This window comes from Sphingomonas sp., assembly GCF_039594485.1.
Taxonomy (GTDB): Bacteria; Pseudomonadota; Alphaproteobacteria; order Sphingomonadales; family Sphingomonadaceae; genus Sphingomonas.
In genome coordinates this window covers 1-55,596 of sequence record NZ_JBCNNI010000005.1, presented here as the reverse complement: position 1 = coordinate 55,596, position 55,596 = coordinate 1, and the positions used below count along the sequence as shown (strand labels likewise).

At 67.6% G+C, this 55,596-nt stretch carries 54 protein-coding genes and 2 tRNA genes (1 of these 56 only partly in view); 14 read left to right on the top strand and 42 right to left on the bottom strand.

Going from position 1 to position 55,596, the window contains the following annotated elements; all coding sequences use genetic code 11:
• On the bottom strand, positions 1-433 hold the 5' portion of the coding sequence (locus tag ABDV78_RS03365) for a TadE/TadG family type IV pilus assembly protein (RefSeq protein ID WP_343525785.1). The gene continues 98 nt to the left of window position 1, outside the view; 433 of the gene's 531 nt are visible here — the first part of the coding sequence; the start codon lies at positions 431-433; the stop codon falls past the left edge of the window.
• 149 nt (positions 434-582) lie between these two features.
• Complete coding sequence (locus ABDV78_RS03360; protein WP_343525784.1) at positions 583-1,326, bottom strand: dienelactone hydrolase family protein; 744 nt, start codon at positions 1,324-1,326, stop codon at positions 583-585.
• On the opposite strand from ABDV78_RS03360, the gene ABDV78_RS03355 reads away from it, so the two are divergent.
• The 3 genes from ABDV78_RS03355 to ABDV78_RS03345 all read left to right on the top strand — a co-directional run bounded on the left by ABDV78_RS03355 (position 1,325) and on the right by ABDV78_RS03345 (position 3,972).
• Positions 1,325-1,798, top strand: coding sequence for a DUF2238 domain-containing protein (locus ABDV78_RS03355; protein ID WP_343525782.1), 474 nt, complete (start codon positions 1,325-1,327; stop codon positions 1,796-1,798). The genes ABDV78_RS03360 and ABDV78_RS03355 overlap by 2 nt on opposite strands.
• Before the next feature lie 113 nt (positions 1,799-1,911).
• The gene (locus ABDV78_RS03350; RefSeq protein WP_343525781.1) at positions 1,912-2,691 is read left to right on the top strand and encodes an SDR family oxidoreductase; all 780 of its coding nucleotides are present in this window, start codon (positions 1,912-1,914) and stop codon (positions 2,689-2,691) included.
• Between the two features lie 57 nt (positions 2,692-2,748).
• A complete protein-coding gene (locus ABDV78_RS03345; protein ID WP_343525780.1) occupies positions 2,749-3,972 on the top strand; it encodes a threonine synthase in 1,224 nt (407 codons plus the stop codon).
• Here the strand turns inward: ABDV78_RS03345 and ABDV78_RS03340 are convergent, their stop codons facing one another.
• Genes ABDV78_RS03340 through ABDV78_RS03330 form a run of 3 tightly spaced genes read right to left on the bottom strand, consistent with a single transcriptional unit; the run spans position 3,973 to position 7,633 of the window.
• Positions 3,973-5,226: an arsenic transporter gene (locus ABDV78_RS03340; RefSeq protein WP_343525779.1), complete on the bottom strand. Its 1,254-nt coding sequence runs from the start codon at positions 5,224-5,226 to the stop codon at positions 3,973-3,975.
• On the bottom strand, positions 5,220-6,341 hold the full coding sequence (locus ABDV78_RS03335) for a metallophosphoesterase (RefSeq protein ID WP_343525778.1): 1,122 nt from the start codon (positions 6,339-6,341) through the stop codon (positions 5,220-5,222). Before ABDV78_RS03335 ends, ABDV78_RS03340 begins: the two co-directional genes overlap by 7 nt.
• Entirely contained in the window at positions 6,338-7,633 is a 1,296-nt protein-coding gene (locus ABDV78_RS03330) for an MFS transporter (RefSeq protein WP_343525777.1), read from the bottom strand. The genes ABDV78_RS03335 and ABDV78_RS03330 overlap by 4 nt, the downstream gene beginning before the upstream one ends.
• A gap of 365 nt (positions 7,634-7,998) precedes the next feature.
• On the opposite strand from ABDV78_RS03330, the gene ABDV78_RS03325 reads away from it, so the two are divergent.
• Positions 7,999-9,732 (top strand): retroviral-like aspartic protease family protein, encoded by a 1,734-nt coding sequence (locus tag ABDV78_RS03325; RefSeq protein ID WP_343525776.1) that lies wholly within the window; start codon positions 7,999-8,001, stop codon positions 9,730-9,732.
• Positions 9,733-9,842: 110 nt separating this feature from the next.
• On the opposite strand, the gene ABDV78_RS03320 is transcribed toward ABDV78_RS03325, so the two are convergent.
• Positions 9,843-11,978 carry a TonB-dependent receptor gene (locus ABDV78_RS03320; RefSeq protein WP_343525775.1) on the bottom strand — a complete coding sequence of 712 codons (2,136 nt, stop codon included), beginning with the start codon at positions 11,976-11,978 and terminating at the stop codon, positions 9,843-9,845.
• A gap of 169 nt (positions 11,979-12,147) precedes the next feature.
• On the opposite strand from ABDV78_RS03320, the gene ABDV78_RS03315 reads away from it, so the two are divergent.
• A complete protein-coding gene (locus ABDV78_RS03315; RefSeq protein ID WP_343525774.1) occupies positions 12,148-12,327 on the top strand; it encodes a hypothetical protein in 180 nt (59 codons plus the stop codon).
• 132 nt (positions 12,328-12,459) lie between these two features.
• Here the strand turns inward: ABDV78_RS03315 and ABDV78_RS03310 are convergent.
• Positions 12,460-12,549, bottom strand: a tRNA-Ser gene (locus ABDV78_RS03310).
• A gap of 163 nt (positions 12,550-12,712) precedes the next feature.
• Between ABDV78_RS03310 and ABDV78_RS03305 the strand changes: the two genes are divergently transcribed.
• A complete protein-coding gene (locus ABDV78_RS03305) occupies positions 12,713-13,471 on the top strand; it encodes a DUF1134 domain-containing protein (RefSeq protein ID WP_343525773.1) in 759 nt (252 codons plus the stop codon).
• A 179-nt stretch (positions 13,472-13,650) separates the two neighbouring features.
• Here ABDV78_RS03305 and ABDV78_RS03300 read toward each other — a convergent pair whose 3' ends face one another.
• Positions 13,651-14,970, bottom strand: coding sequence for a dihydroorotase (locus tag ABDV78_RS03300; RefSeq protein WP_343525772.1), 1,320 nt, complete (start codon positions 14,968-14,970; stop codon positions 13,651-13,653).
• Positions 14,971-15,017: 47 nt separating this feature from the next.
• Here ABDV78_RS03300 and ABDV78_RS03295 point away from each other — a divergent pair, with 47 nt between their 5' ends.
• A complete protein-coding gene (locus ABDV78_RS03295) occupies positions 15,018-15,788 on the top strand; it encodes a folate-binding protein (protein ID WP_343525771.1) in 771 nt (256 codons plus the stop codon).
• A 23-nt stretch (positions 15,789-15,811) separates the two neighbouring features.
• Here ABDV78_RS03295 and ABDV78_RS03290 read toward each other — a convergent pair whose 3' ends face one another.
• From ABDV78_RS03290 to ABDV78_RS03200, 19 genes are all read right to left on the bottom strand, one after another.
• Positions 15,812-16,228, bottom strand: coding sequence for a PilZ domain-containing protein (locus tag ABDV78_RS03290; RefSeq protein WP_343525770.1), 417 nt, complete (start codon positions 16,226-16,228; stop codon positions 15,812-15,814).
• 442 nt (positions 16,229-16,670) lie between these two features.
• Positions 16,671-17,798, bottom strand: coding sequence for an OmpA family protein (locus ABDV78_RS03285; protein ID WP_343525868.1), 1,128 nt, complete (start codon positions 17,796-17,798; stop codon positions 16,671-16,673).
• Between the two features lie 116 nt (positions 17,799-17,914).
• Positions 17,915-18,418 carry a DUF2793 domain-containing protein gene (locus tag ABDV78_RS03280; RefSeq protein WP_343525769.1) on the bottom strand — a complete coding sequence of 168 codons (504 nt, stop codon included), beginning with the start codon at positions 18,416-18,418 and terminating at the stop codon, positions 17,915-17,917.
• A 1-nt stretch (position 18,419) separates the two neighbouring features.
• Positions 18,420-20,549, bottom strand: coding sequence for a phage tail protein (locus ABDV78_RS03275; RefSeq protein WP_343525768.1), 2,130 nt, complete (start codon positions 20,547-20,549; stop codon positions 18,420-18,422).
• Positions 20,549-20,932 (bottom strand): peptidoglycan endopeptidase, encoded by a 384-nt coding sequence (locus ABDV78_RS03270; protein ID WP_343525767.1) that lies wholly within the window; start codon positions 20,930-20,932, stop codon positions 20,549-20,551. Before ABDV78_RS03270 ends, ABDV78_RS03275 begins: the two co-directional genes overlap by 1 nt.
• A complete protein-coding gene (locus ABDV78_RS03265) occupies positions 20,929-21,735 on the bottom strand; it encodes a DUF2163 domain-containing protein (protein WP_343525766.1) in 807 nt (268 codons plus the stop codon). Before ABDV78_RS03265 ends, ABDV78_RS03270 begins: the two co-directional genes overlap by 4 nt.
• Positions 21,732-24,002 carry a DUF2460 domain-containing protein gene (locus ABDV78_RS03260; RefSeq protein ID WP_343525765.1) on the bottom strand — a complete coding sequence of 757 codons (2,271 nt, stop codon included), beginning with the start codon at positions 24,000-24,002 and terminating at the stop codon, positions 21,732-21,734. The genes ABDV78_RS03265 and ABDV78_RS03260 overlap by 4 nt, the downstream gene beginning before the upstream one ends.
• A gap of 12 nt (positions 24,003-24,014) precedes the next feature.
• A complete protein-coding gene (locus tag ABDV78_RS03255; RefSeq protein WP_343525764.1) occupies positions 24,015-24,554 on the bottom strand; it encodes a tail tape measure protein in 540 nt (179 codons plus the stop codon).
• Positions 24,547-24,741, bottom strand: a complete 195-nt coding sequence (locus ABDV78_RS03250) for a phage tail assembly chaperone (protein WP_343525762.1) — start codon at positions 24,739-24,741, stop codon at positions 24,547-24,549. The genes ABDV78_RS03255 and ABDV78_RS03250 overlap by 8 nt, the downstream gene beginning before the upstream one ends.
• Positions 24,738-25,052 (bottom strand): gene transfer agent family protein, encoded by a 315-nt coding sequence (locus tag ABDV78_RS03245; RefSeq protein WP_343525761.1) that lies wholly within the window; start codon positions 25,050-25,052, stop codon positions 24,738-24,740. Before ABDV78_RS03245 ends, ABDV78_RS03250 begins: the two co-directional genes overlap by 4 nt.
• Positions 25,049-25,456: a phage major tail protein, TP901-1 family gene (locus ABDV78_RS03240; protein WP_267435402.1), complete on the bottom strand. Its 408-nt coding sequence runs from the start codon at positions 25,454-25,456 to the stop codon at positions 25,049-25,051. Before ABDV78_RS03240 ends, ABDV78_RS03245 begins: the two co-directional genes overlap by 4 nt.
• Before the next feature lie 40 nt (positions 25,457-25,496).
• On the bottom strand, positions 25,497-25,898 hold the full coding sequence (locus tag ABDV78_RS03235) for a DUF3168 domain-containing protein (RefSeq protein ID WP_343525759.1): 402 nt from the start codon (positions 25,896-25,898) through the stop codon (positions 25,497-25,499).
• Positions 25,895-26,401: a hypothetical protein gene (locus ABDV78_RS03230; RefSeq protein ID WP_343525758.1), complete on the bottom strand. Its 507-nt coding sequence runs from the start codon at positions 26,399-26,401 to the stop codon at positions 25,895-25,897. The genes ABDV78_RS03235 and ABDV78_RS03230 overlap by 4 nt, the downstream gene beginning before the upstream one ends.
• A gap of 193 nt (positions 26,402-26,594) precedes the next feature.
• The gene (locus ABDV78_RS03225; protein ID WP_343525757.1) at positions 26,595-27,590 is read right to left on the bottom strand and encodes a phage major capsid protein; all 996 of its coding nucleotides are present in this window, start codon (positions 27,588-27,590) and stop codon (positions 26,595-26,597) included.
• 1 nt (position 27,591) lies between these two features.
• A complete protein-coding gene (locus tag ABDV78_RS03220) occupies positions 27,592-27,972 on the bottom strand; it encodes an HK97 family phage prohead protease (RefSeq protein ID WP_343525756.1) in 381 nt (126 codons plus the stop codon).
• Entirely contained in the window at positions 27,969-28,289 is a 321-nt protein-coding gene (locus ABDV78_RS03215) for a DUF6127 family protein (protein WP_343525755.1), read from the bottom strand. Before ABDV78_RS03215 ends, ABDV78_RS03220 begins: the two co-directional genes overlap by 4 nt.
• Positions 28,286-29,389 (bottom strand): phage portal protein, encoded by a 1,104-nt coding sequence (locus tag ABDV78_RS03210; protein WP_343525753.1) that lies wholly within the window; start codon positions 29,387-29,389, stop codon positions 28,286-28,288. Before ABDV78_RS03210 ends, ABDV78_RS03215 begins: the two co-directional genes overlap by 4 nt.
• Before the next feature lie 110 nt (positions 29,390-29,499).
• Complete coding sequence (locus tag ABDV78_RS03205) at positions 29,500-30,810, bottom strand: terminase family protein (protein ID WP_343525867.1); 1,311 nt, start codon at positions 30,808-30,810, stop codon at positions 29,500-29,502.
• Positions 30,810-31,340, bottom strand: a complete 531-nt coding sequence (locus tag ABDV78_RS03200; RefSeq protein WP_343525751.1) for a hypothetical protein — start codon at positions 31,338-31,340, stop codon at positions 30,810-30,812. Before ABDV78_RS03200 ends, ABDV78_RS03205 begins: the two co-directional genes overlap by 1 nt.
• A 135-nt stretch (positions 31,341-31,475) precedes the next feature.
• On the opposite strand from ABDV78_RS03200, the gene ABDV78_RS03195 reads away from it, so the two are divergent.
• Positions 31,476-31,551: transfer RNA gene (locus ABDV78_RS03195), tRNA-Val, on the top strand.
• Between the two features lie 145 nt (positions 31,552-31,696).
• Here the strand turns inward: ABDV78_RS03195 and ABDV78_RS03190 are convergent.
• The 12 genes from ABDV78_RS03190 to ABDV78_RS03135 form a co-directional block, all read right to left on the bottom strand.
• A complete protein-coding gene (locus ABDV78_RS03190; RefSeq protein ID WP_343525749.1) occupies positions 31,697-33,562 on the bottom strand; it encodes a beta-L-arabinofuranosidase domain-containing protein in 1,866 nt (621 codons plus the stop codon).
• A 228-nt stretch (positions 33,563-33,790) separates the two neighbouring features.
• Positions 33,791-34,309: an FUSC family protein gene (locus tag ABDV78_RS03185; RefSeq protein WP_343525748.1), complete on the bottom strand. Its 519-nt coding sequence runs from the start codon at positions 34,307-34,309 to the stop codon at positions 33,791-33,793.
• The gene (gene poxB / locus ABDV78_RS03180) at positions 34,306-36,030 is read right to left on the bottom strand and encodes a ubiquinone-dependent pyruvate dehydrogenase (protein WP_343525747.1); all 1,725 of its coding nucleotides are present in this window, start codon (positions 36,028-36,030) and stop codon (positions 34,306-34,308) included. Before poxB ends, ABDV78_RS03185 begins: the two co-directional genes overlap by 4 nt.
• Before the next feature lie 163 nt (positions 36,031-36,193).
• Positions 36,194-37,927 (bottom strand): hypothetical protein, encoded by a 1,734-nt coding sequence (locus ABDV78_RS03175; protein ID WP_343525746.1) that lies wholly within the window; start codon positions 37,925-37,927, stop codon positions 36,194-36,196.
• 20 nt (positions 37,928-37,947) lie between these two features.
• Positions 37,948-39,021 carry a chemotaxis response regulator protein-glutamate methylesterase gene (locus ABDV78_RS03170; RefSeq protein WP_343525745.1) on the bottom strand — a complete coding sequence of 358 codons (1,074 nt, stop codon included), beginning with the start codon at positions 39,019-39,021 and terminating at the stop codon, positions 37,948-37,950.
• Between the two features lie 4 nt (positions 39,022-39,025).
• Positions 39,026-39,877, bottom strand: a complete 852-nt coding sequence (locus ABDV78_RS03165; protein ID WP_343525744.1) for a protein-glutamate O-methyltransferase — start codon at positions 39,875-39,877, stop codon at positions 39,026-39,028.
• A 70-nt stretch (positions 39,878-39,947) separates the two neighbouring features.
• Complete coding sequence (locus ABDV78_RS03160; RefSeq protein WP_343525743.1) at positions 39,948-40,433, bottom strand: chemotaxis protein CheW; 486 nt, start codon at positions 40,431-40,433, stop codon at positions 39,948-39,950.
• A complete protein-coding gene (locus ABDV78_RS03155) occupies positions 40,430-42,220 on the bottom strand; it encodes a methyl-accepting chemotaxis protein (RefSeq protein WP_343525742.1) in 1,791 nt (596 codons plus the stop codon). The genes ABDV78_RS03160 and ABDV78_RS03155 overlap by 4 nt, the downstream gene beginning before the upstream one ends.
• Before the next feature lie 45 nt (positions 42,221-42,265).
• The gene (locus ABDV78_RS03150) at positions 42,266-42,769 is read right to left on the bottom strand and encodes a chemotaxis protein CheW (RefSeq protein WP_343525741.1); all 504 of its coding nucleotides are present in this window, start codon (positions 42,767-42,769) and stop codon (positions 42,266-42,268) included.
• 4 nt (positions 42,770-42,773) lie between these two features.
• On the bottom strand, positions 42,774-44,759 hold the full coding sequence (locus ABDV78_RS03145; protein ID WP_343525740.1) for a chemotaxis protein CheA: 1,986 nt from the start codon (positions 44,757-44,759) through the stop codon (positions 42,774-42,776).
• Positions 44,756-45,124 carry a response regulator gene (locus ABDV78_RS03140; RefSeq protein WP_343525739.1) on the bottom strand — a complete coding sequence of 123 codons (369 nt, stop codon included), beginning with the start codon at positions 45,122-45,124 and terminating at the stop codon, positions 44,756-44,758. Before ABDV78_RS03140 ends, ABDV78_RS03145 begins: the two co-directional genes overlap by 4 nt.
• Positions 45,121-45,438: an STAS domain-containing protein gene (locus ABDV78_RS03135; protein ID WP_343525738.1), complete on the bottom strand. Its 318-nt coding sequence runs from the start codon at positions 45,436-45,438 to the stop codon at positions 45,121-45,123. Before ABDV78_RS03135 ends, ABDV78_RS03140 begins: the two co-directional genes overlap by 4 nt.
• On the opposite strand from ABDV78_RS03135, the gene ABDV78_RS03130 reads away from it, so the two are divergent.
• Positions 45,422-45,610, top strand: coding sequence for a hypothetical protein (locus ABDV78_RS03130; RefSeq protein ID WP_343525737.1), 189 nt, complete (start codon positions 45,422-45,424; stop codon positions 45,608-45,610). The genes ABDV78_RS03135 and ABDV78_RS03130 overlap by 17 nt on opposite strands.
• Positions 45,611-45,961: 351 nt before the next feature.
• On the opposite strand, the gene ABDV78_RS03125 is transcribed toward ABDV78_RS03130, so the two are convergent.
• Positions 45,962-46,780 carry an arylamine N-acetyltransferase gene (locus ABDV78_RS03125; RefSeq protein ID WP_343525736.1) on the bottom strand — a complete coding sequence of 273 codons (819 nt, stop codon included), beginning with the start codon at positions 46,778-46,780 and terminating at the stop codon, positions 45,962-45,964.
• Positions 46,781-46,875: 95 nt separating this feature from the next.
• Between ABDV78_RS03125 and ABDV78_RS03120 the strand changes: the two genes are divergently transcribed.
• Positions 46,876-47,811: an L-threonylcarbamoyladenylate synthase gene (locus tag ABDV78_RS03120; RefSeq protein WP_343525735.1), complete on the top strand. Its 936-nt coding sequence runs from the start codon at positions 46,876-46,878 to the stop codon at positions 47,809-47,811.
• A gap of 79 nt (positions 47,812-47,890) precedes the next feature.
• Here the strand turns inward: ABDV78_RS03120 and msrA are convergent, their stop codons facing one another.
• Positions 47,891-48,430, bottom strand: a complete 540-nt coding sequence (gene msrA, locus ABDV78_RS03115; RefSeq protein ID WP_343525734.1) for a peptide-methionine (S)-S-oxide reductase MsrA — start codon at positions 48,428-48,430, stop codon at positions 47,891-47,893.
• Between the two features lie 76 nt (positions 48,431-48,506).
• On the opposite strand from msrA, the gene galE reads away from it, so the two are divergent.
• Together galE and ABDV78_RS03105 are read left to right on the top strand one after the other, a co-directional pair.
• Positions 48,507-49,514: a UDP-glucose 4-epimerase GalE gene (gene galE, locus ABDV78_RS03110; protein ID WP_343525733.1), complete on the top strand. Its 1,008-nt coding sequence runs from the start codon at positions 48,507-48,509 to the stop codon at positions 49,512-49,514.
• Between the two features lie 4 nt (positions 49,515-49,518).
• Positions 49,519-50,358: a CoA ester lyase gene (locus ABDV78_RS03105; protein ID WP_343525732.1), complete on the top strand. Its 840-nt coding sequence runs from the start codon at positions 49,519-49,521 to the stop codon at positions 50,356-50,358.
• Here the strand turns inward: ABDV78_RS03105 and ABDV78_RS03100 are convergent.
• Positions 50,335-51,021 (bottom strand): phosphatase PAP2 family protein, encoded by a 687-nt coding sequence (locus tag ABDV78_RS03100; protein ID WP_343525731.1) that lies wholly within the window; start codon positions 51,019-51,021, stop codon positions 50,335-50,337. The genes ABDV78_RS03105 and ABDV78_RS03100 overlap by 24 nt on opposite strands.
• Between ABDV78_RS03100 and ABDV78_RS03095 the strand changes: the two genes are divergently transcribed.
• Both ABDV78_RS03095 and ABDV78_RS03090 read left to right on the top strand, forming a co-directional pair.
• Positions 51,020-51,397 (top strand): hypothetical protein, encoded by a 378-nt coding sequence (locus ABDV78_RS03095; RefSeq protein ID WP_343525729.1) that lies wholly within the window; start codon positions 51,020-51,022, stop codon positions 51,395-51,397. The two genes, ABDV78_RS03100 and ABDV78_RS03095, sit on opposite strands and share 2 nt — an antisense overlap.
• A gap of 832 nt (positions 51,398-52,229) precedes the next feature.
• Positions 52,230-54,074 (top strand): methyl-accepting chemotaxis protein, encoded by a 1,845-nt coding sequence (locus ABDV78_RS03090; RefSeq protein ID WP_343525728.1) that lies wholly within the window; start codon positions 52,230-52,232, stop codon positions 54,072-54,074.
• Positions 54,075-55,596: the final 1,522 nt, after the last annotated feature.

The window sequence follows — 55,596 nt, the reverse complement described above, 5'->3', positions numbered from 1 at the left end:
GCCACAGATAGATGAATCGCACCATCACCAGCGAACCCTGTGTGCCCAGGCTATAGGAGAAAGCGTTGGTCGGCTTGCCCGAGGGATCGAAGCTGAGTTGCAGGGCATTGTTGACCAGCCCGGTGCCGCTCGGCGCGCTCTTCACATCGACATAGAGGCGCGAGCAGGTGAGGAAGACGGGCAGGGCCTTGCACCCCGCCTGGCGGAAGCGCTCGGCCAGTTGCGACTGGCTCATGCCCTGGCCGCCGCTTTGGATGTCGGCCGCCTGGGTCTGGCCGGTCACGATGCCGCGCGCGGCCACCTCGACTGCGGTTTCGAGGGCTTCCTGCGCGAAATAGGCCAGACTCGTCTGGATGATCGCCAGCAACAGCGCGAAGAACGGCGTGGCCACCAGCGCGAACTCGACGATCGCGCCCCCCCGGCGATCGGCCAAGAGGGAGCCAGCCGCGCGGCCGCGGTGACAGGGGGCAAGACGGGCAATCATGGTCGGGCGGATCTCTTTTTCCGACCATAATGGTCAGAAGAAGTTAAACTTCCGAAAACATGAGAAAATCCCGCAACGAGGCCTGATGAGCCTGTGGGTCAGCGCAGAGCGCGCGCATAGAGCGCCAGCGTCCATCCCATCGCCTGGAGGAACAGCGCCGGATCATATCGTGGCCCCTCGTCGCGCAGAAAGGCGTGCTGGCCGTTCACCTCGTGCCATTCGTACTTGGCGCCCACCTCTTCCAGACGCGCCCGGATCGCCTCGCGACCGGCATAGGGGACATGCGGGTCCTGCCGCCCCCAGACGAACATCGCCTCGGCCTTCAGGTCAGCCATACGTGCAAGGCTGTCGTCGCAACGCCCCTGCCCCAGCGTCCCCGAATGGATGTCGGTGGCATAGAAGCACGCGGCGGCCGACACGCGGGGATCGAGCGCCGCGCGATAGGCCAGATGCCCGCCCAGGCACACGCCGAACGTCCCCAGCCGCCCGTTGCACGCCGGATGCGCCGCCAGCGCGGTCAACGCCGCTGTCGCATCCGCGTCATAGGCCGCCACCGGCTTGGCGAATTTCAGCTCGTTGCCGCGATCGGTGCCGGGCTGGTCATAGGCGAGCACCGTGCCGGCGGGCTCATATTCATGATAGACCTCCGGCACCGCGACGACATAGCCCTGCCCCGCCAGCATCGTCGCCAGCCGCCGGATCGGCGCGGTCACCTGATAGATTTCGGAAAATAGCAGGATACCGGGGAACTGCCCGTCGACCGCCGGGCGGATCATGTGAATCCGCATCATGCCGTTGCCCGGCACCTCGACATCCTGGAACTCGTCGCTGCGTATGATCATGGCGGGCCTTCCTGCTGCGCGGGGGCGTCCTTCGCATCCCGGCGAGTGCGGCGCAATCGGCTTTCGGGTTCAGGAATGGCTGCATCTGGCGCGCAACCCCTATGACCGGCTGGGGCATTTCGCGCAGGGTTTCGTGCCCGCCATCATTGTCCGCGAGTGGCTGATCCGGCGCGGGGGCGTGGCGCGTGGAGGAATTTTGCCCTCTCTCGTAATCGCCTGCTGCCTGGCGATCAGCGCATCCTATGAGTTGATCGAGTTCGGCGCGGCCATGGCGCTGGGCCAGGGCGCGGACGAGTTTCTGGGGACGCAGGGCGATCCCTGGGACACCCAATGGGACATGCTGATGTGCCTGATCGGCGCGGTGACGGCGGTGGTGACGCTGTCGCGGGTGCATGACCGGCAGATCGCAGCAATGGGCACAGGATCATGGATCGCGCGGACAAAAAGGGATGCCGCATCACTCCGATCATGATAAAAGCCCCCGCAACACGGGAGTCCTCGAAATGGTCCAGCGGCACCGCTGACGCGGAACAGGTTGCAATGGCGGCACGGCCCGCCCCCTGACCCATTATTTCGAGACATCATATGCCACGTTTGTCCACCAAGACCTGCGTCGTCACCGGCGCGGCGCGCGGGATCGGCCATGCCATCGCCCGGCGCTTTCACGCGGAAGGCGCGACCGTCATCCTCACCGATCGTGATGTCGAGGCGGGCGGTGCCGCCGCCGAAGCGATCGGATGCCGCTTCCTCCCCCTCGACGTGGCCGAGGAAGCCGACTGGACCCGGCTGGCCCAGACCGTTCCCGTCGCGGACGTCGTCGTCAACAATGCCGGGGTGACGGGTTTCGAGGATGGCCCCGTCGCCCATGATCCCGAACATGCGACGCTGGCCGACTGGCGCGCGGTGCACCGGGTCAATCTGGACGGCACCTTCCTCGGCTGTCGCTATGCGATCGGCGCGATGAAGGCGAAGGGCACAGGGTCGATCATCAACATATCGTCCCGCTCGGGGCTGGTCGGCATTCCGGCGGCGGCGGCCTATGCCTCGTCCAAGGCGGCGATCCGCAACCACAGCAAGACGGTCGCGCTCTATTGCGCGCAGGCGGGCTGGTCGATCCGGTGCAACGCGATCCACCCGGCCGCGATCCTGACCCCGATCTGGGAGCCGATGCTGGGCGATGGTCCCGACCGCGCGGCACGAATGGCGGCGCTGGTCGCCGACACGCCGCTCAAGCGCTTCGGCGAACCGGACGAGGTTGCGGCGATCGCGGTGATGCTGGCCTCGGACGAGGCGACCTATATCACCGGCGCGGAGTTCAACATCGATGGCGGGCTGCTCGCCGGATCGGCCGCCGCACCGGGATGATCGCCCGCGATGGCAGGGCTATGGCATCATGGGATCGCCGCCGATAGGCTGTGGCCCATGAACCGGAACCTGACCGAAGACCGCCCGACATTCGTCACCCATCTGGAATGTTCGCTGACCGGCGAGCGGTACGAGGCGGACATGCTCCACGGCCTGTCGCGCGCGGGGCGGCCGCTGCTGGTGCGCTATGATCTGGAGGCGCTGGGCGCGTCCGTCTCGCGCGACGCGATCGCCGCACGCGAGACGGATTTGTGGCGCTGGCGCGAATTGCTGCCCGTGCGGCGGACCGAAAGCATCGTATCGCTGGGCGAGATCGAGACGCCGCTGATCCCCATTCCCCGGTCGGGTGGCGCATCGGTGCTGGTCAAGGACGAGGGACGGTTGCCAACGGGCTCGTTCAAGGCGCGCGGGCTGGTCATGGCGGTGGCGATGGCGCGCGAGCTGGGCGCGACGCGGATCGCCATGCCGACCAACGGCAATGCGGGCGCGGCACTGGCCGCTTATGCCGCGCGCTGCGGGATCGAGACGGTCATCCTCTGCCCCGAGGAAACGCCAGAGGTGAATGTCCGCGAGATCGCGCAGCAGGGCGCGCGTGTCTGGCGGGTCAACGGCCAGATCGACGAATGCGGCGCGATCGTCGGGCGCGGCGCGGCGGAAGGGCGCTGGTTCGACTTCTCGACGCTGAAGGAGCCCTACAGAATCGAGGGCAAGAAGACGATGGGGCTGGAACTGGCCGCGCAGATGGGATGGGAGTTGCCCGACGCGATCTTCTATCCGACCGGCGGCGGCACCGGCCTGATCGGCATGTGGAAGGCGTTCGACGAGATGGAACGGCTGGGCTGGATCGGCCCGAAACGACCCCGCATGTATGCGGTGCAGGCCAGCGGTTGCGCCCCCATCGTCCGGGCGTTCGAGGCGGGCGAGGAGCATGCCGAACGCTGGGAGGATGCGGCGACCGTCGCGGCGGGCATCCGGGTGCCCAAGGCGGTGGGCGACTTCCTGATCCTGCGCGCGGTGCGCGAATCCGGCGGCCGTGCCTTGGCGGTCGGCGACCCCGCCATCCTGAAGGCGGTCAAGGACTGCGCCAGGCGCGACGGCCTGCTGCTCTGCCCGGAGGGCGGCGCGACGCTGGCCGCGTACCAACAGGCCGTGCGCGACAATCTGGTCGACGAGGACGAGCGCGTGGTGCTGTTCAACTGCGCCACCGGCCTGAAATATCCGATGCCGCCCGCCGACCAGTGGCTGGACAAGAACGGGCCGATCGATCTGGCGGCGCTGTAACTACCCGATCAGCAACCGCGTCCCCAGCGCCGCCAGCAGCGCCAGCGGCATCGCCACCATCCCGATCTTGAGGAAGGTCAGGAAGCCCACATCCTCGCCCTCGCGCCGGATGACCTGAAGCCACAGGATGGTGGCGAGCGATCCCGTCACCGACAGGTTGGGCCCGAGGTCGACCCCGATCAGCAGGGCATCGGTCACGATCTGCGGCGGATGCACCTGCGCCACCGCGCTGCTGGCGACCAACCCGGCGGGCAGGTTGTTCATCAGGTTGCTGACGAAGGCCAGGGTGGTTCCCGACACGGCCGCCGCGCGGGTGGGATCGTCCAGCATGGCGCGCAGGCCGCCCGCCACCCAGGCGATGACCCCGGTGCGGTCCAGCGCCTCGACCAGCACGAACAGCCCGGCGACCAGCGGCAGCACCCCCCAGGAGACATGCCGCGCCAGCCCCAGCGGCGAACGCCCCGCGAGCAGCGAGACGATCACCGCCGTCGCGATCCCCGCCAGTGCGGTGGGCAGCCCCAGCGGCTTGTCCAGCGCCGAGACGCTCAGCAACAGCATCGCCGTCAGGACGATTCCCGCCAGCGCCAGCTTGCCGCCTGTGGTCAGGGGTTCGCGCACCACGTTGCTTTCGCATGTGCCCGTGATCCGCGTCCGCTCGACCCGCGCCAGCACCAGGAAGGTGACGAGGATCGACGCCAGCGAGGGCAGCGCGAAGGCCACCAGCCATGCGCCCAGCGGCGGCATATGCCCGCCATACAGGACCAGATTGGCGGGATTCGAGATGGGCAGCACGAAGCTGGCCGCATTGGCGATCAACGCGCAGGCGAAGAGCAGGGGCAGCGGATCGGCCTTCGCCTTCTTGGCCGCGACGAAAACGGCGGGCGTCAGGACCACGGCGGTCGCGTCGTTGGACATGAAGGTCGTGACCACCACACCCGTCGCATAGACGAGCGCGAACAACCGGATGCGCGAGCCGCGCGCGGCATTGACCGCCGTCGCCGCGACCCAGTCGAACGTGCCATGGTCGCGCGCCGTCTCGCTGAGCAGCATCATGCCGATCAGGAAGAGATAGACGTCCCCGCCCTTGGCCACCGCCCGCCCGGCTTCGTCCCACGGCATCAGGCCGAGCACGATCAGCAGGACCGCCCCCGCCACCGCCCAGATCCATTCGGGCCAGCGCATCGGCCGCGCGATCACCCCGGCGGTCGACAGACCCGCGATCGCCCAGCTTGCCCCCGTTGCCAGCGTTACCATCCGCATCCATTCTTGTTCGGGCCAAGCTGCGCCCCGTCGATCCCGGCGATAGGCCAGCGGCCGATCGCATGGCAATCCTCGCCCGGCGCGATGGGCAGGCGACGCTTCGGGATCGCATCCGCCCCCCGCACCAGGCAGTCGATCCGGTCCCGGCCCCCACCGCAGCGGACTTCGACGGCGTGAAGCCCGGCGGCCAGCGTGACGGTCGCGCGCCACATCCCGTCCTCCGTCCGCGTCATTGGCATCGCCGCCCCATGATCGGCCCGCACCTCCGGCACCGCGTCGGGGCCGGTCCCGAACAGCTTCGCCGTGATCGTCACCTCGCCGGGCCGTGGCACCTGATGCGGATCGGTCGGCCGTGTGATCAACCGGACATCGGCGGGGGCGACGATCTGGACATGCGGCCATGGCGCATCGAGACGGCGGAAGCGCCAACTGACCACCCAGTCCGTCACACAGACGATCGTGAAACCCGCCGCGCCGCCATCCTCCTCGATCTGCCCGGTCGAGCGGGTCGCGCCATAGATGACACGGCCGTCGTTGAGCAGTTCGTTGTAATGGGTGTGGCCGGTATCGACGAACGCAACCCCGCCATCGATGAACTGGCGCGCGATCCCATCGCCATCGGCCGCCAGATCACCGGGATAGGCGTGCATGAAGACCAGCGGCACCTGCCCCTCCGCCCGCGCCCGCGCCAGTTCCTCGGCCAGGCGGTTGCGGTGATGCATGGTCAGCCGGAAATCGGGGCCACCCGCGCCCGCCGATACGATATCGAGGAACAGGCAGCGATGCGCCGCGATCACCTCCATCTCAGGCCGGTTGGCCTCGGGTATCGCCGCGTCATAGGCGCTCAGGTCGCCCGGCTCGAAATCATGGTCGCCCGGAATGATCCGCCATGGCCGCGACAGGGGCGCCAGCGCGTCCCGCATCCGCGCATATTGATCGGGCGTGCCGTGATTGGCGTTGTCGCCGGGCAGGAAGACGAAATCGGCCCCTTCCCCGACATGATCGTTGACCTGCGCGACGATGGCGCGCAGCCGCGCAAGGCTTTGCCAGCCATCGTCCGCGTCCAGATGCAGGTCGCCGATATGGACCCAGCAGATGCCGCCGTTCATGCCTCCGCGCCTTCCACGGTACCGCCGCATGCCGGCCGCAGCGTTCCCGCAAAACCGATCCAAAGGGCCAGGCTCGCCACCGCGAAGCCGCCCAGGATGTAGAAAGCCATCTGATAGCCCAGTTCCTGCGCCAGCCAGCCGCCGATCGCGGGCGAAAGGCTCGCCCCGACGCCCTGGACCGTCATCACCGCGCCCTGCCCGACATTGACGCGCCCGGTGCCGTTCAGCAGGCAGGCGACTAGGCCGGGCACCGCGACGCTCTGCAACCCCGCGCCGATCCCGTCGAGCGCCTGCACCGGCCAGACGCCCCAATGCTCGATGAAGCTGCCCGCCAGGAACCCGCGCAGGGGCAGCGCCGCGAACGAGATCAGCAGCACCAGCCAATATCCGCGTCCCGCGGCGACCTTCATCGCGACCAGGCTCGCGACGATCATCACCGCCTGCGCGACCATGACGGTCATGGCGGTGAACATCGCGGCATCGCCCTTGCCCGCGCCAACCACCGCCATGCCGTAGAGCGGCAACATCGCACCATTGCCCAGATGGAAACAGGCCAGCGCGGCGGCGAGGATCAGCATCGGCTTGTTGGACAGCAGCGCGCGGAACCCCTCGGCCTGCCCGCCCGCCTGATCCCCGCCCTCCTGCTGATCGTCACCCACCTTGTCCTCCAGCCCGCGCGCCGCGCGGTGGTCGATCGCCCGTTCCGGGATCGACAGGACCGAGATGACCGCCAGCACGCCAAAAGCCGCGGCGAGAAAGAAGATGGCGGGCATCCCGAACTTCCATCCCAGGAAACCCGACAGTCCCGCGCCGACCATGTTGCCCGCATGGTTCCACGCCTGGTTGCGGCCATTCTGCGCGTTGAAACCCTTTTGCCGGACGATGCCCAGCGTCATCCCGGTCACCGCCGGGCCGATCGCCGCGCCCGCGATGGCGGTCGCCACCTGGCTGATCCCGACGACCAGCCCGGCCTGCGACCAGAGGATCAGGAAGGACGCCAGCACGGTGCAGATGCCGGTGATGACCACCACCCAGCGCTTCTTGTCGGTATGGTCGATGAACGCGCCAGCGGGGACGGTCATCACCATCCCCGCCACGCCGCCCAGCGTCATGACCGATCCGATCGGCCCCGTCTGCCACCCGCGCTGTTGCAGGAAGACGCCCAGGAACGGCCCGATCCCGGCCTGCATATCGGCCATGAAGAAATTGAGCGCCTGAAGCCAGCCGGTCGCCCGGCGACGATCGCCGTCCCGGTCCTGACCGCCTGTCGGGGCAAGGGCTGCTGTCGCCATGGAGTATCTCCGCAAGATGTGCCGGCCAAACTCGGCAACACTTTGAAATATCCGCAACCAGGATGATTTATGTTTGCCGGGACGGCTGCTATCGCAAGATGTCAAGCCAAATATATGAATTTTTTGGCTTATTTGTGCTTTTGCCGCCGTTTCGACCGGACAATGACAATTGCGGGACCGGGGCAATATTACAGGGAACAAATCCCGCGACGCCCAAATCCTGACACGATCGCAGGAAAGCCGCATTTCCGCAATTTCAGGATTCCGTCATCCTGGCCGATTTGGCGGCTTGCTACGATGTCGGCCCCGACGACTGGAATGGGGATGATGGGGCGATGATCCGCATGATGCGCAAATGGGGAACGATGTCGATTTTGCTGGCGGGGGTCTCCGCCACCCCCGCCATGGCGGCCCCGCCGTGCAAGCTCGGCATGATGGCGGAAATCCCGGTGACCATGCAGGGCCTTCGCCCGATCGTGGAAACCCGCATCAACGGCAAGCCCGCCCCCTTCCTGCTCGATAGCGGCGCGTTCTTCAGCAACATCGCGCCCCCGGTCGCGCGCGAATTCGGCCTGTCGCAGCGGCCTCTTCCGTTCAATTTCCAGGTGAACGGCATCGGCGGCAGTTCGGACGCGTCGGTCACGACCGTACAGCATTTCACGCTGGCGGGGCTCGACATTCCCCATATCGAATTCGTCGTCAGCGGCAGCGACATTGGACAGACCGGGCTGCTCGGCCAGAATGTGCTGGGGCTGTCCGATGTCGAATATGACCTGCCCGGCGGCATGGTCCGCCTGTTCCGCCCGACCGGCTGCACCAAGACGTCCATGGCCTATTGGACGAAGGGCCAGCCCTATTTCGAGATGCCGATCGAGACGAAGGAAGAGGCGCATCACCACACCGTCGGCACGGTCGAACTGGACGGCGCGAAGATGAACGCGACCTTCGACACCGGCGCGGCGCAGACCGTCATCACGCTTCGCGCCGCCGCCCGCGCCGGGGTCCATCCGGGCGATCCCGGCGTGGAGAGCGCCGGATGGGAAACCGGGCTGGGCAAGCATGTGGTGCAGGGCTGGATCGCGCGATTCAAGCTGTTGAAGATCGGCAATGAGGAGTTGCACAATGTGCGCCTGCGCATCGCCGATCTCGGCCCGCTCGACACCGACATGCTGCTGGGCGCGGACTATTTCGTGTCGCACCGAGTCTATGTCTCCAACCTCCAGCATCGGCTCTATTTCACCTATACCGGCGGGCGGCTGTTCGACACGGCGGCGCATGTCGATCCGGCGGCCACTGCGGTCGTCGCACAGATGCCTGCCGCCGACGCGACGCCGACCGATGCGGAGGGCTATAGCCGCCAGGGCGCGATGTATCAGACCCAGCACGACCTGCCCCATGCGATCGAGGCGTTCGGCAAGGCGATCGCGATGGCCCCCAAGGATCCGCGCTACCCTCTTCAGCGTGCGCTCGCCTATCTGCAACAACGGCGGCCGGTGCTGGCCATGGACGACCTGAACACCACGCTGACGCTCGACCCCGCCGACATGCGTGCGCGCTTCCTGCGCGCCGAGCTTCGGCTGCGCGCGGGCAATCCGGCCGGGGCGATCGCCGATCTCGACCAGATGAGCGCGCAATTGCCGCGCGAGAATGCGCAGCGCCTGCAGGTCGCCCAGCTCTATGCCGGTGCCGACGCCTATGATGCCGCGATCGGCCAGTACGACATCTGGCTGGACACCCATCGCGAGGATTCGCGGCGGAGCACCGCGCAGAACGGACGCTGCTGGGCGCGGATGCTGCTGAACAAGGATATCGACCGGGGGCTGAGCGACTGCAACGCGGCGGTCCATGCCGTGCCCAGCAATCCGAGCTTTCTGGACAGCCGCGCCTTCATCAACCTGCGCCTGAAGGACGACAAGGCGGCACTGGCCGATTTCAACGCCGCGCTGGCGATCGATCCGAAACGGGCCTGGGCGCTATATGGCCGCTCGATCGCCGAGGCGCATCTGGGCATGACGGCGGAGGCCGATCGCGACCGCACCGCCGCTATCGCACTCGACAAGCGCATGGCCGAACGGATCAGGAAATACGGGATCGCATAAGATCCATGCTCCTCCCCGACGCGCGGCGGCGGCGGGGAGGAGAGCGGACGAAGGGGGCGTGCACCGGGTTTCCCCGATGGCAATCCTCCTCTCGCACCGGGGCGGCTCGATCAGAACGACTTCGACACGCCCACGAAGAAGCCGCGACGTGGCCCATATTGCGGTGCGCCGACACCGACGCCGGTTCCGTCGCGGATTTCATATTTGTGGTCGAGCGCGTTGATCACGTCGAAGCGGATGTCGATGTTCGGCCCCGCCAGATGCTGGCTCGCCGTCAGATTGAACTGCGCATAGGGTGCGATCTTGGCGCCGTTGGGCACGTTGTTGACATCGTCGTCGCGGCGCAGCCCCGAGCCATAGATCATGCTGCCACCCAGCCTGGTTCCCTGCGCGAAGGCATAGGAGATGCCGGCCGACCCGGTGAACGTCTGGTCGTGATCCAGATAGATGTAGTGCCGCGCAATATAGTCGAGATCGTCCTGGCCGAAGCTGAACTGGCTGGAGACGATGTTGCGCCCCTTCGCCTTGGCCGCAGCGAAATTGGCATAGGCGAGCAGGCCACCGCGCGCATAGCTCATATTCGCCTCGATCCCGCCGATGCGCCCCTGCCGGTAGTTGAACGGCGTCAGGATGATCGGCGCGCCGAACTGGCCTTCGTCGATCAGGTTCCGCGAAATGCGGTAATAGGCGTCGATGCCATAGGTGAAGTACCGGCTCAGCTTCGCCTGGAACCCGGCGTCGAAATAATCCTGCCGCTCGGCATAGGGCACGTCGTTGACGGTGACGGAGGGATAGGCGCTGGTGCCGACGAACTTGGCGATGCTGGTATTGCCGACCAGCTCGAAGGGCGGCGGCACGAAATAGCGCGAATAGCCCGCGTGCAGCGTGTAGACGTCGCCCGGCTGCCAGACGAGGTTGACGCGCGGGGACAACTGCCCCTCGCGGCGATAGCCATCATAGAGGTCGTAGCGCGCGCCGTAGTTGAGCGTCAGCCTGGACGCGAGCTTCCATTCGTCCTGAAGATAGCCGCTGAAGCTGGTCGCGGTCTTGCCGCCATTGTCGACGACCATCACGGGATCGCCCGCCTGGTTGCCATTGGTGTCGACCGGGAAGACATTGGTCGTGGTATCGCTGGTCGAACGGTCGCGCGTCACCAGCAGACCGCCGCGCAGCGTGTGCGCCGCGCCGACATGATAGACGGCGTCGATCTGTCCGCCGATCGCGAAGTCCTGCTTATACGCCTGCTGCGCCTGCCCGTTATACAGCAGTTCGCCCAGCACGTCGGGGCGGTAACGCAGCGAGGAATAGCGCGCGAACAGCGACGCCTGCACCGTGAAGGGCTCGGCATCGTGGAGGAAGGCCAGTTGGCCGAAGCCGGTCTTCTCTAGCTGGGTCTCGTTAAGCTTTTCGCTGGGGAAGCTGCTCTGCCCGCCCACCGTCCAGGTGCCGCTGGGCTGTTGCCCGACGGGGTTGGGAATCTGGAACCACTGGTTGGAATAGCCGCCGACGAACGACACCCGGTTCTGATCGTCCAGGATATGGTCGATATAGGTGAACGCCTGATACTGGTCGGTATCGTCATGGACCGGGTTGGAGCGGCCGTCGACGCTCTCGATGCCCAGCCCGCTATGCCGGTAATCGCCGGAGACGAAGTAATTGGTGCTGCCCGTCGAACCGCCATAGGTCAGGCTGGGCTGGATCGTATCATGGCTGCCGCCATAGATGGACGCGGTGCCGCCATTGTTGAACAACCCGCTCTTGGTGGTGATGTCGATCACGCCCGCGGTGCGCAGGCCATATTGCGCGGGCAGCGCGCCGGTCAGGATGTTGACCTTGTCCACCAGGCGCGGCGACAGGGTCTGGCCGAACACCGCCAGTCCTTCGGGAAGGACGGTGCCGTTGATGCGATATTGCAGGCCATTATGGTCGTCACGGACATGGAACTGGCCGAAACCGTCCTGCACCACGCCGGGCGCCTGGAGCAGGATCTGGTTGAACTGCTGGTTCTCGCCACCGGGCAGCGCCTTGATCGTGTCGCTCGTGATCTCGTAGTTCGACGCGCCCAGGCTGGGCTGGATATGGGCGCGCGCGGTGTCGAGCCGTTTGGCCGTCACCACGACGTCGGACGTATCGCCGCTCGTCGCCGCCTGATCGGCGTCCGGGGTGGGAACACCGCGCGTCTGGGCCAGGGCCGGATAGGCCAGCGCGGACGAGGCCACACAACAGAGCAGGGCATAAAAGCGCATCAGCTTACTCGCATGATATATAATCTCCCGGACATTCTGCTTCGCTGCGCTGCGACAGGAAGACAAGCCGCACGGGGCTTCATGACGCATTTGTAAGCCGCGCATCATCCGGGGATTCCCGCGCACGGGGCGATGGTCAGGCCGGCATTCTGCCGCTAGAATCATCGACATGACCGAACGCTTCGAACGACACCGCCAGCCCTGGCGGCCGGATGAGATTCAGAAACTCCACACGCTTGCCAAGAAGGGCATGGCGCTGAAGGCGATCGCCAAGGCGCTGACCCGCAGCGAGGAATCGGTCAAGGCGCGCGCCAAGGAAGACGGGCTGTCGATCGCCAAGCTGCACTGAACGCCGTCGGGGAAATGGCTATGTTACCCTTGCCCGGCCACACGGTCGCGATGCGCGTATGGGGAAGCGTGAGGGGAAAACAGCGCGCAGAATGAAATGGCCGAGGAAAGCCAGCGCCTTACGGCACGGCAATGGCGGAGACGGAGGGATTCGAACCCTCGGTACGGTTTCCCGTACGACGCTTTAGCAAAGCGTTGGTTTCAGCCACTCACCCACGTCTCCGGTTGCGGCGAGGTGCGGCTATAGCGGGGCCGGGGGAGGCAATCAACCGGGGTCGGGGAGGATTTTATCAGGAAAATCGACTAGGCCGCCTTTCGTCATTCATTGCGCCGCAAGGCGCGGGCTGGTTAACGTGGCCTATCGGTTCGCCGGGGGAGTTGAAGTCATGCGTCTCGTCTGTCTGGGTCTGTCGGTCTTGTGCGGCCTTTCGATGGCGGCAGCCGTGCCCGCCGGCGCACAGGTGCGCACGATCGATCCCAACCAGGGTATCGACAACGATCTGGGAACGCAGCCTTCGCGTCCGGTCCAGTCCTCGCGCCCGACCCAGCAGACCCCGCCCGCCGACGAACCGCAGGTCCCGTCGAGCCAGCCCGTCCCGCCGCCCGCCACCGGCACGACGACGCCCCCGGACTCGCGCGCGACGCAGACGACCCAGGCCTCCGAGACGTTCGAGCGGGACGACCTTCTGGCCGCGGGGGAAGACGTGTTCGGCAAGGGCGCCGAGGGACTGGCGGGGATGATCGAGCGGATCCTTCGCGAACAGGGCCGCCCCAACGCCTATATCGCGGGGCGCGAAGCCTCGGGCGCGTTCGTCGTCGGTCTGCGCTATGGCTCGGGCATCATGACCCACAAGGTCGAGGGGCAGATGCCGGTCTATTGGACCGGGCCTTCGCTGGGCTTCGATATTGGCGGCGACGCGAACAAGGTCTTCGTGCTCGTCTACAACCTCTATGACACCGAGGAGCTGTTCCACCGCTTCCCGGCGGCCGAGGGGCGGCTCTATTTCGTCGGCGGATTCGCCGCGACCTATCTGCGGCGGGGCAATGTCGTGCTGATCCCGGTGCGCCTCGGCGTCGGTTGGCGGGCCGGGGTCAATGTGGGCTATATGAACTTCACGCACAAGGCGCGGTGGCTGCCGTTCTGATCTGCTCGTTCGGGCCGAAGATTTTCCCCCGGCCTGCGACTTCGCACAGGCCGAGCGGAGTCGAGGGTCGCTTGGCTAGGTAAGGGCTGAGCGACGCCGGAGCCTAAGGCCGGCCCGACCGGCATGGGCCGCACGACCGGGCCATAGGCCCGGATGGCGCGACCCACCGCATGAGTCGCTCAGCCGAAATCGACCGCTTCGAAACGCAGCGGCTGGCCGGTCGGAGCGGCGGCGAGCTGGTCCTCCCACATCGCGACTTCGCCGCGGATGATCGTTCCGATCGGCTTGCCGGTCAGTTCCATGCCGGTGAAGGGCGACCAGCCGCACTTGGACTGAAGCCACTGATCCTCGATCGTCCAGCGCTTCTTCAGATCGACGATGGTGAAGTCGGCGTCATAGCCGGCCGCGATCCGCCCCTTGCCGACGATGCCGAAGATTCGCTGCGCGCCCGCGCTGGTCAGCTCGATCACGCGCTGGAGCGACAGGCGGCCATTCGCCGCATGATCGAGCAGCAGGGGCAGCAGCGTCTGCACGCCGGGCATGCCGCTCGGGCTGCCGGGATAGGGCTTGGCCTTTTCCTCCAGCGTGTGCGGAGCATGGTCCGAGCCGATCACGTCGGGCACGCCCTGGTTCAACCAGTACCACAGGCCGTCACGATGCGCGCCCGAACGGATCGGCGGGTTCATCTGCGCCAGCGTGCCGAGGCGCGGATAGGCCTCCTCCCCCGCCAGCGTCAGATGCTGGGGCGTCACTTCGCAGGTCGCGATGTCCTTGTGGCCCGCGATATATTCCAGTTCGGCCGGTGTCGTGACGTGCAGGATGTGGATGCGGCGCTTCGCCTCGCGCGCCAGACGCAGGATGCGGCGGGTGGCCAGCAGCGCGCTTTCGTCGTCGCGCCAGACCGGATGCGAGGCGGGATCACCCTCCACCCGCTCACCGCTACGCGCGTTCATCCGGTCCTCGTCCTCGGCATGGATCGCGACGCGGCGATGGCCCGAAGCGAGCACCTCGGCCAGTCGTGCATCCTCCGACACCAGGAGGTCGCCGGTCGAAGCACCCATGAAGATCTTCACCCCCGCCGTGCCCGGCATCCGCTCCAGCTCGGCCAGGTCGCGGGCATTGTGGTTGGTCGCGCCGACATAGAAAGCGTGGTCGCAGAACATCGTCCGGGCGCGGGTCAGCTTGTCGGTGATCGCATCGGCCGAATCGGTGTTCGGTTTGGTATTGGGCATTTCGAAGACGGCGGTGACGCCGCCCATCACCGCCGCGCGGCTGCCGCTGGCCAGGTCTTCCTTGTGCATCAGGCCGGGCTCGCGGAAATGCACCTGGGTATCGATGACGCCAGGCAGGATATCGAGCCCGGTGCAGTCGATCACCCGTCCCGCATCGCCGGTCGCTCCGATCGCGACGATCCGGCCATCCCGCACGCCGACATCGGCGCGAACGGGGCCGCCGGGGGTGTGAACGGTGCCGCCGGAGAGAAGCAGATCGAAGGTCATGAGCAACGGGCCTTTCGCGAATGGTCGCGCCCTCCTACCTTGCCCGCATGACCGATGCCACCCCGACGACCGCCCCCGGACCGAGCCACGAGCCGCGTTCCGGCACGACCTTGACCGACCGCCACCTGATCCGTGTCGCAGGAGCGGATGTTCGCACTTTCCTGCAGGGCCTGCTGACTCAGGATGTGGCCGGGCTGGCGCCGGGCGTGCCACGCTGGGCGGGGTTGCTGACACCACAGGGCAAGGCGCTGTTCGACTTCATCCTCTGGGCCGATGACGATGCGGTGCTGATCGATGCGGAAGCCTCCCAGGCGGAGGCGCTGGCGCGGCGATTGGCGATGTACCGTTTGCGCCGTGCCATCACGATCGAGCCGGTCGACGGCCTGGCCGTGCATTGGAGCTCGGATGCACAGGATCGACCGGATGATCCCCGCCTGCCCGAATTGGGCAAACGCTGGCTGGCCCCGGCGGGCGAAGCGGCGACGGGCTGGACCGCGCATCGGCTGTCCCTGGGTGTGACCGAGGGCGTCAGCGATCTGGGGTCGGGCGAAACGCTGTGGCTGGAATGCAATGCGGACGAGCTGAACGGGGTCAGCTTCACCAAGGGCTGCTATGTCGGGCAGGAAAACACCGCAAGGATGCATCATCGGTCAAAGGTCAATCGGCGCCTGGTCGTCGCGCCTCTGGCCGAGCCGGGCGATCGGACCCGCGCCGCCTATCCCGAGCTGGGGTGGATGGTGGAGCATCGCCGGGTAGAGGCGCTGGGGAATGCGATCCGCCCCGACTGGCTGGAACGGGCGCTGGCGACGGCAGGCTGAGGCCGGGCACGCTCGCCCGGCCTTCAGGGCTTGCCCGGACCTCCGATCGTCAGGGCCTTGTCGATCCGGGCCGTGGGGGCGGCCAGCAGATTGGCGAGTTGCACCGCGATCGTGATGGCAGCGACCAGGCCGAACAGGCATATCCCCCCGAACTGCATGGCGCGGGACAGCGAGCGGCTGCGCTCGATCCGGCGGGCCGCGTCGATCTCATTGGCGATGCGGCTGCGCGCCGTGCGTCGGTCGCCCTCGCCATCCTGCTGGACCGGCCGCCCTTCCAGACGCGGTTCGTTGATCAGGACGTCGGCACTGACGGTATCCTGCGTGCGAATCCCGGAAAAGCGGTCGCGCCGCCAGATCACACGGCCGATCACCACCTGACGCCCGCGCCGGATATCGACATAGTCGCCCGCGGCCAGCGGATCGTCGCAGGCAACCATCATGCCTCGTGACGAGATATTGTGGATGCACGCATCCCCCCAGCCCCGGATGGACTTGATCCGACAGGGTATCAGAACCTGCCGGCGCGCTTCCCGATTCTTATAGCCTTGCCCAGCGCGCGGCATTTCCCAACCCCCGACCCTCGAACCCCTGTCCATAATGGGCAGGTTCCAACAAATCATGAATATGGGCGCCACGGCACGCCATCTCGGTCAGGGATGCCCGCGGAAACCAATGGTGGCTGGCGGATGAGAAGGCGGCGGGTGGATCGAGGAGGCGAATTGGGGCGGCGTCTGAGCCTATGCAGCCCGGTGAGGACGGCGTGCACCGACGAAGGAGCCAGCGCAGATCCTGTTCAGGTCATCTATCGCGTGCGAGTGACAAAAAAAGAGAGGCCGGCTTTCGCCGACCTCCCTCTTTTCATCAGCCTTGGCTGAGCGTGGCTTACTGGCCAGCGCCCGGACCGTAGGTGATTTCCACGCGACGGTTCTGGACCTCGCGGACACCGTCCGCAGTCTGAACGCGCAGGTGGTCGCGATCTTCGCCGAAGGCTTCGGTTGCGATCGAGCCATCGGGGATCGAACGCGACGTCAGGTAAGCCTTCACCGCGTCGGCACGACGCTGCGACAGACCCATGTTGTACTTCGGCGTACCCGACGTGTCGGTGAAGCCTGCAACCATCACGCGGGCATTGCCGCAGCTCTGGTACTGGGTGATCGCGTTGTCGAGGATCGACGCTGCTTCCGGGGTGACGTCCGACTTGTTCCACTCGAAGAACACGATGAACGGACCCGGCGAGCACTGCACGGGCTCAGGAGCCGGCGGCGGGGGCGGCGGGGGAGGAGGCGGCGGGGGCGGCGGGGGCGGCGGCGGAGGCGGCGGAGCAGCCGGTTCGCCGAAGTTGTATGCCACGCCACCCAGGATCGAGTGCGAGCGGAAGCGGCCGTCGAACGTGTTGTTCGCGACGTCAACCAGCTTGACGTTCTCGGCGTTGAAGAAGCGATACTTCAGCGTCGCGTCGATATGGTCGGTCAGCGGAGCACGGATGCCCGCCAGAGCCTGCCACGCGAACACGGTGTCCGAGTCGTTCAGGAAGTCAGCGCGGTTGTTGAGCGCGTAGTTCGCCTTGACGCGAGCCACACCGACACCGCCGCCGACGAAGCCCTGGATGCCGTCATCAGCACCGAAGTCGAGCAAGCCGTTCAGCATGAAGCTGAGCGCCGAGGTCGAACCACCGGCATAGCTGTAGCTGCCGGCCGGAACGGTGCCCGCGCCGATGCCGGTGTTGGTCACCGCGGTCGAGCTGAAGGAGTCGACGGTCGCGCGACGATAGCCGACTTCGGTTTCCAGACGGAAACCACCGAAGTCATAACCCATGACGCCATCGACGTCATAGCCATAGTCGTGATCGACGGTGCCGACACCGGTACGCGTGCCGGTGATATCATAATCGATATCCTCGACGATCATCCCGCCGCCTTCGATGCCGACGTACCACGACTTGTCGCGGGCGAGGGCAGGCGAAGCCAGAGCGGTGGAGGCGAGTGCCAGAACAATGGCAAGCTTCCGCATCATAGTCCCCTTTCTTGGTTGTCACTACGGACAGCGCAAACTCACTATCGGAGCGTTGGTTTCCACGCAAGCGAACAAAAGCCCGCGACTGTGGCATTAAAAGCACAGAAATCTGGTCACCCCGATGCGATCAAACCGTGTCCGCGGAGCACCTCGATGACGGACTCCAACGCATTTCTCGCCTCGTTATCAGTAACTTGTCCGCCTACAGGAAACGCGATCGCCGGTCGCTGCGCGCCGATAACTTTTTTTCCCTCGATCAGGAACTCCCGCCCGACCACCCGGCCGGTCCGCCATGCCGTGCCGTCCCATTCGCATCGGCACTGATCCGCGCGACTCCAGGCCGAAAGCCCCGGCCGGGGAGCCAGGAACCGCCAGCCGCCCTCGGTCCATCCGGCCAGATGCCCGGCATGATCGCGCCAGTCGGCCTGCGGCGTGTCGCCGACGATCCAGGCCTGCCCAGCCTGCGGATCGGCCGGGGGCGCATTCAGGCCGACCGACTCGATACAGGGCTGCACGACCAGATCCAGCAGGGTCAGCGCCTCGTTATGCGTCATTTCCTTCTGCGCCTGTCCGGCCGCCAACAGCGGCAATGTCCAGCGCGGCGTCGAATCCGTCATCTCATCCCTCCCCTATGATCGCGACCAGCGGCGGCGATGCCGCCAGTGTTCCCAGTTGCCGCACCGTCACACGCGTTCCGTCCGCCGCCGCCCCGGTCCATTCGGGGGCGGCGACCTCCTCCTCCCGGTCACCGATGGTCAGGCGGTAGCGCTCATGTTCCTCACCCAGGGGCGCGTCGACCCGGTCGATCCAGCGCCAGCCGATCCGGCTGCGCCGCGTCCAGTTCAGCGTCACCCGGCCATCCGATCGGCGACGGCAGCGCCAGTGAACCGGCGCGGGTGGTGCGACCGAGCGGCCGGTGATCGTCACCGACGCCGCGACGCCCGCCGCTGCATCCCCCACGCCATGCGCCAGCACGCGGACCTCCCCGCCCAGTGCCGTGACCGGCAGGTCGATCGTCCGCGTCGCCGCCGGATCGATCAGCACGAAGCGGTCACCCGGCGCGACGCGGCCGATCATCGCCTCGGTCCCGCGGAGGCCCCGGCGCAGCTCGCTCAACCGCCACCGGCCATCGCCCAGCGGGCGGGCGCGGCCGAACTGGATCAGCTCCTCGCCCAGCCAGGCCAGGTTGGCGCCCGCATCGATCGCCGCGGCATCGGCATCGGCCAGATCCTCCGCCACCGTCACGGTGATGCCGCCCCGCCGGTCGATCAGCCTGCCGCCGCCGCCCGGCGTCACCGCGCTCACCGTTCCGATCACCCCCGCCAGCGCGGTCGTGCCGATCGCGATCCAGCTTGCGCCGCCATCGAGGCTATAGGCCAGGTTCGCCTGTCGCCAGCCGGGGCCGCCCGCCGCCATGATCGCCAGGCGCGGTCCCGCAAGCGGCTGGTCGTCGGGCGGAGGCGTCTCGAACACCGCCAGCCGGGTCGCGCCGATCATCCGATCGGGATCCCGCGCGATCCGCCCCGGCGTGGCGGGCTGGACCGGCCCGGCGGAGACCAGCGGCACGCAGGTCAGCCGCACCGCCATCGCCTCCCACACCGCCTCGACCACGCGCCAGCGTCCCGCCTCGCCATCAATGGCGATGATCATGCCCGGCGCGATGGCCAGTGCTTCGGGGCCCAGCGTCACCGTGCGCCGCACCCGCTCCGCCGACCGCCGGTCCAGCCGATCCTGCGCCAGCGTCCGTGCGGTCGCGGCATCCATCGCCGCCGCCAGTTCCACCCGCTCGTCCCGCACGCCGCCGCTCCGCCGCGCGCGCTGCATCCCGATCTGATAGTCGCGGGCGGGGTCGTAATAGGCGATGGTGACGCTGGCGGGGAGGCTCGCCTCCGCCGCCCGGTCGCACTGCCCGCGACGGCCGCGACCCTGCGCCGCCATGGCGTCGTCGCGAACCGTATGCACGGCCGCCTCGCCCGAGGACGGAACGACCAGCCGCACCCCGCCCCCCTGTGCCGTCCATTGCCCTCCGCTCATGTCCGCGAGCAGGTCCAGCACCGCGCGGATGCTGCCACCGCCGGCCGCGAAGCCCGCCACCATCACCCCGCCATCACCGGGACGGACCCGGCCGGACAGGGCCTGCGCGATGTCCCCGCAGGCGATGGGCGCCGCATCCGCCTCCACCTCGAAGGTCAGTTGCGGGATGCGGTTGCCGAACTCGGCCAGCGCCAGCCCCTCGAACACCGCATAGGCGATGCCGCGAAAGGCCGAGGCCCGCGTCCCCTCGATCGAGGCGATCAGCGGATCGACGGCTTGCGTCTCGGTCCCCGGATAGAGGCGAAAGCCCGTCGCGACCTTGAAGTCCCCCGCACTTCCCCGCAGCAGTCGCCCATCGGCCCAGATGCGCCCGACCCGCCGGATCGCCCGGCCCGACAGCGCGACCGCGACATTCGCGCTGTAGCTATAGCTTTCGGTCGCGGGCCGCCCCTTGGCACCGCCGGTCACGCCGCGGCTTTCGATCAGGTCGGTCGCCCAGATGACCGGGCCCGCCACCCGCATCGTGCCGAACACCGCGGGCACCTGCGTCCCATAGGTCGAGGTCTGGACCGACAATTCGGTGAGGCGCGGCCCCTGCCGCCGGGGCGGGCCCAGCACCGCATGATCGACCCGGTTACCGATCAGCGCGCCGATCGCCCCGCCCACCGGCCCCAGCAGCGCACGCCCGACCGCGCCCAATACCAAGGTCGCCATTATCCCTCCCCCCGCCAATATCCCAGCACCGGCCAGGGCGGCGCACCCGGCCGCCATGCGACCCGGGCGAGGCCCGCATCGGCATGGACGATCCCGTCGCTCACCCGGATCGCCAGATGCAGTTGCCCCGGCCCCGCGCGGAGCAGCATCACCGCGCCCGGCCGATCCTCACCCCGCGCGAACCGTTCATCGAGCAGCGCCGCCACGCGCCGCTCGTCCCCGCTGCGCCAGCCATAGCCGGTGGGCGCCGCCCGCCCCGTCGCCGCCGCGACCAGCCCGACGCAATCAAGGCCCTGCACGGGCTCGCGTCCGTGCAGCCGGAACCGCACGCCGACCAGCGCCCGCGCCGCCGCTTCGACCGGGTGGATCGGGGGCGCGGTCATGCGCCGGGATACCGGGTCAGGAGGTCGATGCCCGGCAGGAACGGTTCGCCCCGGAAGTTCACGACATTGCCGAAGCGCGACAGGCAGGTGTCCAGCCGCTTGTCGCAGCCCTCGACCAGTTCGACCAGCGGCCTGCCCTCAACCGCGAAGGCAGGCGCGGCGGACAGGCGGATGCGGTTTTCCTCCGACCGCGCGACCATCGCCTCCAGCCCGGCATTGGCACCGCCGAACCAGATCAGCCGCCCCTGGCCATAGGCATTGGCGACCGGCTCGACCGCATCGAGGGTCAGGGTCGCGTCGCCGTCCCAGCCGGTCACGCGGACCAGTCGCCGCCGCCCCGCCATCGCCACCCGACACCGGCGATCGCCCAGCGCGGCGCGGCAATCGGGCGAGGTTTCCTCCGCCACCGGCTGGTCGAGCAAGGCGCCGATGCCACGCAGTTCGGCGGTAAAGCCCCCCTCGCCCAGTTGCATCGTGCCGATCTCCCCCTGTCCCAGCGGCACGGCCGGTTCCACCCCGGTCCAGTCGACCGCGATGGCCGCCACGCTCGCCCCGTCCCAGCGACCGCCCAGCAGATCGCGCTCGCCGATCGCCGCACTGGTCAGCGCGCCCGACGCCTCCATCAGATCGGGGTCCAGCCCGTCCCCGCGAACGATCGCGCTGGGCGTCAGGCCGGGTGCCGCGCGGTAACGAAGCCCATCGATCCACAGGTCATGATCGTGGCCCGTCAGCCCGATCGTCACCCCGTCGCGCCGATCGATCCGCCAGCACAGCACCCATGTCGTGACCATATCGGCGCTCATGCCTCGCGCACCTCGACCAGCGGGACCGAGGGCACCGCGCCCGCCCGGAACCCGGCCAGCGTCGCGCTCAACCGATCCTCGGCGAAACGGACCGGCACGTCGAAGGTGAAGCTGGCGGTGATCGCCGCGCCCATGGCGGGCGCGCTGTCCAGCAACAGCCAGCCGCCCGGCTCGACGACGAAGCCCGCCACACCGCCGCCATCGACCTTCACCGAGACGCTGCCCGCGACCGGCCGGGTGATCCGTCGCACCTGATCGCCATAATGCCGGACCAGCGCAAAGCGGCGAATGGTGCCGTCGCCGGTGCCGAGGCGCTCGTCTGTGCCGACGCTGTCGAACGGATCACGCAGGCGGAAGCCGCGCGCCGGCCCCATCCGCGCCCGGAAGAAGCCGAGCAGCGTGGAGACATCCTCGACCGAGCGGATGCCGGGGCCGACATCATAGGTCGTCCGCGCCTCCGCCCAGGCGGCATTGCGGGTCTCGCGCCCGCCCGCGCTGGTCAGGATCGCGGTGGAGAAACCCGGCGTCACCTCCGCCTCGCGCCCCAGCGCCAGGGGGAACAGCACATCGTCCAAAGCCTGCATCTCGCCCTCCCCTTCCCAACAGACGAACCCGTCGCGCATCACCTGGGGCATCGCCCACAGGAAGGTCGCGGCGACGCCCCGCTCGCGCGCCACCTGCGCGGCATCGGCGATCCAGCCCCATTGATCCCGCTGATCGGCGCGCAGCACGAAGCCCGACAGATAATGCTGGCGCGCCGGCGGATAACCGAGCCGGGCCTCCGCCAGCGCCACGCCTTTCCGGGTCGCAGCGGTGTCGCCCGCCGTCACCCAGTCATAATCCTCCAGTTGCAGCACATCGAAGGCGGGGCTCGCCCAGCCGATCGGCATGTTGGCGCGCTTGGCCTCCGGCGCCTGCGCGTCGAGGACGGTCGGCAGATAGGTGAGCAGATGGGTGACGCATCCGGGCGCCGCCGCCTTCGCCGCCGCGCACAACGCCGCGGTCGAGGCCGCCAGACACGCCCCCGCCCGGTCGAGCGTGTCGCGCTCCGCCGGGCTTTTCGTGCCCGCCATGCTTGCGATCGGCACCGGCGCGAAGGCCGCCACCGCCGCCGCGTCGTACAGGCATGGCGCGCCGTCGGAGGGGCGCACCCACCACCAGGGTTCGCCCACCTGGAATTTGGGGGGCAGCCCCGCCGCGCGTCCGATCGCCAGAAAGGCCCGTGCGACCGCCTGGAGATAGGCCATCGCGCCGCCATGCGCCGGGCTGAGCAGGGTGGAGGGCGGCGACCAGCCGGTCAGCGCGGGCGCGCCATCGGCCGAGCGCTGCTTCCAGTCGCCCCAGCAATGCGCGTCGAACAGTTCATAGGACAGCGACCAGATCAGGTCATAGCCCAGCGCCCTGGCCTCGCCCGCGAAACCGCGATGCCATGCCTGACAGGCCGTGTTCAGCGCCCCGCCCGCCAGACTGGCGTACAGCCCCTCCCCGCTGCGTTCGAGCCGGAAATAATGGCTCATGCCGACATAATGGACGATCGTGCCGCGATAGCCGAGGTGCAGCATGTTGCGCAGCAAACGCTGCGGCGTCAGGTGATAGCTGTCGTCATAGCCGCTCGCGATGCCGAAGCCCTGCTCGGGCAGCACCGCCGCGCCGATGGCGATCACCGCGCCCGGTCCGTCACAGGCGATGCCGGTCAGCTCGACCCACCCCTCCTGCGGCTGGGCCAGAAATCGGGCCGCCGCATCATAGTCGGGCGCGACGAGCGAGACGAACATCCGGTCGATATCACCCGCCCAGACGGGATCGCGGTCATCGGGAAATCGGAACCCGCCCGCCAGGTCGGCGAAGTCGAGGATGATCTCGGCATCCTCCGCCGTGCCGGTCGCATAGTTCCACAGCCGGACATACCAGGCGCGGGGCCGCCCCTGCGCATCGCGACCCTCGATGGTCAACGTCGGGCCATGAGTCGCGTCGAGCGGCCTGATCCCGCCCGAACGCCAGCGGAACCGCAACCGACAATCGCGATAGTCGCGCACCGTATCGTAGCGCAGCAGCGGGTGGTCGTGCCGGTCCGCCGATTCCCAGATCAGCCCCGCCAGATCGTCGGCGCGGTAGAAGACCGTGTCGACGCGCAGCGCGTCCGGCGCCGTCGTCACCACCGCCGCCATCATCGGGCGCGGAAAGTCGACCGTCCAGTACCGCGGATCGAAGCGCGACAGCATATCGCTCCGCTGCGCCCGGCGTTCGCCATGCAGACACCATTGCATCGGCCCCTCCCCTCAATCCTCAGCCAGCGCCGCACGGACCGCGCGCGCGACCTGTCGGCTGGAGCGTTGCAGAACGCCCGCCGCCTCGCCCGGCCCCGCCTGGACCGTGATCGCGACCCGCACGTCGCGGGGCGCTGCACCGGCGTTCAGCGTCTCCACCCGTCCACTGCTGGTCGGCACGAACATCTCGGGCCCGCGCTCGCCCACCAGATAGGGCCGGTCGGGCGACACCGGCCCGCCGGTCGCGCGGCCGGGCAGCCCCGACACGAGGCCGCCCAGCAGCGCCAGCAATCCCGATCCGCCTCCGGCCGATGCCACCCCTTGCCGCAATGCCGCGCGGGCGATCGAATCGAGTGCCGACAAGGCGGTCGCCTTCAACTCCTCGAACCCGAACCTGCCCGTCCGGGCCGCGCGCAGCAGCGATCCCTCGATAGTCCGCGCGCCCAGTTCGGCCGCGTCGCCCAGCCCCCGCGACAATTCGCCGCGCATCGCCGCCATGTCGGCGGCGAACCCCCGCATATCGATGCGGGGCGCCCATTCCTGTTCATCCATCTGGATACATCTCCCGCAATCGGGCGAGCGTGGCGGGCGAAGGGGGACCGTCCTCGGACCGCCCCGTCATCGCCGTCACGATCGCCTGAAGCTCGGCCGGGGTGGCGCGCCAGAAGCGGTCGGGCGACCAGCCCAGCACCGCGCCCGCCATCCCCGCCAGCCGCCCCGCCTCCTCGGCGAAGGTCATTTCCCGCCCAGTATCTGGCGCAGCAATTGCCGCAGCACGGGTGCCAGCGCCGCCAGCCCGAGTTCGACCAGCGCCTCGCCCAATTGCTCGCGGCTCCGCCCCTCGGGCACCTCGCGCAGGCAGTGCCAGATCAGCGCCGCCGCCTCGCCAAGCGACAATTTCCCCGCGCCCGCGCGCTCGACCAGCTCGAACAGCGGGCCGATTTCGCCCTCTGCCGCGACCAGCGCCTGGAAACTCGGCCGCACCACCAGTTCGGCACCGCCGACCCGCACGCTCGCCTCGCCGCGCATGGGATTCGCCGGCGCGCTCATGCCGCCACCACCGCACCGGAGCTTTCCAGCGCCAGCGTATAGGTCCGCTCGCCGCCGAAATCCCCGCTATAGTCGAGGCGGGTGACGAGGAATCGCCCGGTCATCGAGCCCCCGCTTTCGAAGCTCAGCCGATAGGTCTCGATCGTCCCCGCCAGCGCATGGCCGCGCATCCGCGCTTCCGCCGCCGATCCGGTGAACACGCCCGCCCCGGCCACGCTGACGTGCCGCACGCCCGCCCCCGACAGCAGTTCGCGCCAGCCGCCCGAATCCTTGCTGGTGACCACCACCGTCTCGCCATTGATCGACAATTGCGTGGTGCGCAGCCCCGCCATCGTCGCGAAGGCGGGCGGCTCCGCCCCGTCGCCGATCTTGAGCAGAAAGGCGCTTCCCTTTTCGATTGCCATATCGCTTCCCCCTTATTGCCGGCCCCTTATTGCCGGCCCCTTATTGCCGGTCTGTGCTCTCGGCGCGCCACAACCGGGCGCGCCATTCGATGCTCGCGGTCCAGCGCGCGCCGCCCTTCGTCATCCGGGTCGCGGTCACGCCCAGACCGGCGACCCGCCATCCGTCCGCCAGCATGTCCGGCAGGACGATCCCCTCGACCGCTTGCATCGCGGTGCGCAGTCTCCGGGGCTGCTCGCCCTCGTCGGTCAGGGTGACGGTGACGCGCAGTTCGCACCCCTCGATCCCCGCCGCGCCCCAGTCGGCGGTGCTCGGTTCGCCCAGCACCGCCTGCGGCACGCTCGCCCGGACAGGCGCGGCGTCGAAGACGCTCACCGCCAGCGGTTGCAGCGCGCGGCGCAAGCCTGCCAGCAATCCGCCCCGCAGCGCCTCCCGCGCGGTCATGCCATGCGCCTCGGCCCATCGAGCCGCATCCGCCGCCAGGGCCGCCACAGGGCGGCGACGGCGGCGGGTGGCACGGCGGCGGCGTCACGATTGTCGAACAGATGCGCACCCATGATCGCCACGCCATGCGCGATCTCGGGCGGCAGAGCGGTCCAGCCCTCGGCCAGCCCGGCGCGGAACGAGACCGTCACCGGGTCGCTCGCCCGGACCCAGCCGCGCCCTTCGCGGTCGATCTCACCCACCCCATCACCGACCGACAGGATCGCGCGGATTGGAGTCACCCCGATCGCCTGCCAATCCGCCGCGCCCGCCAGCCATTGCTCGCCTGCGCGCTGGATCAGCACCTGTCCGCAGAAGGATTCGGCCAGCCCCAGCGCGACGCCCGCGACTCGCTCGACCAGCGCCGCCTCATTCCCCTCCTCCAGCCGCAACAGGGCGCGCACGACCCCCGCCGCCGCCGTGACGGTCGCGGCGGGCATGGGCTCCATCGTCCCGCTCATCATGAATTCTCCTTCACCGATACAAGTTGCGACAGCTCCGACACACGGACGTCACAGTTCGGGAGCAGAGACTCGGTCAGCCGCTGCCCGCCTACCCCCTTGGGCACCGGCCATGCCGACCCGCGCCCCCCGGCCGGTCCGGCATCCTCCCTGAACTACGGGGCAGCCTCCCTGCTGGCTGCCCCGATTTTTCCCCTTAGTTCGTGGAGAACTTCATCAGCTTGATCGCCTCCGAGTCGCTGACGCAGCCGCCCACGCGGCGCGTGGCGTAGAAGGTCACGAACGGCTTGTTGCTGTACGGATCGCGCAGGATCGCGGTCTCGGCACGCTCGGTAATCAGATAGCCCGCCTGGAAATTGCCGAACGCGATGGCGAAGTTATTCTCCGCGATATCGGGCATGTCCTCCGCCTCGACCACCGGATAGCCGAGCAGCGTCGCGGGCTGTCCCGCGATCAGGCCCGGCGCCCAGAGGAACTGGCCGTCGGATGTCTTCATCTTGCGAATGGTCGAAGAGGTCGCGGCATTCATCACGAAGCACGCACCCTGGCGATACGGGGCGCGCAGGCTCTGGACCAGATCGACCAGCCGCTCCTCCTGCTTGGGCCCGAACGCTCCGGGCCCGCCGCTGGCCAGATATTGCAGCGTGCCGAAGGGGCGCGCACCGTCCTTGGCGGTGGAGCTCGGGCTGGTCAGCAGCCCCTTGGGCCGGTTGACGCCCGATCCACTGACGAAGGCCTGCCCCTCCGCCCGCGCGAACTCGGTCGCGATCTCCCCCGCGAGCCATCCCTCCACGTCGAACGCGGCATCGTCCAGCATCGCCTGGCTGGCCGAGGGGTTGGCGTAAAGCTCGCCCATCGGCGGCGCGAGCTCTACGAAACTGGGCGTCGCCGTCTCGGGCCGCGCCGCCGTCTCGCTCGCCCAGCCGGAGGGGGTGCCGCCGGTGGTCACCAGCTTGCGATACCCCGCCGACCCGACCGTCACGACATTGGCGATGCTGCGGATCGGCGACACGCTTTGCAGCACGGATGCGATCGCGGCGTCGATCTCGCGCGGCACGGCGAAACCGCCGCTGTCCCCGGTGGTGCCGGTAAAGGCCTTCATCTCGACGGTGATGCCGCTGCGCACATAGCCGTCAAAGGCACCACCGCTCTTGCGTGCACCATCGAGCACAGGTCGTTCGATCACGTCCATATCAATCCCCCTTGGTTGAAATGTGAATCACGCGGGCGAGCGGCTGCATCGGCACCGTCACCAGGCTGATTTCGAGAAGCTCCCCCGACAGGATCGCGCGGGCCGCGCCCTGGTGGACGACGCGCGGCCGATAACCGACCGACAGCCCCGCCACCGCACCCGCCCGGACCAGCGCGGCGAGCGCCGGGTCATCGACCACGCCCTCGACCGCGAGGCCGGTGTCATCCTCGGCCAGGGCAGTGATGCGCCCCATCGCATCCCCCCGATGCTGCCAGAGCAACGGCACATGCGCCGCCCCGGCGAAGGCGCCGCGCCGCATGACATCGCCGGCCCGGTCCATCCGGTCCCAGATCGCGGCATAGCCGGTGAAGGAGAGGCTCATTTCAGCCAGTCCTCCATCCCCAGCCGCATCGCGATCCCGGCCAGCAGCAGCGCACCGAGCAACCGGCTCAGCCAGCCGACCGCGCTTTTCCACACCGACGACTTGGCCTCGCGCCACGCCGACAGCAGTTCGCGCAGTTCGGCGACATCACCCGCCGCCTCCGCATCGGCCAGGCCCAGCCGGGTCAGCGCCCGCGTCGCGCCCAGTTCGCCAGCCTCCTCCGCGACCGCGCGCAGGGTCACGAGGTCCGCGCCGCTATCCGCCGCCTGCGCGAGCAGGCGCGCCAGAATATTGGTGTCGAGTTGGGGGCCGCTCATGACAGGCCGACCATCTGGCGTTTCTCAGCCGGATCGAGGAAATCGGCGCTGGCGGCCATCTGCCACAGCATCTGCCGCTCCTCGGCCAGCGCGGTGACGCGGTTGATATCGACCGACAGGCTCGCCCCCTCGAACCAGCCCGACAGCCCCTGCGCCAGTCCGCTCAGCATCGCCCCCGCCAGAGGCAGGATCGCCTGCCGCCACAGCGCGCGGTTCGCCTCGCGGTAATTGGCATAGGTGTTGTCGCCGGGCAGGCCGAGCAGCATCGGCGGCACGCCAAAGGCCAAAGCGATCTCACGCGCCGCCGACGACTTGGCCGCGATGAAGTCCAGTTCTGCGGGCGTCAGGCTCAGCGCCTGCCATTTCAGCCCGCCCTCCAGCAGCAGCGGACGCCCGGCATTGCCGCTGCCCGCAAAGCCCTCCATCTCGGCGCGCAACCGCTCGAACTGGTCCGGGGTCAGGGTCGAACCGTCGCCGGGATCATAGACCAGCGCGCCCGAAGGCCGTGCCGCATTGTCGAGCAGCGCGCGGTTCCAGGCGGCGGCCGCATTGTGGATCGCGATCGCCCCCGCCGCCGCGCCCAGGCAGCCCAGCCCATAATGATCGTCGAGCGGATGGCAGCTCTTCAGATGCACGACCTGCGGCCGGACCGGATCGACCGGCAGCGTCGTCACCCGCCCGCCCGCTCGGTAGAGATAGGCGGCGGGCCAGCCGCTCGCATCCAGCTCCATCGCCACCCGCTCGGGGCGGAGCGCGAAGAGTTCGGCGGCGTGGCCATCGGCATCGCGCAGCACCTGCACATAGGCATTGCCGTGCAAGAGCATGTGCGTCGCCACCGTCTCCAGCAGCGCCTGCCCCTCGCTGCGCGCCGCGACCAGTGCGACCAGTTCGGGGTGCGAGGCGGTCAGCGGCGCATCGGCCAGCCCGCCCGCGACCATCCGCACCGCGCGCTGCGCCACCGGATTGCGCAGATAGCCCTCGCGCACCTGGGTTTCATAGGACGGAGCCGCACCCGTCAGCGGCACCCCCGACCGGGCCAAGCCCAGCCCGAGCAAAGGACGCAGCGTCCCCCGCCCGGTCTTGCGACCGAACATCCTCATCGTATCTGCTCCTCGAAAGGCTTGCGTTCGTCGCCCCAGCGGAAGCTGGGGCCTTTCTCGACCGATTCCCGCGCTACCCAGAGATCCCAGCCTTTGCTGGGATGACGGGGTCAGAGATTCCGTATCCCCGGGGCCCCGCGCCCCGACAGCATCAGTTCGGTCAGCGCCCAGACCAGCGCATCGGCGCGATCCGGCGAGCGGCCCGGTCCCTCATAGGCGCCCGCCACCCCAAGCCCGCACAATTCGTCCTCCAGCGCCGGGAAACCGCGCGAATGCCACACCCGCCCCTGCGCATAGAGAAAGGACACCGGCTCCGCCCGCGCGGCCTTGCCAATGGAGGCATGGACCAGATGCACCGGCAGGGTCGGATCGGCGAGCCGCAGCACGCTTTCCACCATGTCGCCGCCCTGGTTGCGTTCGGCCACCACGCGGTCCGCCCGGTTGCGCCGGGCGCAGCCCGCCACCCGTGCCGCCCAGCCCTCGGGCGACAGCCCGGCCTCGCTCGCATCCTCCAGCACATAGCCATGGCCGTCGCGCCCCAGCCCGACCGCGACGATCCCGCAGGCATCGCCGCCGCTGGTCGCAGGCGGATCGACGCCGACCACCACCCGGTCGAGCGCGGGCACGGTCTTGGCCCGCTGCCGGTCGAGCAGCGCACGGCTCCACAGGGCCCCCTCGCGGTCGTCGACCATCTCGCCGTCCAGTTCCTGCCGCCCCAGCCGCGTGTCGCCATATTGCGCCAGCATCGCGTCCTGGAAGCTGTCGGGCAGATGCGCATTGTCGCTGGTCCGCCCGATCGTCTCGACGCAATCGGGCAGCGCCATGACCTTGCGCATCAGGGGCGTCGCACGCGGCGTCGTCGTGACCAGCACGCGGGGATGCTGCCCCAGCCGGAGCGTCATCATCAGATTGTCCCATCCGGCCTCCCCCTTCCACTTGCCCAGTTCGTCGCACCAAGCCGCATGATGCTGCGGGCCACGCAGAGCCTCGGGCGCCGCCGCCGAATAGGCGAAGCCGATCGCGCCGGATGCGAAATGCACCTGCCCCAGACTGCCGATCCAGCGGGGCGTCTCGCCCTTGCGCGCCACCGCCAGCAGCCCGCTTTCGCCGCGCACCATCACCCGCTCGACATCCCGCAGGGTCGCCCCCATCAGCGCGATCCGCGCGCCGGGATTGTCGCGGGCGAGCGCGCTCACCCATTCCGCGCCCGCCCGCGTCTTGCCGAAACCGCGCCCCGCCCGGATCAGCCAGACCCGCCAGTCGCCCGGCGGCGCGACCTGTCCGTCATGCGCCCATAATTCCCATCGCTCGACCAGTTCGCGCTTCTGTGCCGGGGTCAGCGACGCCAGCGCCTGCCCCCGCGCATGCGGTTCCAGCATCGCCAGCGTGGCAAGCCGCGTCGCCGCATCCTGTCCCGCCATCACGCCATCCCCCCCTTCAACCGCCGCCGCGCCAGCCCGTCCAGCGCGCGTTCCAGCGCCGCATCGGTCTCGGCCGCATCGGCCCGCGCCGCCGCGTTGCCGGTTTCACCGGCCAGCGCATCGCGGCGCGCGAGGAGCTTCAGATAAAGTTGCACCTCGGTGGCGTGGAGCGGCGGGGTGATGGAGAGGCCGGTGGTCCCCGCACCGGCCTCTCCGCCCCCCTCCCCGTCCTCGGCCGCCAACAGGGCGAGCATCCGGCGCAGCAGCCCTTCCTCGACCAGCGCGTGCGCCGCGTCGATCGCCTGGTCCCAGGCCTCGCCAAAGGCCCGGTCGCGCCGCCGCAGAGCCTGTACGGCCCGCAGCGTCTCTCCCATCGCCTGTGCCGCCAGCCCCGCATCGGCGCTGACCGCCAGCGCCTCCAGGAATTGCCGTCGCCGCGCCTGCGTCCACCGCGCGCCCTCCCCCGTTCCGGCCATCCCCGCTCCCCCCGAAACATCGAGCGCGGTTTCGGCCGCTCCCGTCGACCGCACCCACCCTCGATGTTCCCGTTATGTACCGAATGTGGTCGGCATTGTATCCAACAAACGAACCAGATGGGTTGGCCGCACAAAAGCGGCTTGCCAGACGCGACGCGCATCGGCATTAGGCGGGGCTTACCCCCGAGGGGGCGATTAGCTCAGTTGGTAGAGCGTCTCGTTTACACCGAGAATGTCGGCGGTTCGAGCCCGTCATCGCCCACCATTCCCAACATCATCGCATGGTTCCACCCCGGCAAGGGCCGGGGTTCAGTCGCTGTGTCGTTTGTCGAGAAGCGTGCGCTCCGCCCCGCGCGGCATGGCATCTGGCCCCCGGCCTTCGCCGGGGGGGGGCGGCCAGTGCGTTGCGTTCAGGCCAGCTTCCAATAGGTCGCGTAGCGCTCATGCGCGATGCGGTGGTACGGGACCAGCCGCACCGGCTGACCATCGGCGGCCGGGATGGTGAACTCCAGCGGCTTGCCCGACGCCGTGATCCTCTTGGTCAGTTCGACCGGCTCGCCCGACAGCGTGGGTGCCTGGAACGGCGTGTCGTTATACTCGCCATATTTGCGCTCGCTGACGATGATGTCGGCCCCGGGTGCCAGCCCCTCGCGGCCCAGCGCACCCGCCAGTACCAGCGGACCATAGGTGAAGGCGACGATCTCCGGCGCGGCGGGGGCGCTTTCGACGCCGGGTTCCATGACCAGCCGCCATTCCACCGTGTCGCCGGTCTTCCACGTCCGGGTCAGTTCGGCATAGCGGCCGGGCCTGTCCGAATGCGAAACCGCGGTGCCGTTGACCAGCAGGGTCGCGGTACGGCTCCATTTCGGGTGACGGAGTTTCAGCGTCAGTTCGGTCGGCTGGCGCAGTTTCCAGCGGAACCGGGTGTTCGCCGCCTCCGGGAAGGTCGTTTCCTGGGTCAGCACCGCACCCTTGTCGGCCCAGGTCACGGTCGAAGGGATGAACAGGTTCACATAAAGCGCGCGATCGTCATGGAAGTAGATCGAATCGCGATACTTCACATGATTTTCCATCCCCGTGCCCGTGCAGCACCAGAAGCTGTCCTCCGGGGTGTGATAGAGCTTCATATAGCCGGGCCGTGCGCCCTGAAAATAGGTCGCCATCCCCGACTCCGGGTCCTGCGAGGCGAGGATGCCGTTGTAGAGCGTCCGCTCATAATAATCGGCATATTCGGCGCGCGGATCGTGCAGGAACAACGCGCGGGTCAGTTTCAGCATATTGTGCTGGCAGCAGGTTTCCGATCCCTTGGCCGAAAAGACATGCTTGTCGAAATCGGCCATGGCGAAGAAATGCTCCGCATCGCCATGCCCGCCGGTGGCGAAGGCGCGGGTATGCGCCACGGTCCGCCAGAAAAAGGCGGCGGCATCGCGATAGGCGTCGTCGCCCGTCGCCTCGAACACCCGCTGGAAACCGATGATCTTGGGAATCTGGGTGTTGGCATGCATCCCGTCGAGATGGTCTTGACCCTTGACCAGCGGGGCCATCACCGCCTTTTGCGAGAAACGCTGCGCGACCCGGCGATATTCCTCGTTCCCGGTCATGAAATACAGATCGGCATAGACCTCGTTCATGCCGCCATATTCGGTTTGCAGCATCGTCTCGAACTGCTCGTCGGACAGTGGCCTGGTGGCGACGACGCCCCAGTCGGCCAGCCGGATCAGGACGCCGCGCGCCGGTTCGCTGTCCGCCAGCAGCGCCGAGTCACGAAGCCCGGCATAGAGCTTGTGGAGCGTGTACCAGGGCACCCCCGTAATCGGCTCACCGCGAAGATGCGCGGCGACCAGCGCCGGGCCCTTGGGAAAGGCGCAGACCAGGCCGGTGCCCGCCGCCTGCTGGCAGGCCGCCAGCTCGTTCGCGATATAATCGATCCTCTGGCGATAGCGCTTGTCCCGCGTGGCGCGATAGGCGAGCGCACAGGCGGAGAGATAATGGCCCAGCGTATGGCCATGGCAGTTGATGTCCGCCCATTGGGCCTCCGACTCCCAGCCGCCATAGACCGGAGCCTTGGGCTTCAGACCGGCATTGGTGCGGAAATTGGCGAGCATCCGGTCGGGCTGGAGCCGCATCAGATACGCCTCGGTCATCTTCTGCGCGTGGAGGAAGGGGCTGTCCTCCAGCGTGACATCGGCCATGTCGAAGGGCTGGACGACGGTGGCGGGGGCCCGCCCCATCGGCTGGGGGCCGACGCCGCCCCGTGCCCATGCGGTGGCGGGCATCACCGCCCCCCATCCCGTCGCGAGAGCCCCGATGCTCGCGGTGGCAAGAACATCGCGCCGCGAAGGCGCAGGACAGCATGAAGGCACCGATCTTCTCCGACTATTACTATTTTGCTCCAGTCTGGAATGGGTGGCGGAGAATCGCAAATTATTTCGGAGATCGTCACGAACGCGCGCTGCCGACGAGCAGGAAGGCTTTTCATTTGTCCGACAGTTAAGACTGCCGGATCAATCCGTCCGGCGGAAGAGCAATCGTTCGGTGCCCCAGTGCAGTCCCGCACCGATCAGAACGCCAAGCAGCACCTCGACCGAGCGGGCCAGCGCCACGCCAATGATCGATCCGCCCGGCGGCACGGTCAGCAGGACGATGACCGAGGTCCACATGCCCACCCGCAATTCGGTGCGGATCCGGGCGATGCCGGCGGTGATCGCCACTGCCACCGCCAGCGTCGCGACCGGTCCCGCGCCCCGCATCGCCAGGGCGACGAGGACGGCGACCAGCGCCCCCACCCCCGTCGCGGCGATCCGCCAGGTCAGCGACCGATGCGTGTCGCCCAGCGTGTCCTGCGACACCACCAGCGCGGACACGCTCGCCCAGACCGGATGATCGAGTTGCAGGCGCACCCCGATGACAAAGGCGAGCACCGCCGCGCCGGTGCAGCGCGCGACGAAGGCGATGGCGCGGACCGTGCCCTCACGCGAGACATTGGCCGTGACCCAGGATCGCAGGGCGGGCGGCGGCGTCACCGGAACAGGTTGGCGCGCGCCAGTTCGATCACCTCGTCCCCGCGCCCGCTCAGCACCGCGCGGGCGGCATAAAGGCTGAAGCCCTTCACCTGTTCGGCCTGGATCTTGGGCGGCATGATCAGCTCCTGCGTCTCCGTCACCACATCGACCAGCGCGGGACCGTCATGGGCGAACGCCTCGCGCAATGCGGCCTCCAGCGCGTCGGAACGGGTGACGCGAACCCCGAAATAGCCCATTTCGCGCGCAATCGCCCCGAAATCGGGATTCTGAAGCGCGACATTGGTGTCCACATAGCCCGCCGCCTTCTGCTCCATCTGGACGAAGCCGAGCGAGGCGTTGTTGAACACGACGATCTTGACCGGCAGCTTCATCTGCACCGCGGTCAGCATGTCGCCCATCAACATGGTCAGCCCGCCATCGCCCGACAGCGACACCACCTGTCGCCCGGCAAAGGCCCCCTGCGCGCCCAGTGCCTGGGGCAGCGCATTGGCCATCGATCCATGGTTGAACGACCCGATCAGCCGCCGTTTTCCGTTCATGGTCAGATAGCGGGCGGCCCAGACGGCCGGCGTGCCGACATCGGCGGTGAAGACCGCATCCTCGGCCGCGATCCGGTCAACGAGCTTGGCGACATATTGCGGATGAAGCGGCTTGTCCCCGTCGCGCGGGGTGGCGAGGTCGTCCAGCCCCTTTCGCGCATCGCGATAATGCGCCCGCGCCTTGTCGAGGAACCGGCCGTCCCGCTCGGGCGCGATCAACGGGAGCAGGCCGCGCGCGACCTCCGCGACATCGGCGACCACGCCCAGATCGAGCGGCACGCGGCGACCCAGCGCGCCCGGATCACGATCGACCTGCACCACCTTCGCCTTTTCGGGATAGAAATTGCGATAGGGGAAATCGGTGCCCAGCATCAGCAGCGTGTCGCAGTCCATCATCGCGTGATAGCCCGAGGAGAAGCCGATCAGGCCGGTCATCCCGACATCATGGGGATTGTCATATTCGATCCATTCCTTGCCCCGATAGGCATGGACGATCGGCGCCTTCAACGCGGCGGCGAGCGCGACCACCTCGTCATGCGCGCCCGCCGTGCCCGCGCCACAAAGCAGGGTCACCGCCTTCGAGCCATTGAGCAGCGCGGCGACCTGGCCCAGCGTCGCCGCATCCGGCACCAGACGCGGGGCGGCGAGCGCCGGGAAGGGCACGCGGCGCGTCTCGGGCGCGCTCTGCAAGGCGACATCGCCGGGGATGACCAGCACCGCCACGCCGCGCTGGCCGATCGCGGTGCGGATCGCGCGATGGAGCAGTTCGGGCATCTGTCGCGCATCCTGCACCATCTCGCAGAAATGGCTGCATTCGCGAAACAGCTCGGTGGGATGGGTTTCCTGAAAATAGGTCAGGCCGATCTCGCTCGACGGGATATGCGCGGCGATCGCCAGGACGGGGACGTGATTGCGGTGACAGTCATACAGACCGTTGATGAGGTGCAGGTTGCCCGGCCCGCAACTGCCCGCACAGACCGCCAGCCTGTCGGTCGCCGCCGCCTCGGCCCCGGCGGCGAAAGCACCCGCTTCCTCGTTGCGGACATGCATCCAGGCGATGCTGCCCGATTTGCGCAGCGAATCATTCAGGGCGTTCAGGCTGTCGCCCGTCACCCCCCAGATCCGCTCGACACCCGCCTCGACCAGGGTGCGGTTCAAAAGATCGGCGATCGTCTCGGCCATCTGGCGTCCTTCTCTTGCCTGGGTGCAGGACGCGGGAGCCCCCCTGTCCTGCCATGCTGCAAGAGCGAAACGAACGGGTCCGCGATTGGCTTCGCGTCGGGTCGGTGAACTTTCTGCAAGATGCGCCCGCCCCGACCGGAGCCGCAACGGGCGCCCTCAGACCTCAGAACAGGCCGTCATCATCGTCATCGTCAAACGCCACCGCCGCCACCACGGGCGGAACCAGCGCCGCCATTTCCGGCGGCAGGAAGTCCGCATGGATCACCCGCTCGCACGCCATGGTGTAGAGCCCTGCCGCCCAGGTCAGCATGTCGGCCAGCGCGGCCTGCTCCTCCACGGTCCGATCGGTCGCGCCGGTGGTAGGGGCGAGGTGATCGGCATAGAGCGAAAGGCCGTGCGCCGCACTGGCCAGCATATCCGCAAAGGCGCCCTGTTCGCTCAGGTCGCTCGCGGTCGATTCCAGCGAGGCCAGGATGCGGTGGGCATCGCCGCCGCCCTTGGCCAGTGCCAAGTCGGAGCTTTCGCACGCCGCCCGGACCACCACCAGCGCGTCGTTCAATGCCCCGCGCGTGCCGCGTGCGCCCTCCGCCAGGCCGTCCTGCACCAGATCGATCGCGGCCAGCACCCCGATCAACCGACCGACCGCCAGGCTCAACTGGTCGAGCCGGGAGGCGCAGGGGGCGACCTCCTTGGCGATCACGGCGACCGCCCGGCCCAGCACGCCGTGCCGCCGGCACAGAAGCTGGGTGTTGGTCGAGATGTCCTGCACGTTCACCGCGATGTTGCGGATACGCCCCAACCCCTCGGTCAGTTCGGCCAGCGTCCGGCTGACGAAGACGGTCAGCTCGGCCAGATGGACGTCGGCATCGCACAGCTTGTCCGTCACCGCGCCCAGCTTGGCGATGTCGTTCTCCAGCCGGACCAGCAACTGCCCGTCGTCGCCGCCATGCGAGCCGAGCAGGTTGCGCAGATGCTCGGCCAACGGACCCAGACGTTCGAGCGAGGTCACGATCGCACCGATCTCGCGTCCGAAATCATCGGCCATCGCATCCAGTTGGGCGGCGACCAGTCGGGCCATGTGCGCGACGACGACATCCGGCAGCGCCGCCTCACCCGTCTGGCCGGGCACGGTGCGGCGCAGGATCGTGATGACATGTTCGGTCCGTTGACGAACGCTGTCGCCGATCTGGATCGCGCCCAGGATGCGCGCGACTTCGCCCTGCACGGTCCGCATGATGCCTGCCACCTCGTCGGTCATGCGCATCACTGACTGGACATGATCCTGCAGCGCGTTGGCGTTGCCGGTCAGTTCGGCCGGAACCGTCGCCCCGGCGCGGGCGCACTCGGTGGCCAGCAGTCGGTCGGCGCCCTGCACGTCGTTGACCACCTGGCCGAACTGGTTGAGCTGGCGTTCGATATGACGAAGTTCCAGCCGACCGCTGGCCAGCTTCTCATCCATGCCGACGACGAAGTTGAAAAAGGCCGCCTCACCCGAAGAGGCGATCTTGATGTTCATCCCATAGATGCCGAGCAGCTTCAGGATGGTGCCGACCTCGCTCAGCAATTCGCGCAGTTCGCGGGTGCGCCCGGTCAGCGTCTCCACCTCGACCGCGCGCCGCGTCTGGATCACCGGCAGGGTGATCAGGCGATAGGCGACGTCGCGAAGCCGTGTGACGGCGACGCCCGCCGTTTCGGGGGACAGCGACTGGCGGATCGTCGCCACACCCTCCGCCATGCCGTCGATGATCCCGATCGCGGAGGCCAAAGTCTCCCCGGCTTCGCGGAAATCGGCCTCCAGCCCGCTCATCCGGCCCTGGAGAAGATCGGCCAGCTCGGCGACGCCGAACCCTTCCGGCGGGGCAGCGGGATTGGCGGAGACGGGATCGATCCGTGCCATCAACATTGGGAATTCCCTTCTTAGCGTGCCGTAGCGTGCAGCAGTTCGCGGGCGACGTGGCCCAGCGGTATGATCTTGTCGGCGGCGCCGCGCGCGATCGCCTCCTTGGGCATGCCGAACACGACCGAGGTCGCCTCGTCCTGCGCGAAGGTGCGCGCCCCCGCCTCCTTCATTTCCAAAAGGCCGCGCGCGCCGTCGTCGCCCATGCCGGTCATGATGATGCCGACCGCATTGGCGCCCGCATTGCGCGCCGCGGAGCGGAACAGCACATCGACCGAGGGACGGTGCCGCGAGACCAGCGGCCCTTCGCGGACCGCCACGACATAGCGCGCGCCCTGCCGCTCCAGCATGGTGTGGCGCAGGCCGCCAGGGGCGATCAGCACCCGGCCGCGCATCACCGTGTCGCCGTCCTCGGCCTCCTTGACGTCGACCTGGCACAGCCCGTCCAGGCGACGGGCAAAGGCCCGGGTGAAGCTCTCCGGCATATGCTGGACGATCACGATGCCCGGCGAATTGGCGGGCAGCGCCTCCAGCACCTCGCGAAGCGCCTCGGTCCCGCCGGTCGAGGCGCCGATGCACACCACCATCTCGGTCGTGCGGCTCATCGCGCGGCCGGTCGGCGGCGGCAGGACCGCATCGGCGGTCAGCTTCCGGGTCGGGGACGTGGCGCGCAGCGATCGCCGCGCGCCCAGCCGGGCCTTGGCCGCGCCCTTCACCGTCTCGCGGATCATCGCATGCGCCTCGGCCAGATGGTCGGCGACCCCGACGCGCGGCTTCAGGATCACGTCGACCGCCCCCGCCTCCAGCGCCTGGAGCAGCGTCTCCGACCCCTCCTCGACCAGCGAGGAGCACATGACGACCGGCACCGGGCGCTGCGCCATCAGCTTGCGCAGGAAGGTGATGCCGTCCATCCGCGGCATTTCCACGTCCAGCGTGATGACGTCGGGCACCTCCTCCTGGATGTAGCGCGCGGCGGCGAAGGGATCGGCGGCGGCGGCGATCACCTGGATGTCGGGATCGGCGGACAGGATCGTGGTCATCGCCTCGCGAACGCTGGCGCTGTCGTCGATCACGAGGACGCGGATTGTCTTCATCGGCTCAGACCCGTTCGAATACGGTGTTGGCGACGGGACGAAGCGACAGGTTCATCCCCGCGATCGATTCCGAATGGCCCAGAAAGATCAGGCCGCCGGGCCGCAGGCATTCGGTCAGCCGCCGCACGACCTTTTCCTGGGTCGGCTTGTCGAAATAGATCAGGACGTTGCGACAGAAGATGATGTCCATCGGATCGCCCACGGGATAGCGTTCGTCCATCAGGTTCAACTGGCCGAATCCGATCGCCGAACGCAGCATCGGCACGATCCGCATCTCGCTGCGCGCCGGATCGCTCGACCGCATGACATAGCGGTTGCGCAGGCTGGCCGGCACGGGATCGAGCATCGCCGCCGGATAGACGCCGCGCCGCGCGGTCTTCAGCACCTCGCTGTCCAGATCGGTGGCGAGAATGCCGTAATCTGGCCCGCCCTTATCCTGGGCGAACGCATCGAGCAGCATCGCCAGCGTATAGGGTTCGGCCCCCGTCGAGCAGGCTGCGCTCCATACCCGGATCCGCCGCACCCCTTCATCGCGCAGACGCGGCAGGACGGAGCCGGTCAGATAATCGAAATGCTTGGGCTCACGAAAGAAATCGGTCTTGTTGGTGGTGACCGCGTTCAGCAGATGCTCGCGCTCGCCCTCCATATGGGCGTCCTGGAACAGCCATCCGCAATAATCGCTGAGGCTGCTCAGGCCATGGGCCCGCACCCGACGACGCAGCCGCCCCTCGATCATGGTGATCTTGGCCGGCGGCAGGCGAATGCCGCATTCGTTATAGATATAGGCGGCGAGGCGATCGAAGTCGCGTGGCCGAAGGGTGTCGCTCGTGTCCGCCGCGCGGGCCAGCTTGCTCAAGGGGCCGGTTCCAATCTCGCCGGAAGGGAAAGGATCGGCCGCCGCGTCGGGCGGCCGATGACGATGACGGTCACGCCGTCAGGTCGAGCGCCGTCAACGCCTCATCACCCGGCCCGAACAGCCGGGCCGGATCGAGCAAGGCGACGAAGCCGGAACCGCGCCGCAGGATCGCCTCGATCTGTTCGGACCGCCAGCGGCCGCCGATATCAGGCGATCCCTCGATCGCGTCGGCGCCGAACGTGCTGACGTCCAGCACCCGGTCGACCACCAGCCCCAGCGAAACCGGCTCGCCGCCCTCCCCGGCCACGTCGACCACCAGGATACGGGTGGTCAGCGTCGCCTCGGCCGGCGCCAGGCCCAGGCGGACCCGCAGGTCGACCATCGGCACGGACAATCCGCGCACATCGGTCAGCCCCAGGAACCATCCGGGCGCGTTCGGCACCCGATAGGCGGGACGATGATCCAGGATCTCGCGCACCGTGGTCACGGGGAGAGCGAATTCCTCCGCCCCCAGACCGAAGACGACGACCTGGATGTCCTTGTCGAGCGCGCTCATGCCGCTCGCCCGAACTCGGCGTCCTCGCCGTCGGGGCCGCCATTGGTCAGGTCGAGCGCGAAGCCCCGCACCCGGGCCTGCTGGTCGGCGACTGTACCAGCGCGTGGTGAACGCGACTTGGCGGTCGTGGACGCCGCCTTGCGCACCGCCGTCGAACGCGCCGCACCCCCACGACCGGCCTGCTCGACCCGGAAATAGGCGATGCTTTCCTGCAGTTCCTCGGCCTGGCTGGCCAGTTCCTCCGAGGTGGACGAAATCTGCTCGGACGCCGACGCGTTCTGCTGCGTCACCTTGTCGAGCTGCTGGATCGCCTCGTTGATCTGGACCGCGCCGATATCCTGTTCGCGGCATGCCGCGCTGATCTCGGCAACCAGTTCGGCGGTACGGCGGATGTCGGGCACCAGCCGGGTCAGCATCTCGCCAGCCTGGGTCGCGGCGGTGACGGTGTCGGACGACATGCCGCTGATCTCGGCCGCCGCCGTCTGGCTGCGCTCGGCCAGCTTGCGGACCTCGGCGGCGACCACCGCGAAGCCGCGACCATGTTCACCGGCCCGTGCCGCCTCGACCGCCGCATTCAGGGCCAACAGGTCGGTCTGGCGCGCAATCTCCTGCACGATGCCGATCTTCTCGGCGATGGTGCGCATCGCGACGACCGCCTTGTCGACAGCCTGGCCGCTGATCTCGGCATCCTGCGACGACTGACGCGCGATCTTCTCGGTCTGGGTCGCGTTGTCGGCATTCTGTTTGATGTTGGCCGCCATCTGCTCCATCGAGGCCGAAGCCTCTTCCGCCGCCGCCGCCTGCTCGGTCGCACCCTGGCTCACCTGCTCCGACGAGGAGGAAAGCTGCTGGCTGCCCGCCGCGACATTCTGTGCCGCCTGGGTCGCATCGCCCACCACACCGCGCAGACGCTCGACCATCGAGACCAGGGCGTGGCCCAGCATGTCCTTGTCCGACAGCGGCTTGTGGTTGACGGTCAGGTCACCGGAGGCGATCGTATCGGCCAGTTGTGCGCTTTCCCGCAGCGCGCCGGTCATGCGGTTGACGGTTTCGACCAGATCCTTGATCTCGTCGTTCGATTTTACCGTGACGTCCTGATCGAGGTCGCCGATCGCCACCGCATCCAGCGCCACCGATACCTTGTGCAGCCCCTGCGAAACCAGGCGCGAGATCCAGAGGGCACCGGCCACCGCGATCAGCAGCGCCAGCCCCGCCGTCAGGAACAGGATGTTGCGCGCATTGGCATATTGCGCGTTGGTGTCGGCATCGGCCTGCTTCATGCCGTCCTGCGCGATACCGACGACCTGGTCGAGCTGCTCGCTCATGGCACCGGCGATTTCCCGCGACTTGGTGATCGAGATCTGGCCCGCCTCAGCATTCTTGTTGGCCAGGGCGAGGCGACGGATCTGGTCATTGACCGGCACATATTGATCGAACAGCGACTGGACCTGCATCCAGCGCGGCTTGCCATCGGCGGTCGCGATGCTGATGCCGGTCGCGATCAGTTCGCGGGCTTCGTTGCGCGCCTTGATGTCTTCGGCATCGAACTTCTGGGTCAGCGCCTCGTCCTCGGTCAGCGCCATGTTCTTTTCGAAGCGCAGCGTCCTGTTCATCCGCTCATTGACGCGCAGCGCCACTTCCAGCCGCTTCGACGGCCCGGCGATGACCTCGGTGATGGCGGCGTTCAACGCGCTCATCTTGATGACGCCGACGCCGACGACGGCCAGCATCAGGACAATGATGACGGCAAAGCTGGCCGCCACTTTCATTTTGATCGTTGCTCGCATGTGTTAGGGTCCCCCCGCAGAGATGGATGAGATGTCGGGTCAAAATCAGTGAAGGCTCACCGGCTCGACCGCGGTGGCGGTGAGACGGGAAAACAGCGTCGGCAGATCGGGCAGGACGACGACGTCCCCCTCGCGCCGGACGAGACAGCGGACATGGTCGCGCGGCCAGCGTATGCCGATGACGGGTGCCTCCTCGGCATCGCCCGCGTGCAGCACGGTGACCTCGTTGACGCGGTCGGCGATCAGGCCGATCAGGATGGGCGTTCCGTCCAGCGCCAGTTCGATGACGATGATCCGGCTGTCGGCGGTGTTGGCCTTCGCCTCCATCCCGAACGCGCCGCGCAGATCGGCCAGCGGCACGATGCGCCCGCGAAAGTTGATGACCGAGGCGGCCAGCGGATCGGCGCCGGGGACCGCGGTGATCGGCTGAACGTCGAGGATTTCCGCGACGATCCCGGCTTCCAGCGCGAAGGTCTCTCCGCCCAGTCCGAAGGTCAGGACCTCAAGGCCGTGTTCGGGCGTCCAATTGGGTATCTTGTGATAGGGCATGGGTTTATCCAGCGGCCAGACGCCGCTCCTCCCTGGGCTGGCTCAGCGCGATGAGCTGGGCGATGTCGAGGATCAGGGCGACCGAGCCGTCGCCGAGGATCGTCGCGCCCGCAAAGGCGGCGACATTGCGGTGCAAGGGCGACATCGCCTTGATCACCGTCTGGTGGTTGCCGATGATCTGATCGACGACCAGACCGACCCGCTCCGCCCCCGTGCCGACCACCACGATCTTCTGATAGGTGTCGGGCCTGGTCCCGGTGTCGAACAGGTCGCGCAGGCGCAGGAAGGGCACCAGTCGCTCGCGCAACGTGATGATGCTGCGCCCACGCGAGCGCAGATCCTCCTCCAGCGACAGCTCCAGGCATTCCTCGACCGCCGCGAGCGGGATGACATAGCGCCCCTCGCCCACCCGGACGAGCAGCCCTTCAATGATCGCGAGCGTCAGCGGAATGCGCAGCGTGATGGTCGATCCCTGGCCGGACACGCTCTTCACGTCGATCGAGCCGCGCAGGCTTTCGATCGTGCGCTTGACCACGTCCATGCCGACGCCCCGGCCCGACAGGTTCGTGACCTGTGCCGCCGTCGAGAAGCCGGGATGGAAGATGAGGCCGAGCAGCTCGTCCTCGCTGACCACCTGCCCCGGCTGGATCAGGCCATTGGCCTCCGCCTTGGCGCGGACGCGTTCGCGGTCGATGCCGCGGCCGTCGTCGGTGATGGTGATCAGCACCTCGCCGCCGGCCTGATGCGCGCTGAGGCGGATGAGGCCGCTGGCCGACTTGCCCGCCGCGATCCGGTCCTCGGCCTTTTCCAGGCCATGGTCGCACGAGTTGCGGATGATGTGGACGAGTGGGTCGAACAGGCGTTCGATCACGGTCTTGTCGACCTCGGTCGTCTCCCCCTCGGTCACCAGCTCGATCGCCTTGCCGGTCTCGTTCGCCAGATCGTGGATCAGGCGACGGAAACGGCCGAAGAGCGTCGAGACCGGCACCATGCGCAGCACCATCATCGTGTCGCGCATCTCACCCGCCAGCCGCTCGATCTCCTCGGAGACGGAGCGCAGGCTCAGGTCATGGCCATGGCTCGCCAGCTGCGACAGGCGGCTCTGCGCGATGACCAGCTCGCCGACACGGTCCATCAACTCGTCCAGCCGCTCGGCGGGAACACGGACATGCTCGGCCTGGGCACGGGCCTGCGCCGCCGGGGTGCGGGCGGCGGTGTCGTTCGCGGCGACCGGGGCCGCGACCGGGGCGGCTTCGGGTTCATCCCGATCCACCACGACCGGCTCCTCGACCACCCCTTCGTTCGCCTCGACCGACAGCGGCTCGATCCGAATTTCCATATCGTCCATGACGAACAGGAAGACGTCCTCGATCGCCTCACGCGAAATGTCGCCGATCAGCGTGCAGTCCCAGGCGATGGTACAGTGCGCCGGCATCAGCACGTCGAGCGGCGGCACCTCGTCGACGCGGGCGACGATCGTCGTCTCGCCCAGCGCGCGCAACTCATCGAGCAGCGCCAGCGGATTGGTACCGTTGGCCATCGCATCGGGCGGCAGGCGGAAGAACAGCGACCAGCCCTGCTTCGCCGCCACCGTGGCCGGCGCGGACGCACCACCACCCGCCGCCGCGTCGACCGCCGCCGCCAGCCGCGCCAGGATCGCCTGTCCCTCGGCCTCAGGCGCATCGCCCTCGACCAGCGCCCGCATATGGTCGCCCGCCGACAGGATGACCGACACCAGCTCGGGCGTCGCGGGCACGTCGCCCTTGCGCACCCGGTCGAACGCACTTTCGCAATGATGGGTGAAGGACGCCAGCGCATCGAAGCCGAACATCGCGCCCGAGCCCTTCAGCGTGTGGAGCCCCCGGAACACGGCGTTGACCAGACCCATATCGTCCAGCCGGTGACCGAGGTCGAGCAGGCCCTGTTCGACCTGTTCGAGCAGCTCGCCCGCCTCGATCCGAAAGGCGGCCGTCGGATCCTCGCCGCTCATCGCGCCAGGACCTTCTGCGCGACGCGGATCAACTGTTCGGGCTGGAACGGCTTGACCAGCCAGCCCGTCGCGCCCGCGGCCTTGGCCTGCGCCTTCATCGCGTCATCGGATTCGGTGGTCAGGAAGATGATCGGCACCCCCGCCTGCGAAGGCTGCTGGCGCAGCGCGCGGATCATCTCCAGTCCGTCCATATTGGGCATGTTCAGGTCGGTGACGATCAGGTCGAACCGCGTCGCGGTCGCCTTGGCCAGGCCCTCCACACCATCGGCGGCCTCGGTCACGGCATAGCCCGCGCCGGTCAGGGCGATGCGGATCGCCATGCGCAGGCTCGCGCTGTCGTCAACGGTCAGAATGGAAGCGCTCATTGGGCGGTGTCTCCGTGGAACCAGAAGGGAGCATGGTCGGGATGGGGATGGGGCACGAAGCCCGCGCGGTGCAGCAGCGCGCGCAGCCGATCGCCGACGGGCGCGGTCAGCGCGAAATCGCACCCCACCCGCTCCGCGGTAATGCGCGCCGACTGGACGATCTGGACCACGCTGAGGTCCGGGCCTGCGACGGCCGACAGATCGAGCCGGACCTGCGTGTCTGGCAGAATGGCAGCCTTCAGCGCCGCCGCCAGCGACCCGATGGTCGGCAGGCAAGCGTCCTCGGCTGCCGTCACCGTGGTGATCGGCATCATATATTCCTTGCATGAGGCATTTGGCGGCGCGGGAATCCCCCGCCGAGGAAAAGCAATCCGGTCGAGCTGGAAATATCAGTCCGGGCGTAAAGAGCCGACCAATCCGGTCATCATCGGCTCGGTCGTTCCCAAACTAGGGAACCGTGGCGGCAATCTTGGCCATTTTCTGTAACCCCCCTACGTGCAGAGCGAGTTATACGCGTCATTGGTAAAATCGGACTTAATCATAACGAGGCCGTCACGACCATCTGCCCATTCCGATCAGTTTCTGCAAAGGATTGCAGATACAAATCTTTGACCTATCTAGATTTTTATCAGGCGAATTTATTTTCGCATGCCTTGAGGCAAGGGCCCGATCCGACCTTCCCCAACGCCCAGGTCAAGCGATATGCCGGTAAACAGGGCCGATTCGTCCATATCGCCGCGCGTCGTGCCGAACCGACGCATGCCGCTACCCCACCGTCGAGCCCCATGCCACGCATGACGCATGGGGCCACGACCGCATCGCCATCGGCCGATTCGCTTATTCGGCGAACAGCGTGGCAGTTTCCTCGGGCGTCAGGTCGATGCCGAACATCAGGCTCATCCGCATCCGATAGACACGCGGATCGGTGATCGTCGCGGCGCTCTGATCCTCGCCCACCCGGCGGCTGTAATGCCGGTCGGTCAGCGATGCGAAACCGCGGGGCAGGATGATGCTGACGATATTGGCCTGCCGAAAGCGGCTGTCCGCCGCGGTCGAGGTCCAGTGATTGGCCAGGGCGAGATCGGCGTCCCAGACATGATCCGTGGTGAAGCTGTACTGGGCTTCCCACCCCTCGCCCGCCGAGCGGCCATCGGTATGGCCCGGATGCCCGTCGCGCAGCAGCATCCAGCCATGCTGCGCATCGCGGGTCAGACGGAAACGCGCGCCATCGGGCCCCTGCGCTTCCGCCCCGTCGATCAGCGGCATGGGCGGCAGATAGCTGCCCCCGAAACCGGCATCGGCGATCCAATCCTGTCCATCGATATGGACGAGGCTGAAGCTATGCGTCATCCCCGGCACATCGGTCGCCCGCAGCCAGACCCGCGCGAGCAGCGGCCGGGCGGCAAAGCCATGCGCCGCCAGCGCGTCCAGGAGCAGCCGATTCTGCTCGAAGCAGTAACCGCCGCGCTTGGCGGTCACCAGCTTGGCGAAGACGCTCGCGCTGTCGATCGCGATCGCCCGGCCGAGCCGCACGTCGAGATTCTCGAACGGGATCGCCAGCCGATGTGCCCGTTGCAGCCGCGCCAAGCCCTCGGCATCGACGGTCACGCGCGACGGAAGGGCGATACGGGCGAGATAGGAATCGAGATCGAACATGGCCCGCAGATAGGATGCGGTGCGGCGATTGTCGAAGGGGTGCGTGCGTTCGGTCTTATGTCATGCCCTCCAAGCCGCTATGGCCTCGCTCCACCATGCGCTTTCCCGACGACGATCCGACGCTGCCTTACGCTCCATCCGCGATCCGCGCGGCGGCGGATGTGATTCGGGCGGGCGGAATCGTCGCGGTGCCGACCGAGACGGTCTATGGTCTGGCCGCCGATGCCACCGACGCGGGCGCGGTTGCGCGCATCTATGCCGCCAAGGGGCGACCGTCGTTCAATCCGCTGATCGTGCATGTGCCCGACCTGGCGGCGGCGCGGGAACTGGCGACGTTCGATGCCGATGCACTGGCGCTGGCAGAGGCGTTCTGGCCGGGTCCGTTGACATTGGTGCGGCCACTCCGGCCGGAGGCGGGCATTGCCTCACTGGTCACGGCGGGTTTGCCGACGGTGGCGATCCGGGTGCCGCGCCACCGCGCGATGCAGGATCTGCTGGCCGGATCCGGCCGTCCGCTCGCCGCCCCTTCGGCCAATGCCAGCGGGGGGATCAGCCCGACCCGTGCCACCCATGTCCGCGCCAGCCTGGGCCCCGGCGTACCGATCCTGGACGACGGCGCGACCGAGGCGGGGCTGGAATCGACGATCGTCGCGGGCCGCACCATCCTGCGCCCCGGCCCCGTCACCGCGGAGATGCTCGCCGGCGTTCTGGGCCAGGTCGAACAGGGACCGGATGCGCCCGCCATCGTGACCGCGCCGGGACAGCTCGCCAGCCACTATGCCCCGGCCAAGCCGCTGCGGCTGAACGCGACGATGGCAGCGGCGGATGAATGGCTGATCGGCTTTGGTTCGATCATGGGACAGGACACGCTGTCGACCCGTGGCGACCCGGTGGAGGCGGCGGCGCGGCTGTTCGACGCCCTGCATCGCGCCGATGCGAGCGATTGCGCGCGGCTGGCCGTCGCCCCGATCCCGGCGGAGGGGATCGGCGCGGCGATCAACGACCGGCTGCGGCGCGCCGCGACACGGTAGGATTCGAAAGGGACGGTTTTCGCCCTCCGTTCGCACCGGGCGCGGTCGAAGCCCACGCTCCGGCCGCGCCCAGGCGGAATTATGCGGTCACCGCCCGCGACCGCGCGGCGAAGCTCTTGCGCAACTTCTGCAGCTTGGGCGGGATGACCGCCATGCAATAGGGGTTCGACCGCCCCGAGGTTTCCCAATAATCCTGGTGGTAATCCTCGGCCGGATACCATTCGGCCATCGGCTCGATGGTGGTGACGACGGGCTTGTCGAGCCCCGCCTGCGCGCGGGCCAGCCCCGCCTTCATCGCCGCTTCCTGCTCCGCATCCGCCGGGAACATCGCGGAGCGATATTGGGTGCCGACGTCGTTGCCTTGCCGGTTAAGCTGCGTCGGGTCATGCGTCGCGAAATAGATGTCCAGCAGATCGTCCAGCGCCAGCTGCTGCGGATCATAGCCGATACGGATCGCCTCGGCATGGCCCGTGTCGCCACCGCACACCTGCTTGTAGGTCGGATTGGGCAGGGTGCCGCCGATATAGCCGCTCTCGACCGATTCGACGCCGATCACGTCCTTGAACACCGCCTCGGTGCACCAGAAGCATCCGCCGGCCAGCGTGACATATTCGGTCATCGGGAATCTCCTTGTCATCTTGTGTGCTTAGATAGGATGGCGCTAGGCCACGGCAATCCAAGCATTGGGGACAAAAATGACGGCAGCGATCGACGGCAAGGTGATGGTCACGGGCGGGGCCGGTTATATCGGCAGCCATGCCGTGCTGGCGCTGCTCGATGCGGGCTATGAAGTCGTGGTGCTCGACAATCTGGTCACCGGGTTCGACTGGGCGGTCGATCCCCGCGCAAGCCTGGTCGTCGCGAACGTCGCCGATGACGAAAAGGTGCGCGCCGCGATCCGCGACCATGGTGTGCGCGCGATCATGCACTTCGCTGGTTCGGTCGTGGTCCCCGAGTCGGTCAGCGACCCGCTCAAATATTACCGCAACAACACCGCCGCCAGCCGCTCGCTGATCGAGAGCGCGGTGGCCGAGGGCGTGGCGCACTTCATCTTCTCCTCGACCGCCGCCACCTATGGCACGCCCGAAAAGGTGCCGGTCGCCGAGAACGACCCCAAGGCGCCGATCAACCCGTACGGCATGTCCAAGCTGATGACCGAGATCATGCTGAAGGACGTCGCCGCCGCGCATCCGATCAACTATTGCGCGCTGCGTTACTTCAACGTCGCGGGCGCCGACCCCCAGGGCCGATCGGGCCAGTCGACCGTGGGGGCGACCCACCTCATCAAGATCGCGGTCGAAGCCGCGATCGGCAAGCGCGACGCCGTCGGCGTCTATGGCACCGACTTCGCGACCCGCGACGGAACCGGCGTGCGCGACTATATCCATGTCTCCGACCTGGCCGCCGCGCATGTCGCCGCGCTGGAGCTGCTGGTCGATCGACCGGGCGAGAGCCACACGCTCAACTGTGGCTATGGCCGGGGCTTCTCGGTCCTCGAAGTGCTCGATGCCGTCGACCGGGTGACCAACCATAGCATCGAGCGCCGGATGGAGGGCCGCCGTGCGGGCGATCCCGCAGAGCTGGTCGCCGACAACAGCGCGATCCTGGCCACCCTGCCCTGGCGTCCCGAGCGGGACGACCTGGACGGGATCGTCCGCGACGCCCTTGCCTGGGAGCGCAAGCTGGCCGAGATGGGCCGCTGAGGCGATGCGGCTACGCTCGCTCCTCTTCGTGCCGGGCGATCGGCCCGACCGGATGGCCAAGGCCTTGGGTGTGGGCGCGGATGCACTGATCCTCGACCTGGAGGACGCGGTCGCCCCCGACACCAAGCCCCTCGCGCGGCAGGAGGTCGCTCGCTTCCTCGGCCAGCCGCGCGACGGGTCCGTGCGGCTGTTCGTGCGGATCAACCCGATCGACGGGCCGCTGGCGATCGACGACCTGACGGCCATCCTCCCCGCCCGCCCCGACGGCATCGTCCTGCCCAAGGCAGAGGGGCGCGGCAGCCTCGCCGCGCTGGAATGCCATCTGGCGGGCGACATCGCCATCCTGCCGATCGTGACAGAGACGCCCGCCGCCATGTTCCGGCTGGGCGAGTATCAGGGGGCGAGCGAACGGCTGGCCGGGTTGACCTGGGGGGCCGAGGATCTGCCCGCCGCGATCGGCGCGACGACCGCGCGCGAAGCGGATGGCGGCTATACCGCGCCCTATCAACTGGCGCGGGCGATGACCTTATTCGCCGCGCATGCCGCGGGTGTCGCCGCGATCGAGACGGTCTATCCCGATTTCCGCGATGCCGACGGGCTGGCCGCCTATGCAGCGCGGGGGCGGCGGGACGGCTTCACGGGCATGATGGCGATCCACCCGTCACAGGTGCCGGTGATCAACGCCGCCTTCACCCCCTCGGCCGAGGAACTGGCGCGGGCGCAGGCAATCGTCGACCTGTTCGCGGCCCATCCGGGGGCCGGTGCGTTGCAGCTTGACGGGCGGATGGTCGACGCACCGCATCTGAAGGCCGCGCGGACGCTATTGGCGCTCGGCGCCCCATGACGCGCGGGCGGCCGCCGTCGCCCACCACCAGCTCAGCGCCCAGAGCGTGCCGAAGCACCAGCCCGCCGCCACGTCCGACGGCCAGTGCACGCCCAGATAGACCCGGCTGACGCCGATCACCCCGACCAGCAGCACCGCCAGCGCCACGGTGGCAAGACGCACCCGAGGGGTCCGCGTGACCTGGGTCGCGAGCGCCGCAAGGGTCAGATAGACCATCGCGCTGCCCGCGGCATGGCCGCTGGGGAAACTCGCATTGGAGACATCGACCCAGTGCGGCACCAGATTGGGCCGCGCCCGCGCGACGATATGCTTGATCAGCGTCACCATCGCACCACCGCTGATCCCCGCCGCCGCCGTCGCGGCGGCCGTCAGCCACAGCCCCCGCGCCAGCAGCAGCAGCGCCGCCCCTGCGACCATCATGATCAGCACCGTCACGCTGCCCAGTGCGGTGATGTCCACCGCCGCGCGCATCAGTCCCGGCGACGGGCCATAAGCGCGCAGCCCGGTCAGGATCGCGCGGTCCCAGGGAAAGGGCCAGCGGTCGACCAGCAAGCCGAACAGCAGCAGCAGGATCAGCGCCGCGGCTCCTGCCGCCATGCCGCGTAGCGCCCAGGACAGATAGGCGCGACGCGTCGCGGGCGGGGTGGCCGTCGGATCGGTCATGATGGCTCCGTCGTCATGCCACCTCTCTGACAAGCCGCCGGGAGCGGCGCAACATGACAGCGTCCCCGACCCGGTCCACGCCCCCGCCAAGGCCCCGATCGCACCACATGATAAAAATCAGGGTATCGACATTATGCACTCTGTCGATCACCCTCATTTGAAGAATGGGTTTGCTTACCAGCCCGTTTTGGCGCATATTTGCCTCATCCCGGCGCAAAGACCGGCTGGAGAGGATCGCACGACCATGGAAGAACAGGGAGTTTCGCCGCTCGATCGCCTGCTGATCCTGACCTTCGGCGCGATGTTGAGCTGGTTGGCGGTCGGCGGTATCGCCTTTGGCGCGTCACGGCTGGCGAAGCATCTGTTCTTGTCATGATGGGGCCGAACCCGGCATCCCGCCGGGTTCCGGGTGGCTGCGTAAGCTTCCCATATCGCCCGTCCGCCTGTGAAGGCCGTTTCTGACGCCATCGGTCCAGGGCGCTCCCGCACACCGATCGGTTGGCGGCGTCAATCCCGCCTCGCCGATGCACGTCTCGACCAGGCGGCGCCACCAGGGCACGCCGTCCGCATTGAGCACCATCCCGGCACCTTGGCCCCGATTGCCTTGGTTCGGCGCATGATGGTCGGATTGTTCGCAGATCCCGGCGTTTCTCGCACGCCAAGCCTCACCCACAAGGCGGTGAACCTCGCTGGTTCGGTCATTGTCGATATTCTTTTGTCGGCGCCGCGACTGCTGTTCAGCATTTCGCAAGCAATCTGGATCGATAGCGATCGGGTCAGGCCAACCGGCCTGTCGGACAGCAGGTCGCTCCGCCCATTCAGCAACGGGGCGGAGCGACTTGATCAGCGGGGTGATCCGCCTTTCGAGAACTGCTCGGCAACATCTCCCTTGGGCTGCAACATGAGCATAGGGTCGAGGTGCGCGAGGCAGCCGAACGCATTCTCGATAAGCGCCAGCATCGGCCCGCTTGCGATCTCGTCATCGCCCGTTGGCCATGACCCGATCGTCGGATTTAGCCCCGGCCGCCTTCCTGCGGAAGCGGTCTGCCGCAGCGGAAACACCTTTCGGCGTTCATAGCTGGGGTGCCCCGCGCCGCCCCCGAACGCCCCCCGCAATGCATTCTATTAACAGATATCAGTTACCGATCGTGGCAATGCGCGGACGTTCAGCCCGTCCGTGATCTGCCACCAAGCGTCGGGAGACTATCGTGAGAAACCTGCGGATCAGCTCCAAACTGATAGCATGCTTTGCAATCCTGTTGATGGCCCTGCTGGTCGTCGGCGGGCTTTCCATTCGCAATCAGAATGCCCTGAGCGCAGGAACCGCTGACATCGCCTCCCGGCTGGCACGGCTGCAAAAGCTGACCCACAGCATCGACACGCAGACCTCGAACGTCCGCGCCGAGGAAATGACCCACATCGTCAGCACGTCGCCCGAGACGATGGCGGCGCACTACAAGGCGATGCATGCGTCACTGGACCTGATCGACCAGTCGCTTTCCAAGGTGAAGGTGTTGGAGCAGGATCCCACCGCCAAAGTCGCGATGGATGAATTCGGGCCGATCTGGCAGCGCTATACCGAACACCTGCCCAAGACCATCGAACTGTCGAACCGTAACGAGACCGACGCAGCGCAGGCGAGCGCCTTGCAGGAGGTCAAGGACTATGACGCGCAGAACGCCGCATTGGGCCGGGCCGAGGATGCCTATACGGCGGCGATGGACAGAGCCCGTGCCGAGGCCACGGAAACGGCACAGACCGGACGGCTGATTACCGTCCTGATGATCCTGGCGGCGATCGCGCTCACCATCGCGCTCCTGACCTTGTTGATCCGTCAGATCGCCACGCCTCTGAACAAGATGACCGACGCGATGGGGGAATTGGCGGCCGGCAATATGGGGGTCACCGTGCCCGACTCCGATCGGCTCGATGAAGTCGGTGACCTGGCCAAGGCCATGGCCCAGTTCCGCGACCAGCTGGCGGCGGCCGAACGGGCGAAGGCCGAACAGACGACCCTCATCGTCGACAGCATCGGACAGGGGCTTTCGCAGCTTGCCAAGGGCGATCTGCTGACCCGGATCGACGCCGAATTGACCGGGCCCTTTGCCAAGTTGAAGACCGATTTCAACGCCGCGGCCGAAGCATTGCAGGATGCGCTGTCGCAGGTATCGACGGCGGTCGCCGGCATTAACGGCGGCGCGGGCGAGATCCGCACCGCCTCGGACGATCTGTCCATGCGGACCGAGCAGCAGGCGGCCAGCCTCGAGGAAACGGCCTCCGCGATGGAAGAGATCACCGCCACGATGCGCGCGACCGCGCAACGAACGGCGAGCGCCAACGCGGCGGCGCGCGACGCGCGCAATCTGGCCGAACAGTCCGGCGAGATCGTCCGCAACGCCGTGGAAGCCATGGACGGCATCGAACGTCAGTCCAACGAGATCTCGGACATCATCGCCGTCATCGACGGCATCGCGTTCCAGACCAACCTGCTGGCCCTGAACGCGGGGGTCGAAGCCGCCCGCGCCGGAGACGCAGGGAAAGGCTTTGCCGTCGTCGCCTCGGAGGTCCGCGCATTGGCGCAGCGTTCGGCGGATGCCGCCAAGGACGTCAAGGACCGGATCAACGCATCGTCCGAACAGGTTGCCCAGGGCGTGCGCCTCGTCGGTGAAACGGGCCAGGCCCTGACCGGCATCATCGGGCGGATCGTCGAGGTCAGCACATTGGTCGGCGAGATTTCCGATGCCGCCGAACAGCAGTCGGCCGGGCTCCAGCAGGTCAATACGGCCGTCGGTGAAATGGACGTCGTGACCCAGCAGAATGCCGCGATGGTCGAGGAAGCCACTGCGGCAGCGCGCGGCCTTGCGTCCGAAGCCGATGGCCTGGCACGTCAGATCGCGCGTTTCCAGATCGGGCAATCGGCTAATGCGATGACCGCGAACGTCCACAAGCTCCACACCCGTCCGGCGGCATCAGTCCCCCGCCCGCGCGCCAAGCCGATTCCCATGACGCAGAGCAACGCGGTGCCCGCCGAAGACGATTGGTCTTCATTTTAATCTGAGTGGCTGTCCCTGTTCGGGTGTCCGGCATTTGCCTTGTCGACGCCCCGGACAGGGACAGCCCGGCAGGATCGGCAAGCGCGTAATCCTTCTCGGCCCCTTGCGCTTTTCGGCGCGGCGTATCGGTCAGCGGCACGATGTCCCCGATGGGCGGGACATACGGGGGGCACGAGGTGAGACACCTCGCGACGCTTTCGCACCTGAATTTCTGTGGTTTAGCAAGGGCGTGAGACACGCTGCGACGCCCTGAAACAACCCCGTGGTGGGTCCGCCGCCTACCATGATTAGGAGCATATTTGGCTAATTTCTGCGATTCAAATAGGCCCCATAACGATGGGTGCCCCCGCCCGTGCCCCCAAAAAAATTGCCTGCACTGAGATCGCCTAGGCATCTGCGGCATCCATCGACTTGTAATACTAGCGCTGGTGGACAGAATCATCGACTGACAGCGTCGTACGCCTCCCCTCCCCATACGCACCCATTGCGCTGTGACCGCCGATCTGCCCCGCTCCCTGTCCGTCGGAAGAATAAGCCGCCGCCGGCCCGATGGGAGCGGGTCGAGCTATGGCTCGAACTAGCCGGCTTTAGCGTTCTGATCGTCTCAGCGATGATAGCCGCCGCCTGGGGCGCGATCCGCTACGTGATGGGGGCGATCTGATGTGCAACAGGGCGCGCTATGCTGGGGATCCCGATGTGCAGTTCCACTAGAGTAAAGAACGCAACCAAAAATCTATTTATTATCATAGTTTAATCGTTATGCGGCGCTGAATTTGATTGACGCCCACTGCCGTCCGTTCAAGTATTGCAATGCTGATTCTCTATGGGAGTATTGATGATGAAGCGCTTTGTTTCGCGCCTTTGCTGCGCTTTGCCAATTGTTTCCTTTTTCTCTTTCGCGGGGCAGGCGTCAGCTCAAGATATCGATGCTTACCAAACGTGCGTCACTGGATGCCTTCAGGGCGCGCAACAGGCGACGGGGTACGCACCTGGGCAATTTACCTCTCGATGCCAAAGGGCCTGCGAGGGTAAGCATCTTGGGTCGAACGAAGGTGACCCGTCAGGGTATTCGAACTATTGGTACGAATGGTGGTGGGCGAATTGCGCCGCCGGTCAATGCAAGAACAATCTCATCAAGCCAGAATAGGCTGAGACGGTTGCGCGGGCCGGAAATACCAGCCCGCGCAACAAACTAATTGGCTGCTTACATCAATTTGGGCTGGCGGCTCTTCCTATCCGCCGATATTGCCGCTCGCAGCGCGGAGGCGCTAAGAGCACTCGCTTCCGCACAAGATTGATTACCTGCGCGTCCCTCTTCGGCGATCCTTTCGGCCGCTAGGGCTTCAGCCGCCATGATAAAGGCCAACTTGTCAGCTGAGAGATGGTCTCGCAGGTTGCTTTTAGAGGTGGCTCGGTTTGTCTGCACAGGCTCGCGGCGTGAATAAGTGGATTGCCGCTGGTTGATCATGCCGCTGCGAGAAGCGGCTGTGCGAAGTATATCTGGTCGGGCGTTCGGCCGCCA

What these genes read in the sequence shown, in the direction of transcription:
- ABDV78_RS03155 (WP_343525742.1), bottom strand. Translation starts at nt 42,220, where the DNA reads ATGCGAGCAACGATCAAAATGAAAGTGGCGGCCAGCTTTGCCGTCATC.
- ABDV78_RS03340 (WP_343525779.1), bottom strand. Translation starts at nt 5,226, where the DNA reads ATGGTAACGCTGGCAACGGGGGCAAGCTGGGCGATCGCGGGTCTGTCG.
- ABDV78_RS03275 (WP_343525768.1), bottom strand. Translation starts at nt 20,549, where the DNA reads ATGGCGACCTTGGTATTGGGCGCGGTCGGGCGTGCGCTGCTGGGGCCG.
- ABDV78_RS03305 (WP_343525773.1), top strand. Translation starts at nt 12,713, where the DNA reads ATGCGTCTCGTCTGTCTGGGTCTGTCGGTCTTGTGCGGCCTTTCGATG.
- ABDV78_RS03350 (WP_343525781.1), top strand. Translation starts at nt 1,912, where the DNA reads ATGCCACGTTTGTCCACCAAGACCTGCGTCGTCACCGGCGCGGCGCGC.
- ABDV78_RS03355 (WP_343525782.1), top strand. Translation starts at nt 1,325, where the DNA reads ATGGCGGGCCTTCCTGCTGCGCGGGGGCGTCCTTCGCATCCCGGCGAG.
- ABDV78_RS03250 (WP_343525762.1), bottom strand. Translation starts at nt 24,741, where the DNA reads ATGACCTTCGCCGAGGAGGCGGGGCGGCTGGCGGGGATGGCGGGCGCG.
- ABDV78_RS03345 (WP_343525780.1), top strand. Translation starts at nt 2,749, where the DNA reads ATGAACCGGAACCTGACCGAAGACCGCCCGACATTCGTCACCCATCTG.
- ABDV78_RS03240 (WP_267435402.1), bottom strand. Translation starts at nt 25,456, where the DNA reads ATGGCAATCGAAAAGGGAAGCGCCTTTCTGCTCAAGATCGGCGACGGG.
- ABDV78_RS03125 (WP_343525736.1), bottom strand. Translation starts at nt 46,780, where the DNA reads ATGTTCGATCTCGATTCCTATCTCGCCCGTATCGCCCTTCCGTCGCGC.
- ABDV78_RS03290 (WP_343525770.1), bottom strand. Translation starts at nt 16,228, where the DNA reads ATGATGGTTGCCTGCGACGATCCGCTGGCCGCGGGCGACTATGTCGAT.
- ABDV78_RS03315 (WP_343525774.1), top strand. Translation starts at nt 12,148, where the DNA reads ATGACCGAACGCTTCGAACGACACCGCCAGCCCTGGCGGCCGGATGAG.
- ABDV78_RS03120 (WP_343525735.1), top strand. Translation starts at nt 46,876, where the DNA reads ATGCGCTTTCCCGACGACGATCCGACGCTGCCTTACGCTCCATCCGCG.
- ABDV78_RS03295 (WP_343525771.1), top strand. Translation starts at nt 15,018, where the DNA reads ATGACCGATGCCACCCCGACGACCGCCCCCGGACCGAGCCACGAGCCG.
- ABDV78_RS03210 (WP_343525753.1), bottom strand. Translation starts at nt 29,389, where the DNA reads ATGAGGATGTTCGGTCGCAAGACCGGGCGGGGGACGCTGCGTCCTTTG.
- ABDV78_RS03335 (WP_343525778.1), bottom strand. Translation starts at nt 6,341, where the DNA reads ATGAACGGCGGCATCTGCTGGGTCCATATCGGCGACCTGCATCTGGAC.
- ABDV78_RS03245 (WP_343525761.1), bottom strand. Translation starts at nt 25,052, where the DNA reads ATGAGCGCGCCGGCGAATCCCATGCGCGGCGAGGCGAGCGTGCGGGTC.
- ABDV78_RS03190 (WP_343525749.1), bottom strand. Translation starts at nt 33,562, where the DNA reads ATGCCCGCCACCGCATGGGCACGGGGCGGCGTCGGCCCCCAGCCGATG.
- ABDV78_RS03215 (WP_343525755.1), bottom strand. Translation starts at nt 28,289, where the DNA reads ATGAGCGGCCCCCAACTCGACACCAATATTCTGGCGCGCCTGCTCGCG.
- ABDV78_RS03230 (WP_343525758.1), bottom strand. Translation starts at nt 26,401, where the DNA reads ATGATGAGCGGGACGATGGAGCCCATGCCCGCCGCGACCGTCACGGCG.
- ABDV78_RS03265 (WP_343525766.1), bottom strand. Translation starts at nt 21,735, where the DNA reads ATGAGCGCCGATATGGTCACGACATGGGTGCTGTGCTGGCGGATCGAT.
- poxB (WP_343525747.1), bottom strand. Translation starts at nt 36,030, where the DNA reads ATGGCCGAGACGATCGCCGATCTTTTGAACCGCACCCTGGTCGAGGCG.
- ABDV78_RS03175 (WP_343525746.1), bottom strand. Translation starts at nt 37,927, where the DNA reads ATGGCACGGATCGATCCCGTCTCCGCCAATCCCGCTGCCCCGCCGGAA.
- ABDV78_RS03325 (WP_343525776.1), top strand. Translation starts at nt 7,999, where the DNA reads ATGTCGATTTTGCTGGCGGGGGTCTCCGCCACCCCCGCCATGGCGGCC.
- ABDV78_RS03095 (WP_343525729.1), top strand. Translation starts at nt 51,020, where the DNA reads ATGATGGCTCCGTCGTCATGCCACCTCTCTGACAAGCCGCCGGGAGCG.
- ABDV78_RS03140 (WP_343525739.1), bottom strand. Translation starts at nt 45,124, where the DNA reads ATGAGCGCTTCCATTCTGACCGTTGACGACAGCGCGAGCCTGCGCATG.
- ABDV78_RS03235 (WP_343525759.1), bottom strand. Translation starts at nt 25,898, where the DNA reads ATGACCGCGCGGGAGGCGCTGCGGGGCGGATTGCTGGCAGGCTTGCGC.
- ABDV78_RS03360 (WP_343525784.1), bottom strand. Translation starts at nt 1,326, where the DNA reads ATGATCATACGCAGCGACGAGTTCCAGGATGTCGAGGTGCCGGGCAAC.
- ABDV78_RS03160 (WP_343525743.1), bottom strand. Translation starts at nt 40,433, where the DNA reads ATGAGCGCGCTCGACAAGGACATCCAGGTCGTCGTCTTCGGTCTGGGG.
- galE (WP_343525733.1), top strand. Translation starts at nt 48,507, where the DNA reads ATGACGGCAGCGATCGACGGCAAGGTGATGGTCACGGGCGGGGCCGGT.
- ABDV78_RS03330 (WP_343525777.1), bottom strand. Translation starts at nt 7,633, where the DNA reads ATGGCGACAGCAGCCCTTGCCCCGACAGGCGGTCAGGACCGGGACGGC.
- ABDV78_RS03220 (WP_343525756.1), bottom strand. Translation starts at nt 27,972, where the DNA reads ATGAGCCTCTCCTTCACCGGCTATGCCGCGATCTGGGACCGGATGGAC.
- ABDV78_RS03320 (WP_343525775.1), bottom strand. Translation starts at nt 11,978, where the DNA reads ATGCGCTTTTATGCCCTGCTCTGTTGTGTGGCCTCGTCCGCGCTGGCC.
- ABDV78_RS03280 (WP_343525769.1), bottom strand. Translation starts at nt 18,418, where the DNA reads ATGACGGATTCGACGCCGCGCTGGACATTGCCGCTGTTGGCGGCCGGA.
- ABDV78_RS03170 (WP_343525745.1), bottom strand. Translation starts at nt 39,021, where the DNA reads ATGAAGACAATCCGCGTCCTCGTGATCGACGACAGCGCCAGCGTTCGC.
- ABDV78_RS03300 (WP_343525772.1), bottom strand. Translation starts at nt 14,970, where the DNA reads ATGACCTTCGATCTGCTTCTCTCCGGCGGCACCGTTCACACCCCCGGC.
- ABDV78_RS03150 (WP_343525741.1), bottom strand. Translation starts at nt 42,769, where the DNA reads ATGCCCTATCACAAGATACCCAATTGGACGCCCGAACACGGCCTTGAG.
- ABDV78_RS03105 (WP_343525732.1), top strand. Translation starts at nt 49,519, where the DNA reads ATGCGGCTACGCTCGCTCCTCTTCGTGCCGGGCGATCGGCCCGACCGG.
- ABDV78_RS03285 (WP_343525868.1), bottom strand. Translation starts at nt 17,798, where the DNA reads ATGCGGAAGCTTGCCATTGTTCTGGCACTCGCCTCCACCGCTCTGGCT.
- ABDV78_RS03225 (WP_343525757.1), bottom strand. Translation starts at nt 27,590, where the DNA reads ATGGACGTGATCGAACGACCTGTGCTCGATGGTGCACGCAAGAGCGGT.
- ABDV78_RS03145 (WP_343525740.1), bottom strand. Translation starts at nt 44,759, where the DNA reads ATGAGCGGCGAGGATCCGACGGCCGCCTTTCGGATCGAGGCGGGCGAG.
- ABDV78_RS03100 (WP_343525731.1), bottom strand. Translation starts at nt 51,021, where the DNA reads ATGACCGATCCGACGGCCACCCCGCCCGCGACGCGTCGCGCCTATCTG.
- ABDV78_RS03270 (WP_343525767.1), bottom strand. Translation starts at nt 20,932, where the DNA reads ATGACCGCGCCCCCGATCCACCCGGTCGAAGCGGCGGCGCGGGCGCTG.
- ABDV78_RS03205 (WP_343525867.1), bottom strand. Translation starts at nt 30,810, where the DNA reads ATGGCGGGACAGGATGCGGCGACGCGGCTTGCCACGCTGGCGATGCTG.
- ABDV78_RS03135 (WP_343525738.1), bottom strand. Translation starts at nt 45,438, where the DNA reads ATGATGCCGATCACCACGGTGACGGCAGCCGAGGACGCTTGCCTGCCG.
- ABDV78_RS03260 (WP_343525765.1), bottom strand. Translation starts at nt 24,002, where the DNA reads ATGCAATGGTGTCTGCATGGCGAACGCCGGGCGCAGCGGAGCGATATG.
- ABDV78_RS03255 (WP_343525764.1), bottom strand. Translation starts at nt 24,554, where the DNA reads ATGGATGAACAGGAATGGGCGCCCCGCATCGATATGCGGGGGTTCGCC.
- msrA (WP_343525734.1), bottom strand. Translation starts at nt 48,430, where the DNA reads ATGACCGAATATGTCACGCTGGCCGGCGGATGCTTCTGGTGCACCGAG.